General features: G+C 73.3%; 43 protein-coding genes (1 of these 43 running past the window's edge). 25 read left to right on the plus strand and 18 right to left on the minus strand.

Features of this window, described 5'->3' with window-relative positions; translation table 11 throughout:
• The 5 genes from Psi01_RS37180 to Psi01_RS37200 all read right to left on the minus strand — a co-directional run.
• The coding region (locus tag Psi01_RS37180; RefSeq protein ID WP_204068865.1) for a type I polyketide synthase at nucleotides 1–5,092 on the minus strand (5,092 nt) is incomplete at its 3' end.
• 7 nt (nucleotides 5,093–5,099) lie between these two features.
• Nucleotides 5,100–6,749, minus strand: coding sequence for an acyl-CoA dehydrogenase family protein (locus Psi01_RS37185; RefSeq protein ID WP_204068866.1), 1,650 nt, complete (start codon nucleotides 6,747–6,749; stop codon nucleotides 5,100–5,102).
• A 238-nt stretch (nucleotides 6,750–6,987) separates the two neighbouring features.
• Nucleotides 6,988–7,740, minus strand: coding sequence for an MBL fold metallo-hydrolase (locus Psi01_RS37190; protein WP_239128309.1), 753 nt, complete (start codon nucleotides 7,738–7,740; stop codon nucleotides 6,988–6,990).
• 72 nt (nucleotides 7,741–7,812) lie between these two features.
• Nucleotides 7,813–9,036: a L,D-transpeptidase gene (locus tag Psi01_RS37195; RefSeq protein WP_239128310.1), complete on the minus strand. Its 1,224-nt coding sequence runs from the start codon at nucleotides 9,034–9,036 to the stop codon at nucleotides 7,813–7,815.
• Between the two features lie 137 nt (nucleotides 9,037–9,173).
• On the minus strand, nucleotides 9,174–10,427 hold the full coding sequence (locus Psi01_RS37200; protein WP_204068868.1) for an MFS transporter: 1,254 nt from the start codon (nucleotides 10,425–10,427) through the stop codon (nucleotides 9,174–9,176).
• Between the two features lie 266 nt (nucleotides 10,428–10,693).
• On the opposite strand from Psi01_RS37200, the gene Psi01_RS37205 reads away from it, so the two are divergent.
• Nucleotides 10,694–13,159 (plus strand): caspase family protein, encoded by a 2,466-nt coding sequence (locus Psi01_RS37205; protein ID WP_204068869.1) that lies wholly within the window; start codon nucleotides 10,694–10,696, stop codon nucleotides 13,157–13,159.
• A 94-nt stretch (nucleotides 13,160–13,253) separates the two neighbouring features.
• Nucleotides 13,254–13,970 carry an ArsR/SmtB family transcription factor gene (locus tag Psi01_RS37210; protein ID WP_204068870.1) on the plus strand — a complete coding sequence of 239 codons (717 nt, stop codon included), beginning with the start codon at nucleotides 13,254–13,256 and terminating at the stop codon, nucleotides 13,968–13,970.
• Between the two features lie 25 nt (nucleotides 13,971–13,995).
• On the opposite strand, the gene Psi01_RS37215 is transcribed toward Psi01_RS37210, so the two are convergent.
• Together Psi01_RS37215 and recD2 are read right to left on the minus strand one after the other, a co-directional pair.
• Nucleotides 13,996–14,655, minus strand: coding sequence for a DUF2278 family protein (locus Psi01_RS37215; protein WP_204068871.1), 660 nt, complete (start codon nucleotides 14,653–14,655; stop codon nucleotides 13,996–13,998).
• A gap of 87 nt (nucleotides 14,656–14,742) precedes the next feature.
• Nucleotides 14,743–16,974, minus strand: a complete 2,232-nt coding sequence (recD2, locus tag Psi01_RS37220; RefSeq protein ID WP_204068872.1) for an SF1B family DNA helicase RecD2 — start codon at nucleotides 16,972–16,974, stop codon at nucleotides 14,743–14,745.
• Nucleotides 16,975–17,102: 128 nt separating this feature from the next.
• On the opposite strand from recD2, the gene Psi01_RS37225 reads away from it, so the two are divergent.
• Entirely contained in the window at nucleotides 17,103–18,209 is a 1,107-nt protein-coding gene (locus tag Psi01_RS37225) for a winged helix DNA-binding domain-containing protein (protein WP_204068873.1), read from the plus strand.
• A gap of 57 nt (nucleotides 18,210–18,266) precedes the next feature.
• Here the strand turns inward: Psi01_RS37225 and Psi01_RS37230 are convergent, their stop codons facing one another.
• Nucleotides 18,267–18,767 (minus strand): hypothetical protein, encoded by a 501-nt coding sequence (locus Psi01_RS37230; RefSeq protein WP_204068874.1) that lies wholly within the window; start codon nucleotides 18,765–18,767, stop codon nucleotides 18,267–18,269.
• Between the two features lie 236 nt (nucleotides 18,768–19,003).
• On the opposite strand from Psi01_RS37230, the gene Psi01_RS37235 reads away from it, so the two are divergent.
• The 9 genes from Psi01_RS37235 (at nucleotide 19,004) to Psi01_RS37275 (ending at nucleotide 33,948) form a co-directional block, all read left to right on the plus strand.
• Nucleotides 19,004–20,563: a hypothetical protein gene (locus Psi01_RS37235; protein ID WP_204068875.1), complete on the plus strand. Its 1,560-nt coding sequence runs from the start codon at nucleotides 19,004–19,006 to the stop codon at nucleotides 20,561–20,563.
• A gap of 240 nt (nucleotides 20,564–20,803) precedes the next feature.
• Entirely contained in the window at nucleotides 20,804–23,467 is a 2,664-nt protein-coding gene (locus tag Psi01_RS37240; protein ID WP_204068876.1) for a HelD family protein, read from the plus strand.
• A 154-nt stretch (nucleotides 23,468–23,621) separates the two neighbouring features.
• Nucleotides 23,622–24,569, plus strand: coding sequence for a LacI family DNA-binding transcriptional regulator (locus tag Psi01_RS37245; protein WP_204068877.1), 948 nt, complete (start codon nucleotides 23,622–23,624; stop codon nucleotides 24,567–24,569).
• Nucleotides 24,566–25,816 carry a sugar ABC transporter substrate-binding protein gene (locus Psi01_RS37250; RefSeq protein ID WP_204068878.1) on the plus strand — a complete coding sequence of 417 codons (1,251 nt, stop codon included), beginning with the start codon at nucleotides 24,566–24,568 and terminating at the stop codon, nucleotides 25,814–25,816. The genes Psi01_RS37245 and Psi01_RS37250 overlap by 4 nt, the downstream gene beginning before the upstream one ends.
• A 1-nt stretch (nucleotide 25,817) precedes the next feature.
• Nucleotides 25,818–26,759, plus strand: coding sequence for a carbohydrate ABC transporter permease (locus tag Psi01_RS37255; RefSeq protein WP_204068879.1), 942 nt, complete (start codon nucleotides 25,818–25,820; stop codon nucleotides 26,757–26,759).
• Nucleotides 26,756–27,622, plus strand: a complete 867-nt coding sequence (locus Psi01_RS37260) for a carbohydrate ABC transporter permease (protein ID WP_204068880.1) — start codon at nucleotides 26,756–26,758, stop codon at nucleotides 27,620–27,622. The genes Psi01_RS37255 and Psi01_RS37260 overlap by 4 nt, the downstream gene beginning before the upstream one ends.
• Nucleotides 27,619–29,112 carry a glucoamylase family protein gene (locus Psi01_RS37265; RefSeq protein ID WP_204068881.1) on the plus strand — a complete coding sequence of 498 codons (1,494 nt, stop codon included), beginning with the start codon at nucleotides 27,619–27,621 and terminating at the stop codon, nucleotides 29,110–29,112. Before Psi01_RS37260 ends, Psi01_RS37265 begins: the two co-directional genes overlap by 4 nt.
• Nucleotides 29,105–30,934: a GH39 family glycosyl hydrolase gene (locus Psi01_RS37270; protein WP_204068882.1), complete on the plus strand. Its 1,830-nt coding sequence runs from the start codon at nucleotides 29,105–29,107 to the stop codon at nucleotides 30,932–30,934. The genes Psi01_RS37265 and Psi01_RS37270 overlap by 8 nt, the downstream gene beginning before the upstream one ends.
• Nucleotides 30,935–30,957: 23 nt before the next feature.
• Entirely contained in the window at nucleotides 30,958–33,948 is a 2,991-nt protein-coding gene (locus Psi01_RS37275; protein ID WP_204068883.1) for an ATP-binding protein, read from the plus strand.
• Between the two features lie 144 nt (nucleotides 33,949–34,092).
• Here Psi01_RS37275 and Psi01_RS37280 read toward each other — a convergent pair whose 3' ends face one another.
• Nucleotides 34,093–34,644, minus strand: a complete 552-nt coding sequence (locus Psi01_RS37280; protein WP_204068884.1) for a hypothetical protein — start codon at nucleotides 34,642–34,644, stop codon at nucleotides 34,093–34,095.
• A 609-nt stretch (nucleotides 34,645–35,253) separates the two neighbouring features.
• Between Psi01_RS37280 and Psi01_RS37285 the strand changes: the two genes are divergently transcribed.
• Entirely contained in the window at nucleotides 35,254–36,609 is a 1,356-nt protein-coding gene (locus Psi01_RS37285) for a serine hydrolase domain-containing protein (RefSeq protein WP_204068885.1), read from the plus strand.
• A gap of 31 nt (nucleotides 36,610–36,640) precedes the next feature.
• Here Psi01_RS37285 and Psi01_RS37290 read toward each other — a convergent pair whose 3' ends face one another.
• Complete coding sequence (locus Psi01_RS37290; RefSeq protein ID WP_204068886.1) at nucleotides 36,641–37,603, minus strand: LysR family transcriptional regulator; 963 nt, start codon at nucleotides 37,601–37,603, stop codon at nucleotides 36,641–36,643.
• A 78-nt stretch (nucleotides 37,604–37,681) separates the two neighbouring features.
• Here Psi01_RS37290 and Psi01_RS37295 point away from each other — a divergent pair, with 78 nt between their 5' ends.
• The gene (locus tag Psi01_RS37295) at nucleotides 37,682–38,386 is read left to right on the plus strand and encodes a CTP synthase C-terminal region-related (seleno)protein (RefSeq protein ID WP_204068887.1); all 705 of its coding nucleotides are present in this window, start codon (nucleotides 37,682–37,684) and stop codon (nucleotides 38,384–38,386) included.
• Between the two features lie 75 nt (nucleotides 38,387–38,461).
• On the opposite strand, the gene Psi01_RS37300 is transcribed toward Psi01_RS37295, so the two are convergent.
• The gene (locus Psi01_RS37300) at nucleotides 38,462–38,890 is read right to left on the minus strand and encodes a ribosomal protein L7/L12 (RefSeq protein ID WP_204068888.1); all 429 of its coding nucleotides are present in this window, start codon (nucleotides 38,888–38,890) and stop codon (nucleotides 38,462–38,464) included.
• Between the two features lie 48 nt (nucleotides 38,891–38,938).
• Nucleotides 38,939–40,306, minus strand: a complete 1,368-nt coding sequence (locus Psi01_RS37305) for an MFS transporter (RefSeq protein ID WP_204068889.1) — start codon at nucleotides 40,304–40,306, stop codon at nucleotides 38,939–38,941.
• 249 nt (nucleotides 40,307–40,555) lie between these two features.
• Here Psi01_RS37305 and Psi01_RS37310 point away from each other — a divergent pair, with 249 nt between their 5' ends.
• The 5 genes from Psi01_RS37310 (at nucleotide 40,556) to Psi01_RS37330 (ending at nucleotide 46,319) form a co-directional block, all read left to right on the plus strand.
• Nucleotides 40,556–41,536 carry an ArsR/SmtB family transcription factor gene (locus Psi01_RS37310; RefSeq protein WP_204068890.1) on the plus strand — a complete coding sequence of 327 codons (981 nt, stop codon included), beginning with the start codon at nucleotides 40,556–40,558 and terminating at the stop codon, nucleotides 41,534–41,536.
• Between the two features lie 181 nt (nucleotides 41,537–41,717).
• Nucleotides 41,718–43,052 carry a serine/threonine-protein kinase gene (locus Psi01_RS37315; RefSeq protein ID WP_204068891.1) on the plus strand — a complete coding sequence of 445 codons (1,335 nt, stop codon included), beginning with the start codon at nucleotides 41,718–41,720 and terminating at the stop codon, nucleotides 43,050–43,052.
• Nucleotides 43,053–43,130: 78 nt separating this feature from the next.
• Complete coding sequence (locus Psi01_RS37320; protein WP_204068892.1) at nucleotides 43,131–44,219, plus strand: tyrosine-type recombinase/integrase; 1,089 nt, start codon at nucleotides 43,131–43,133, stop codon at nucleotides 44,217–44,219.
• A gap of 327 nt (nucleotides 44,220–44,546) precedes the next feature.
• Nucleotides 44,547–45,152 (plus strand): RICIN domain-containing protein, encoded by a 606-nt coding sequence (locus Psi01_RS37325; RefSeq protein ID WP_204068893.1) that lies wholly within the window; start codon nucleotides 44,547–44,549, stop codon nucleotides 45,150–45,152.
• Between the two features lie 165 nt (nucleotides 45,153–45,317).
• The gene (locus Psi01_RS37330; protein WP_204068894.1) at nucleotides 45,318–46,319 is read left to right on the plus strand and encodes a flagellin; all 1,002 of its coding nucleotides are present in this window, start codon (nucleotides 45,318–45,320) and stop codon (nucleotides 46,317–46,319) included.
• A gap of 125 nt (nucleotides 46,320–46,444) precedes the next feature.
• Here the strand turns inward: Psi01_RS37330 and Psi01_RS37335 are convergent, their stop codons facing one another.
• On the minus strand, nucleotides 46,445–46,699 hold the full coding sequence (locus Psi01_RS37335) for a helix-turn-helix domain-containing protein (protein WP_204068895.1): 255 nt from the start codon (nucleotides 46,697–46,699) through the stop codon (nucleotides 46,445–46,447).
• A gap of 65 nt (nucleotides 46,700–46,764) precedes the next feature.
• Here Psi01_RS37335 and map point away from each other — a divergent pair, with 65 nt between their 5' ends.
• Entirely contained in the window at nucleotides 46,765–47,532 is a 768-nt protein-coding gene (gene map, locus Psi01_RS37340) for a type I methionyl aminopeptidase (RefSeq protein WP_204068896.1), read from the plus strand.
• 191 nt (nucleotides 47,533–47,723) lie between these two features.
• Here the strand turns inward: map and Psi01_RS37345 are convergent, their stop codons facing one another.
• Nucleotides 47,724–48,578 carry a MerR family transcriptional regulator gene (locus Psi01_RS37345; RefSeq protein WP_239128311.1) on the minus strand — a complete coding sequence of 285 codons (855 nt, stop codon included), beginning with the start codon at nucleotides 48,576–48,578 and terminating at the stop codon, nucleotides 47,724–47,726.
• A gap of 105 nt (nucleotides 48,579–48,683) precedes the next feature.
• On the opposite strand from Psi01_RS37345, the gene Psi01_RS37350 reads away from it, so the two are divergent.
• From Psi01_RS37350 to Psi01_RS37365, 4 genes are all read left to right on the plus strand, one after another.
• The gene (locus Psi01_RS37350; protein WP_239128312.1) at nucleotides 48,684–51,368 is read left to right on the plus strand and encodes a polysaccharide lyase family 20 protein; all 2,685 of its coding nucleotides are present in this window, start codon (nucleotides 48,684–48,686) and stop codon (nucleotides 51,366–51,368) included.
• 95 nt (nucleotides 51,369–51,463) lie between these two features.
• The gene (locus Psi01_RS37355; protein ID WP_204068898.1) at nucleotides 51,464–52,225 is read left to right on the plus strand and encodes a MerR family transcriptional regulator; all 762 of its coding nucleotides are present in this window, start codon (nucleotides 51,464–51,466) and stop codon (nucleotides 52,223–52,225) included.
• A gap of 129 nt (nucleotides 52,226–52,354) precedes the next feature.
• Nucleotides 52,355–52,840, plus strand: a complete 486-nt coding sequence (locus tag Psi01_RS37360; RefSeq protein ID WP_204068899.1) for a DnaJ family domain-containing protein — start codon at nucleotides 52,355–52,357, stop codon at nucleotides 52,838–52,840.
• Between the two features lie 161 nt (nucleotides 52,841–53,001).
• Nucleotides 53,002–53,319, plus strand: a complete 318-nt coding sequence (locus Psi01_RS37365) for a DUF3817 domain-containing protein (protein ID WP_204068900.1) — start codon at nucleotides 53,002–53,004, stop codon at nucleotides 53,317–53,319.
• Between the two features lie 63 nt (nucleotides 53,320–53,382).
• Here Psi01_RS37365 and Psi01_RS37370 read toward each other — a convergent pair whose 3' ends face one another.
• Nucleotides 53,383–53,703 carry a phospholipase D-like domain-containing protein gene (locus tag Psi01_RS37370; RefSeq protein ID WP_204068901.1) on the minus strand — a complete coding sequence of 107 codons (321 nt, stop codon included), beginning with the start codon at nucleotides 53,701–53,703 and terminating at the stop codon, nucleotides 53,383–53,385.
• Nucleotides 53,704–53,897: 194 nt separating this feature from the next.
• Nucleotides 53,898–54,383 carry a carboxymuconolactone decarboxylase family protein gene (locus Psi01_RS37375; protein ID WP_204068902.1) on the minus strand — a complete coding sequence of 162 codons (486 nt, stop codon included), beginning with the start codon at nucleotides 54,381–54,383 and terminating at the stop codon, nucleotides 53,898–53,900.
• A 187-nt stretch (nucleotides 54,384–54,570) separates the two neighbouring features.
• On the opposite strand from Psi01_RS37375, the gene Psi01_RS37380 reads away from it, so the two are divergent.
• Nucleotides 54,571–55,503 carry an RNA polymerase sigma-70 factor gene (locus Psi01_RS37380; protein WP_275424644.1) on the plus strand — a complete coding sequence of 311 codons (933 nt, stop codon included), beginning with the start codon at nucleotides 54,571–54,573 and terminating at the stop codon, nucleotides 55,501–55,503.
• Nucleotides 55,504–55,549: 46 nt separating this feature from the next.
• On the opposite strand, the gene Psi01_RS37385 is transcribed toward Psi01_RS37380, so the two are convergent.
• Both Psi01_RS37385 and Psi01_RS37390 read right to left on the minus strand, forming a co-directional pair.
• Complete coding sequence (locus Psi01_RS37385) at nucleotides 55,550–56,764, minus strand: DUF418 domain-containing protein (protein ID WP_204068903.1); 1,215 nt, start codon at nucleotides 56,762–56,764, stop codon at nucleotides 55,550–55,552.
• Between the two features lie 211 nt (nucleotides 56,765–56,975).
• A protein-coding gene (locus Psi01_RS37390) for a DUF4037 domain-containing protein (protein ID WP_307819298.1) crosses the window boundary here: on the minus strand, nucleotides 56,976–57,671 show its 3' portion. It continues 309 nt past the right edge of the window; 696 of the gene's 1,005 nt are visible here — the last part of the coding sequence; its start codon lies off the right edge, out of view — the gene reads right to left on this strand; the stop codon is at nucleotides 56,976–56,978.

A 57,671-nucleotide genomic window follows, 5' to 3' on the forward strand; every position in this document is an offset into this window, starting at 1 on the left:
TCGCGGCCACCGGGTCCTCGCCTGGAGCAGGCGGGACGGCCTGCTCGGCGGGGGCGGTCGCGGGCACGGCGGCGGCCGGTGCGGGCACGACGTCGGCCGGTACGGCGGGCGTCACGGGCGCGGCGGCTGGTACGGCGGGCGTCACGGGCGCGGCGGCCGGTGCGGGAGACGGCTGGACGGGCACCGCTACGGCGGGCGCCTCCCCGGTGGGGGCGGGAGCGCCGTAGACAGGCGTCGCGGGCGCACCGTAGGTCGACACCACGGGCGGAGCGTAGGCGGGGGCGGCCGTCCCGGCCGGGGCGCCGGCGTCGGCGACGCGCAGCCGGCGCCGGACCACTTCCAGGCGCGCCCCGGGCCCGCCCGTCACCGTGGCCAGCCAGCCATCCCAGGCGGCGCGGTCGGCGATGCGGTAGCCGTACCCCAGCTCCCTGGGCGAGCGGTGCCGCCCGTCCGGCATCGGCGTCCAGCGCAGCAGCGTCATGGCGATCTGCGAGCCGAACCCGGCGGCCAGCCGCAGCGCGTAGCGCACCGGGTAGGCCCCGCCGGTGGACAGGTTGAGCGCGCCCAGCTCCGGATCGGGCTCCTTGAAGTTCGGCACGGGCGGCACGATGCCCGTCTCCATGGACTTGATCGCGACGACGTCCTCGATTCCGGCGCCCATCGCGTGCCCGGTGAAGCCCTTGGTGTTGGTGATGATGACGGAGTCGGCCGAGGCGCCGAAGGTCTGCCTCAGCGCGTGGATCTCGGCCGCCGCGCTCCCCCCGCGTGCCGGGGTGTAGGTCTCGTGGGAGACGAACACCGTCTCGGAGGCCAGCTCGTGGCGGTCGGCTCCCCGGCTCTCCGCCTGCCGTACCACCTGCTCCATGACCTGGGCGATGTGCCCGACGTCCAGGCGGGTGCCGTGGAAGGCGCTGTTGGCGGTGACGGCGCCCAGCATCTCGCAGATCGGCTGCAGCCCGCGCTCGCGGGCGGCCTCGGCCGACTCGACCACGATGGCCGCCGCCCCCGCGCCGACGATCATCCCGTGGCGCCGCCGGTCGAACGGGGTGGCGGCCTCCTCCACGACGTCGTCGGTGGCCGCGGCGCCCGAGGCCAGGAAGCCGGAGGCGACCCAGGGCAGCAACGTGTCGGAGGTGACGTCGTCGGCGGAGACGATCACCACGCGGCGGCAGCGTCCGGTGCGGATCCAGTCCTCGGCCACGCACATCGCCTGCGCGGTGCTCGCGCAGGCGGCGTTGACCTGGGTGTTGGGCCCCCGGGCGCCGATGATCTCGGCGAACTGCGAGTGGCCCATGGACAGGCAGCGGAACAGGAAGCGCCGGTCGAAGAGGTACGGCTCGGCGGAGAGCAGGTGGCGCAGCTCGCCGATGCGCCGCTCGACCTCGGCGGTCGCGGCCTCGTCTGCGCGCATCCTGGCCCGGACCGCCCCCAGCGCCAGCAGCTGCTCCCTGCGGCCCCGGTCGGTGAAGTAGCGCTCCAGCTCGTCGGCGAAGGCGTCGTAGCCGGGGAAGGCGGAGGCGAACACGACGCCGGTGTCGTCGCGCAGCGCCTCGGGCAGGCCCCACCGGTCGGGCAGCCTGGTGCCCACGGTCGTGGTCTTGTACCGCATGACCAGCGGGATCCCCGCGTCGCGCAGCGCGTCGAACCCCGCGCCGATCGCCAGCCGGGTGACCGCGTCGAGCGCGGCGTCCCGGTCGGCGTCCACGCCGAACTCGGCCACGACGTCCAGCGGCGCGTGCCGGGCGGCGAGCTTGATCACGTCCGCCTCGTTGTCGATCGTCTCGAACGTCGGGTCGCCCGCCTCGCGCTTGACCAGCCGGGTGATGCGCCGGTCCACCATGGCGCGGCGGAATCGGTGCGGGATGGTGTCGATGAACTGCTGACCGGCGAGGATGCGGGCCAGGTTCTCGTCGTCGAAGACGCGCTCGACGCCGGGCAGCCCGAGCGCGGCGCCGGTCACCACGACCGGTTCCGCGGACGGCGGGGCGCCGGCCGCTCCGCCGTACAGCGCCAGGCCCTGCTCCAGGGTCCGCGCGAACAGCCGGCCGAGCTCGGTGTAGTTCTCGGTGGTCATGGGGGACCTCGCAGCGCTGACAGGGCGGGCGGGGGTGACGGGACCGGTGGGGACGTGGGCGGCGCGGGCGGGTTCCGGCCGCGGGGCGGCCTCCCGGGTCGCGCTTCCGCCGGGCGCGGTGACCCGGATCGCACTCTCGCCCGGTACGGCGGGCGCGGTCCCGAAGCCGAGCCCGGCGGCGTAGAGCCCGCACAGCGCCTGGTTGAAGGAGGCCACGTCGCCGTTCTTGGGGTGGTTGGTGTACAGCGCGAGCACGTCGTCGTGCACGGAGCCGAGCACGTCCTCGGCGAAGCCGTGCAGCGCCTTCTTCGGTCCCACCTCGACGAAGACGCGCGCGCCCGCCTCGTACAGGGTGCGCAGGCCGGTGACGAAGCGCACCGGCGAGGCCACCTGGCGGCCGAGGATGTCCAGCATCGTGTCGACGTCGGCGTCGGCCGGGTAGAACTCGCCGGTCACGTTGGCCACGATCGGCCTGGCGGGCGGCCTGATGTCCAGGCGGCGCAGCGCGTCCTTGAGGGGCTCGCCGGCCGGGGCGACGATCGAGGTGTGGAAGGCGTGGCTGACGGGGATGCGCGTGGCCGTCATGCCCGCGTTCCTGAAGGTCTCCACGACGGCCTCGACGGCGGCGGTGGCCCCGCCGACCACGGCCTGCCGGGTGCTGTTGATGTTGGCGACGACCACCTCGCCGCCGGTCCCGGCGACGATGTGCTCGATCTCGGGCAGCGGGCCGAAGACCGCCGCCATGGCTCCGTTGTCGGCCAGCGAGAGTGAGGCCATCTCGTGGCCGCGCGCGCTGACCGCCTCCAGTGCGGCCTCGAAGGTCAGCGCCCCGGCGGCGACCAGCGCGCCGTACTCGCCGAGGCTGTGGCCCATGACCATGTCGGGCCGCACGCCGTACGCCTCCAGCAGCCTGGTCAGCGCCAGGTCGGCGGTGAGCACGGCGGGCTGGGTGATCTCGGTCTGCAGGAGCTGCCGCTCCAGCGATTCGAGGTCGGCGGCGTCGGAGAAGACATAGGAGGTCAGCGGACGGCCGAGCAGCGGCGTCATGACGCGGTCGGCCTCTTCGAAGGCGGCGGCCACGATCGGTTCCCGCTCGCGCAGGTCGCGCAGCATGTTGACGTACTGGGAGCCCTGGCCGGTGTAGAGGAAGGCGACCTTCGGCGCGGGGCCGCGGCCGAGGAAGACGCCCCGGGAGCGCAGCATCCGCCACATCGCCGGCTCGTCCCGGCGCAGCGCGGTGATCGCCTTGTCCGCCTTGTCCGCCAGGTCCGCGGCGTCGGCGTAGTCGATGGCGACGCGGATCGGGGCGGTGGCCAGCGCGGAATCGGGCGGCCGGGGTCCGGGGGCGGCCTGCAGCCGTCCGAGGCGGTCGACGACCTCGGCCTCGTCCGATCCGGCGACCACGGCGGCGCCCCTGAGCGGGGCGCGGGGCTCCGTCGTGACCGGAACGGGCCGGTGTGCCGTGGGCGTGGCACCCGCCGTGCCCGCCGCGGCCGGATCCCGGCCGGTCGCCGTTCGCGTCGCGGTCGCATCCGTCGCGGTCGCATCCGTCGCGGCGGCGGCGAAGCTGCGGGGGGCGTCCGCGGCGCGGTGCCGGCCGGGCAGATACTCCTCCAGCACCAGGTGGAAGTTGGTGCCGCCGAACCCGAAGGCGCTCACGCCGGCGCGGCGGACGCCGCCGGCCGGGCGCGGCCACTCGCTCAGCCCGGTGCTGACCCGGAAGGGGATGGCGGGCCACTCGACGTTCGGGTTGGGCCGCTCGAAGTGCAGGCTGGGTACGAGCACGCCCTCGTGCAGGCTCATCACGGTCTTGAACACCCCCGCCGCGCCCGCGGCGGCCTTGAGGTGGCCGATGTTGGACTTCACCGAGCCGAGGGCGATCGAGCCCGGCCGGGCGCCCGCCTTGGTGAACACCTCGCTGAGGGCGCCCAGCTCGGTGGCGTCGCCCACCCGGGTGGAGGTGCCGTGGGCCTCGACGAGCGTGGCGGAGGCCGGGTCGGCCCCGGCGCCCTCCCAGGCGCGCTCGATGGCCAGCCGCTGGCCGATCGGGTTGGGCGCGGTGATCCCCTTGCCCCTGCCGTCGCTCGACCCGGCCAGGTCGAGGATGACGGCGTAGACGCGGTCACCGTCGCGCTCGGCGTCGGCCAGCCGCTTGAGCACGAACAGCGCGGCGCCCTCGCCCATCACGAAGCCGTCGGCCCCTTCGTCGAAGGGGCGGGTGCCGGTGGCCGACAGAGCGCCGATCTTGCAGAACTTCACGAACGCGGCCACGCCCATGTTCCTGTCGACGCCGCCGGTGACCACGGCGTCGAAGTCGCGGGCCTGCAGGCCGCGCACCGCCGAGGCCATGGCCGCCAGCCCCGAGGCGCAGGCGGCGTCGGTGGTGAAGTTGGGGCCGCGGAAGTCGAACAGGCCGGCCACCCGCCCGGCGATGATGTTGGCCAGCTCGCCGGGCATGGTGTCCTCGGTGACCGGCGGGTATCCGGCCAGGTAGGAGGTGGTGCTCTCGCGGAGCACGGCCTGGCGCACCTGCTCGGGCAGCGCGGCGAACGACGGGGCCTCGCGCAGCCGCCGGAGATACTCGGGCAGCTCGATCCGCGTGTTGGTGCGATAGTGCTTCTCCCCGCCGAGGGCGTTGCCGATGATCACGGCCACCCGTTCCGGGTCGACCTGCCAGCCGGGCCAGCCCGCGTCCAGCAGCGCCGCCCGGGAGGCGCTGATCGCCCACTTCTGCCCGTCGTCGAGCTGCGCGGCGACGGTCGGCGGTACGGCCAGGCGCCATTCCAGCGGGTCCCAGGGGAACTCGCGCACCCAGCCGCCGATCCGCGAGTAGGTCTTGTCCGGGACCTTGGGGTCGGGGTCGTAGTACAGGGCGGGGTCCCACCGTTCGGCGGGCACGTCGGAGATGGAGTATCTGCCACCCCGCACGTTCGCCCAGAAGGCCGCCGCGTCCGGCGCGTCCGGCATGATCGCCCCGACGCCCACGACGGCGACGGGTTCGAGCGTGATGGTGTTCATGACAGTCCTAGAGGTCCGCGCGGCCGTACAGGACGTCCGCGATGAGGTCCATGTCGGCCAGCAGCCCCGGCTGGGCCGCGTGGACCGCGTCCAGGCGCGGTCCTTCCAGGCCGGTCCGCAGGGCGGTCCCGTCCGGGGACAGCGCGCCCAGGACCAGGCGCGTCCCCTCTTCGGCGATCTTCATCGCGGCCTCGCGGGCGAAGACCCGGCTGATGGCGGACAGGACGGCGGGGCTGAAGCGGCGATCGGTCTTCTCGGGCGGCGCGCCGCCGAGGGCGGTCGCGGCCCGGCGGGCGAGGCTGCCGGCCGCCTCGCCGTAGGCGATGAGCTCGCCCAGGCGCAGCAGCACGTGCTGGTTGCGGGTCAGGCGCTCGGTGCGGCAGGTCTCCATGAGGGCGCCGAGGCATTCGAGCGCGAGCGCGGCGGTGCCCGCGCCGGTCTCGGCGGGCAGGGCCGCCACGGAGCGGGCCAGGCCGGAGTGGTGGGCGCCGCGCGTCTTGAGGTGCTGCTGCCAGCGGTCCCTGGCGACGGTCATCTCCAGGATCTCCGAGGTGCCCTCGTAGATCGTGGTGATGCGCACGTCACGTTTGATCTTCTCCACCAGGTAGGGCCTGGTGTAGCCGTAGCCGCCGTGGGCCTGGATCGCGGCCTCGGCGGCGGCGTTGCCCGCCTCGCTGGCCAGGTACTTGGCGATGGCTCCCTCGGTGTTGAGCGCGCCCTGCGCGCCCTCGCCCGCGTCGATGCGGGTGGCGGTCTCCTCGATGAAGGCCCGCGCGGCCTCCAGCCGTACGGCGTGCGGCACGATCAGCTTGTGGGTGTAGCCCTGCTTGGCCGCCAGCGGGGTGCCGGCCTGTACCCGGTCGGCGGAGAAGCCGATCGCCCGGTCGAGGGCCTCCCAGCCGGCGCCGAGCCCGAAGGCGGCCACCATGAGCCGGGTGTAGCCGAACACGTGCTGGGCCTGGGTCAGTCCCCTGCCCTCGGTCAGGCCGACCAGGTTCTCGGCGGGGACGAACACCTCGTCGAGATAGAGCGCCGCGGTGTTCGACAGCCGGATGCCGTGCTTGTCCTCCGGCACGGCCGAGGAGAAGCCCTCGGTCCCGCGCTCGACCACGAACCACGAGGGACCGCCGGGGGTCAGCGCCAGCACGCAGCACACGTCGGCGATGGAACCGTTGCTGATCCACTGCTTGCGGCCGTTGATCCGGTACCCGCCCTCGACGGGCCTGGCCGTGGTGCGCAGCGCGCCCAGGTCGCTGCCCGCCTCGGGCTCGGTGGCGCCGTAGGCGAACAGCAGGCCCTCCTTGGCGATGCGGCCCAGCCAGCGCTCCTTCTGCTCGGGCGTGCCGCCGAACAGGATGGGGTCACCGCCGAGGAAGGTGGCGAACACCGAGGTGGCCAGGCCCAGGTCGAGGCGGGCCAGGCGCTCGCAGATGCGGTAGGAGTCGAACGCGCCGCCTCCCAGCCCGCCGTACTCCTCCGGGATGAAGGCGAGCTGCACGCCGAGGTCGTCGCCGCACATCGCCCGCACGGTGTCCTCCGGACAGGTGTCGGCGTGGTCCAGTTCGAGCTGTCGTTCCTCCGGCAGCGCCGCGTGGACGAAGTCGCCCAGCGCCTCCAGCATGAGATCGAGTGTTCCGAGGTCGAGGCCATTCGCCATGGCTCGCCTCCCTTGACTCTGCCGATCGGGGATCGGGACGGCGATTGTGTGGGGGTCTCCCCGCACCGTAAGCCGGGCCCCGGCGAGCGGACAGTCGGCGGAGGGCCCTGTCCGACGGGACTTTCGTCCCTGGACCCGTGCCGGCAGAGTGAGGCGGGCGGAACCGCGCCGGGCAGAGTGAGGCGGATGGGAACCGCGTGGGGGAAGGGCACTGCGCGCCGTACGGCACGGCGGGCCCCTATGCCTGGTGGCGGGCCAGCTCCAGGGCGTCGTGGGCGCTGAAGACCTCGACCTGGGAGGGCAGCTCCCGCAGCCGGGCCAGGTTGGCGACGCGCCGGGCGTAGTCGACGGCCACGGCGCGCTGGGCGGCGCGCAGCACCAGGGGGCAGCGCGGCGGGGTGCCGATCTCGCCGTGGAAGTAGTAGGCGTCCCCGGCGTGCAGCAGCCAGCCCGCGCCGGTGTCCACCGCCACGCCGGAGTGGCCGCGGCTGTGGCCGGCCAGCGGGACCAGGGCCAGGCCGTCGACCCCCTCCAGCGGCCGGGCGCGCAGGCCGAACAGTTCCTCGCCGGCGTCGTCGTAGGTCATCCAGTCGGGATGGTGGGCCCACTGGGCGGACAGGTAGCGGCGGCGTTCGCCGGCGGTGGCCGGGTGGACGGCGGCGGCCAGCTCGGAGGCGTGCAGGTGCACCCGGGCGCGGGGGAAGTCGCGCAGGCCGCCGGCGTGGTCGGGGTCGAGGTGCGTCAGCACGATGTGGCGCACGTCCCCGGGATCCAGGCCGAGCTTCCGGATCTGGTTCAGGGCGGCCTCGGCCGGGTCCAGGGTGGGACGGACCATCCGGGTGAAGCCCCGCGTCAGCCGGTCCTCGCCCACGGCGAAGCCGGTGTCGACCAGCACCAGGTCACCGCCGGTCTCGATGAGCAGGCAGTGGGCCACCATGCGGGGCGAGGCCGGCGGGAGCATCGTCCCGCAGTTGAGGTGGTGTACCTTCACCCCGCACATACTGACCGGCGGAGGGCCGCCCGGCCAGCCGGTGTGGTCCAGATCACTCCGGCGCGATCCGGATCACCCGGAGGTGCCGGCGGCCAGGGCGCTGCCCTTCTTCCACTCCTTGAACGGCAGCTGCCAGTAGCTCCAGCCGTTGTTCCACTCCACCTCGCGGTCGGTGCCCTTGATGATGATCACGTCACCGCGCTGGACGATGCCGTAGAACCACTTGGCCTGGTCGGGGCGGGCGTTGATGCAGCCGTGGCTGACGTTGCGCCGGCCCTGGGCCCAGACGTTGTCCTTGGCGTGGACGTACTCGCCGCTGTTGGAGAAGCGCACGGCGTGGTTGATCATGACGTCGTAGTACTCGGGGTGACCCTTGGGGAAGCCCGGGGAGATCATCCGCTCGGGGTTGGACTTGCCCATGGCCAGGTGCACGCCGCTGGTGGTGGTGTACGCCCGGGTGGTGGCCATGCCCGCGCTGATGAGCATCTTCTTGATCACCTTGCCGTCCCGCTTGACGATCATGGTGTGCTTGCGGGTATCGATGTAGGAGATCTGGGAGGCGCCGATGCGGATGGTCTTGGTGAAGTCCTTGACCCCGTACATGTCCTTGGCGCCCTGCACCCCTTCGAGGTGGGCGGTGAAGGTGACCTTCTGGTTGGGCTTCCAGTACTTCTGCGTGCGGTAGATCACGGTCTTGTCGTCGATCCACCGCCAGGCGCCCACGGCGGGCTTCTCCGCGGTGACCTCCAACGCCTCCTCGACGTTGGCCTTGCCGGCCTTGGAGGGGATCGGGTTGTTGAAGGTGACGATGATCGGGGCCCCCACCCCGACCTTCTCCCCCTTGACCGCCGGGGTCACGTCGGCCACGGCCAGCTCGACCTCGGGCTTGAGCGTGGTGAAGGTGCTGCTGGCGGTGGTGCCGCCCGCGGCGGTGGCCGAGACGGTGTAGTCGCTGGCGGGCTTGAGCGGCGCCTTGGAGACCCACTTGGTACGGCCGGCGTCGAAGTCGCCCTCGACCTTCTCGCCGTCGCTCTCAACCGTGACCTGCTCCAGGGGGCCGCCGTCGGCGGTCACGACGACCTTCTTGTCCGGCCGGACGGTGGAGCTGCCCTCCGCGGGGCTGATCTTTATGACCGGGGCGGCCGGGGCGGACTGCGCCTGCTTGCCGGGCTCCCCGTTGGCGGCGGAGGGTGTGCCTGCCGGGTCGTCGGAGCATGAGGCGGTCAGCAGGGCGGTGACCGCCACAGCCAATCCGGCCACCGGCATCCTCAGGCGTCGGCTTTCAACGTTCAGCACAAAGCTCTCCCCCATAGTGCAAACTCGTCCAAAAACACTAATAGGAGATGCTCATAGGACGCGCCCGGTTCAGCGCTGGAAGGTTACATTTTGGTTACTTTCCATGGTCAACGTCCTGTCCACTCTGAGTAAACCTGCTAGAGGACGTCCTTTCGGGCGGTCCGAATCGGATGATCAGGCCGGTCAGAGCGGGAACGACGGCCCGCCAGGGCGTAGGCCGCGCCGATTCCCAAGATCGCGAGCGGGAAGACCGTTCCAACGAGAAGGCCGGCGCGCAGGCCCGAGGCTCCGTCCGGCCCGGCGGTGACGGCCGCGTCGGCCACGGCGCCGGCCAGCCACGGCCCGGCCGCCGCCCCGGCGTCGCCGAACACCGCCAGCACCCCGAACATCGCGGCGCCGCCCATGGGGAAGCGGGCGGAGGTGAGGCTGAAGGTCCCCGGCCACATCAGGCTGACCGCCAGCCCGCACAGCGCGCAGCCGGCCAGGGCGAGCACCGGGTCGCCCGCCAGCGCGGCCAGCAGATAGCAGGCGGTCGCCAGCCCGGCGCAGGCGGTCAGCGCGGGCAGCAGGGGGATGTGCCGGCCCCACAGGCCGTAGACGATCCGGCCGATCCCCATCAGCACGGCGAACAGGCACGGACCGGCCAGGTCGCCCCAGACCTTGGACACCCCCAGCCCCTGCTCGGCGAACAGCGACGACCACTGGGACATGGTCAGCTCCGAGGCGCCGGCGCACAGCATCAGCAGCAGCGCACCGGCGAAGGCCGGAGAGCGCAGCAGCGCCCGCAGCGGGGTGCGGTGCTCGTCGGGGACCGTCGGGGGCAGCGGCACCCGCGCGAAGACCACGAGGTTGGCCAGCGGCACCAGCGCCCACATCAGCGGCAGCACCTGCCAGGCGGACTCGCCCACGGCCGCCAGCACCAGCGTCGTGCCCAGCACCACGGCGACCTGGCCCCAGCAGTAGAAGGAGTGCAGCAGGCTCATCGTGGCGGCCCGGTGCTCCTGCGGGCTGGGCAGGGCGTCCACGACCGGGCTGACCAGGACCTCCAGCAGGCCCCCGCCGATCCCGTAGACCACCACCGCCACCGCCAGGCCGGCGTACGGCGAGGGCGTCAGGGACGGCGCCGCCGCCAGCAGCACGAGCCCGGCGACGCTGAACAGGTGGGCCAGGACCAGGGGCACGCGGTAGCCCGTGCGGTCCACCACCTTGACCGCCACCAGATCGGTGATCAGCTGGGTGGCGAAGTTCAGCAGGATCAGGCGGCCGAGCATCTCGTACGGCACGTCGTAACGCGTCTGGAAGACGATGAACAGCAACGGCGCCAGGTTGTTCACGATCGCCTGGGTGACGTACCCGAGATAGCAGGCCCGGCGGGTGTGGTCGAAGGTCATGGACTCTCTTCAGGACGGGGGTACGGCAGGCCCGGCCGGCTCACACCACGCGCAGGTCGGGGCCGAGAGTACGGCAGAGCACCCTCCCCGCCCGCGGGCGCCCCCTCCTCTGCCGCCCCGGCCCCGTCGCGCGTGACCGCCGCGGGACCGGCCGGCGACCGTCAGTAGCGACCCCGTGATCGTCGGCGATATCCCTACGGGCGGCCGGGCCGCCGTCCGCGGACGACGGCCCGGCGGTGTCCCTTCGCACCGGGAGGTGACGGCTGGTGAACGAGGCAGTCCGGCTGCGGGTACGCGTCGTCGACGCCACTGCGGACCCCCGGGAAGTGGAGGAGGCCACCGCCAGGCTCAGGGACGAGTTGCTCGGCCTGGACGTCGTGGTGAGCGCCGCCGAGACGGACGACGTACCCGACGGAGCAAGGGCCGTCCTGTCGTTCACCCTCGGCGGCCTGGTGATCGCGCTGGCCGGTACCGAGTTGCTGGCCTCGATCGTGAACGCCGTGGCCGCGTGGCTCAACCGCCATCAGCACCGTTCGGTGAAACTGGACATCGACGGCGACGTGCTGGAACTGACCGGCATTCCGTCCAGTGAGCAACGCGAGCTCACCGACGTATGGCTGCGCCGCCGCAGCCGGCCTGACACGCCCGCCACGCCCGAACGGCGCCTGGCGCTGATCGTGGCCAACGACGAGTTCCGCGATCCGGGGCTCCGGCGGCTGCGGGCGCCCGCGCTGGACGCCGAGGCCCTGGCCCGGGTGCTGGGCGATGAGAACATCGGCGAGTTCGACGTGCGCACGATGCTCAACGAGCCCGCCGCCGTCGTCAACGAGGCCGTCGAGGACTTCTTCGCCGACCGCCACCCCGGCGATGTGCTGCTGCTGCACTTCTCCGGCCACGGGGTCAAGGACGACAACGGCGAACTGTACTTCGCCACGCCCGACACCAAGCTCAACAGGCTCGGCGCCACCGCCGTGTCCGCGGAGTTCGTCAACCGGCGGATGAGCCGTAGCCGCTGCCGGCGCATCGTGCTGCTGCTCGACTGCTGCTACGCGGGCGCCTTCGCACGCGGCGCACTGCCCAGAGCGGGGGCGGACATCCATGTCGAGGAGCAGTTCGGCGGACGCGGGAGGGTCGTCATCACGGCCTCCAACGCCTTGGAGTACGCCTTCGACGGACCCGACCTCGCCGACGCCCAGGAGCCGCCCTCGCCTTCGGTGTTCACCAAAGCGCTGGTGGAAGGGCTGGAGACCGGCGAAGCCGATCGGGACCAGGACGGCTACGTGGGCGTCCACGAGTTGTACGACTTCGTCTACGACAGGGTGCGGGCCGTCACGCCCAAGCAGACGCCGGGCAAGTGGACCTTCGACCTCGAGGGCGACCTGATCATCGCGCGGCGCGGCCGTCCCGTCGAACGGCCCGCGCCGCTGCCGACCGAACTGCAGGAGGCCGTGGACCACCCCATCGCCAGGATCAGAGCGAGCGCGGTCGACGAGCTTGAGCGGTTGCGGCGCAGCCGGCACGCCGGGCTCGCGCTGGCCGCCCGGCTGGCTCTGGAGGAGCTGGCCCATGACGACAGCCGGTACGTCTCGGCGGCGGCGGCACGCGTCCTCGGCCTTTCCGCCGAGCCGCTCACGCCCTCCTCCGCGTCCTCCCCCGCGCCGTCCCCGGCGGTGACCTCCCCTCCGGCCCCGCCCTCCGAGGTCGACGACGCTCCCGCGGCACCCGTCGCGCCGCGGGAGACGGTGCCCGATGACGACACCGGCGTCGCCCGGCCGGTTCCCGCGCTCCCGGCCGGGGACGAGGAGACCGGGAGCCCCGTACCGGCCGGCGGCGTCCCCGGCGTGCCGGGCCGGCCGCCATGGCTGATCATGGCGTTGCGGGGATCGGCTCTGACGGCGGGACTGCTGCTGATGCTCCGCTCGCCGTACGGCGATGCGTTCGCCGCTTTCCTCGGCAGGAATCTGGTGGCCGACTACCTGATCTGGCTGTGGTTCCTGATCGCCGCGGCGCTGGGAGCCGGACTGCTGCCGGAAGGCCGCCCGCGCACTGTGAGTCTCGGCGCGGCCGCCGCTCTGGCCGCGTTGCACCTGGGGGTGTCCGCCCATCCCGAACTGGTGACCTTCCAGGGCACGCCGACGTTCACTCTGGTGGCCGGGCTGCTGATCCTGCTGGCCGTGTTCACCGAGACGGCCCTGGCCGAACCGGGGCGGATGCGGTGGAAAGGCGTGTCGGCCGCCGGCGGGGCGATCGTGCTCGCCATGATCGTCATCAACCAGTGGTTCCCCCGCGACATCGGCGACGATCCCGGAGAGGAAACCGCCTGGCTGGTGGTGTTCGCGTCCGTCGTGCTCCTGCTGTGCTTCCTCGTGACACGCGCGGTCCAGGCCTGGAGATCGGGTGCGGCACGGCCTCCGCTGATACTGAGCACGGCGGCCACGCTCCTGGTCGTCGCGGACGTAGGCGGCGTCTACCTCCAGGAGAGCGGCTCGAGCTACCCCCAGATGCCCGTCTATGTGCCCGCCCTGATGGTGCTGCTGCTCGTGACCGCCCAGGCGATCGAGGACCGGCCGGAACTGCTGGCGGCGGTCCAGATCACCGTCATCGCGGGGCTGGTGCACAATCTGGCGATGGTCGAGACGGGGCCGGTGTTCGCGGTGGTGCAGTTCGTCGCAGCGGGGTGCGCCGGAGCGGCCCTGTACCTGAGGAGCGGACGCGTGGGGGCCGGGAGGTAGCCGGGGACATCCGGTCCGGCACCGCCCGGAGCCGGCCGTACGGCCCCGGGATCGTGCGGCGCCCGCCGAAACATTCGCCCCCGATGATGGGGGCATGACGGTCACCTCACGCGTTCCCCTCGCCGACCTCGCCGCCCTGCTGGCCGACGGCACCCGGGCGCGGTTCTGCCTGGCGCTGCTGGACGGGCGCGCCTGGACGGCCGGGGAGCTGGCCCGCCACGCCGGGGTCGCGGCCTCCACCGCCAGCGAGCACCTGTCACTGCTGGTACGGGGCGGCATCCTCGCCGAGGAGCGCCAGGGACGGCACCGCTACGTGCGCCTGGCCGGGCCGCGGGTGGCCCAGCTCATCGAGGACCTGGCCGCCCACGCCGACCTGGCCGTGCCCGCCCCGCCCCCGCCGACGCTGCGGGCCGCCTCCTCGGCCAAGGCGATGGCCGCCGCCCGCACCTGCTACGACCACCTGGCCGGGCGCCTGGGCGTGGCCGTCACCGACGCGCTGACCGCCCGCGGCCTGCTGCGCCAGGACACCGGCTTCGCGCTCAGCGACGACGGGCTGGCCTGGTTCACGGCCGACCTCGGCGTACGGCTGGCGCCCCGCGGCAGGCGGCCGATGGCCAAGGCCTGCCTGGACTGGACCGAACGCCGCCACCACCTGGCCGGCGTCGCCGGGGCCGTGCTGTGCGCGACCCTGCTGGAGCGCGGCTGGGTCACCCGGATCGGCACCGGCCGCGCGCTGCGCGTCACCCCTGTCGGCGCCCACGCCCTGGAGGACCTGCTCGGCATCGGGGGCGAGGCCGCGGCGGGAAGCTGACCCGGGGGCCGTCCCGGGCTGCCGGTCACACGGGATGGCCGCCGGCGTCGGTGCGGTCGGCCTGGGTGGAGAACTTGGAGATGAAGACGTCGAAGCGGCCGTCGGGCCGCTCGCACAGCGTGCCGCCGTCCTGCCAGATGCCGTTCTCCTCCCACCACTGGCTGCCGGCCGGATCGCCCTGGTTCTGGTGGATGTTGTGCATCCCGAGGCCGCTGGTGAACGGCTCGCCGAAGACGAGGATCCGCCGCCCCGCCACGAGCATGGGCTCCAGGGCCTGCGCGGCCTGCAGGTTCGAGCCCGCGGTCCAGGAGCGGCCCGTCCCGGCCAGGCCGAGCAGCCACCGCAGCCAGGCGGGCGGCCGCCGCACGAACACGCACCCCGCGGCGCCGGCCAGGGCCGGGTGACGCTGGTAGTCCAGGGCGCCCGAGCCGGGCAGGCGGGTCAGGTCGTGATAGCCGGGCGCCAGCGCGGCCGCCGGGGCCAGCGCGGAGGCGTCCAGGGTGAACGCCTTCCACTGGACGCCCGTCTGGGACTGCTTGCTGTCGACGTCGATCGCGCAGCGGTACGACCCGGCGGGCGCGCCCACCTCGAGGTTGACGTGGAACCAGCGCCCCTGGGTGTCGGGCTGGTCGCGGTGGTGGCGGTTCAGCGTTCCCACGAGCACGCCGTACCGGTCAAGAGGCATGGACGGGAGTCAACCAGCTCGCCCCGGGCCGGACAACGTCCCCCGCCGGGCCCGCCGCGATCCGGGCGGCGGACAGGCGAGCGCAGGTCAGGCCCTGCCCGCACCCTGGCGCAGGCGGTGGGTCAGGCTGGTGTGGCGGCGGCCGGCGCCGCGGGTGCGCACCGCCTGGGCCAGCGCGCGGCGCGAGCCGATGATGACGACGAGCTTCTTGGCCCGGGTGATGGCGGTGTAGAGCAGGTTGCGCTGCAGCATCATCCAGGCGCTGGTGGCCAGCGGGATCACCACCGCGGGGTATTCGCTGCCCTGGGATCGGTGGATCGACACCGCGTAGGCGTGGGCCAGCTCGTCGAGCTCGTCGAAGGAGTATTCGACGTCCTCGTCCTCGTCGGTGCGCACGATCAGCTTGTGGTCGTCGGGCTTGACGTCGACGACCATGCCGACGGTGCCGTTGAACACCCCGGCGGCGCCCTTGTCGTAGTTGTTGCGCAGCTGGGTCACCTTGTCGCCGACCCGGAACACCCGCCCGCCGTAGCGGCGCTCGGGCATGCCCTCGCGGGAGGGCGTCAGCGCCTCCTGCAGGACGGTGTTGAGGTTGCCCGCCCCGGCCGCGCCGCGGTGCATCGGCGCCAGCACCTGCACGTCGCGGCGGGAGTTGAGCCCGAACTTGCGGGGGATGCGGTTGGCGACCACGTCGACGGTCAGCGCCGCGATCTCCTCGGGCTCCTCGCAGGGGAACAGGAAGAAGTCCTTCATGCCCGCCAGCACCGGCGGCAGGCCGGTGTTGACCCGGTGCGCGTTGGTGACCACGCCCGACTCCTGGGCCTGGCGGAAGATGTGCGTCAGCCGGACCCGGGGGACCTCCTCCTCGGCGGCCAGCAGGTCGCGCAGGACCTCGCCCGCGCCCACCGACGGCAGCTGGTCGACGTCGCCCACGAACAACAGGTGGGTGCCCGGCGCCACGGCCTTGACCAGCTTGTTGGCCAGCAGCAGGTCCAGCATCGAGGCCTCGTCGACCACGACCAGGTCGGCGTCCAGCGGGTTGTCGCGGTCGAAGGTGGCGTCGCCCCCGGGGCGCAGCTGCAGCAGCCGGTGCACGGTGGTGGCCTCGTGGCCGGTCAGCTCCGCCAGCCGCTTGGCCGCCCGGCCGGTGGGCGCCGCCAGGATGACCTTGGCCTTCTTGGCGCGGGCCAGCGTGACGACGGAGCGCACGGTGAAACTCTTGCCGCAGCCGGGCCCGCCGGTCAGCACCGCGACCTTCTCGGTCAGCGCCAGCCGTACGGCCTGCGCCTGCTCGGCGGCCAGGTCGGCGCCGGTCTTGCCGCGCAGCCACTCCAGCGCCACGTCCCAGTCGACGCCCTGGAAGACGCCGAGGCGGTCGTGGGCGGAGGTCAGCAGGGCGCGCAGCGACCCGGCCAGCGACAGCTCCGCGCGGTGGAAGGGCACCAGGTAGATCGCGGGGATCGTGTTGTCCCCGGCCGGCAGCTCCTCGCGGACCACGCCCTCCTCGGCGACCAGCTCCTCCAGGCAGGAGGCCACCAGCTCGGCGGGCACCTGAAGGATCTTGACCGCGTCGGCGACCAGGTTGGGCGCCGGCAGATAGCAGTGGCCGTCGTCGGCGCCCTGCGACAGCGTGTAGCGCAGGCCCGCCTTGACCCGCTCGGGGCTGTCGTGCGGGATGCCGACGGCCTGGGCGATGGTGTCGGCGGTCTTGAAGCCGATGCCCCACACGTCGTCGGCCAGCCGGTAGGGCTCGTTCTTGACGATCGTGATGGAGGCGTCGCCGTACTGCTTGAAGATGCGCACCGCGATCGAGGTGGACACCCCGACGCCCTGGAGGAAGATCATCACCTCTTTGATGATCTTCTGCTCCTCCCAGGCGACCCCGATCATCTTGGTCCGCTTCGGGCCCAGGCCGGGAACCTCGACCAGCCGCTCCGGGGCGGTCTCGATGATCTCCAGGGTGTCGGTGCCGAAATGGTCGACGATGCGCTCGGCCATCTTCGGCCCGATGCCCTTGATCAGCCCCGAGCCGAGATAGCGCTGGATGCCCTGCACGGTCGCCGGCAGCACGGTGGTGTAGGACCACACCTCGAACTGCCTGCCGTAGCGCGGGTGCGATCCCCACCGGCCGGTCAGCCGCAGCGACTCGCCGACCTGCGCTCCCAGCAGCGGCCCCACCACGGTCAGCAGCTCGGTGCCCGACCTCTCGGTGGCCACCCTGGCGATGGTGTAACCGGTCTCCTCGTTGGCGTAGGTGATGCGCTCGAGCACCGCCTCGAGCACGGTGCCGGGGGGACGCTGCGCCTCCGGAGTGGTCATGGCGGGTATTGTGCCGCACGCGCCCGACATCCTCGAAAAATCCGGACGGGGTCCGCCTATGCGGAACGGTCCTTTCCGCGTTGGGTGACACCGTTGGAGTCATGAGCACTCCGCGCACCCTTGCCGCCATGAGCACTCCGCGCACTGTGACCACGACGGCGCTCAACCGCATCACGCTGGAGCGGCAGCTGCTGCTGCGGCGCAGCGACATGTCCGCCCTGGCGGCCGTCGAGCACCTGATCGGCCTGCAGGCCCAGTCCGGCAACGCCCCCTATCTCGGGCTGGCGGCCCGCCTGTCGGACTTCGCCCACGACGACCTGACGGCCCTGCTGTACGGCAGGCGGGCCCTGCGCTCCTCGGTGCTGCGCGGCACCCTGCACCTGGTCTCCGCCGCCGACTACCGGTGGCTGCGCCCCCTGGTGCAGCCCGTCCTGACGCGCGGGCGCCAGGCCGCCTTCGGAAAGGTCACCGCCGGGGTGGACCTGTCCGAGCTCGCCGCCGCGGCCCGGGACCTGCTGGCCGGCCGCACGCTCACCCGCCCGCAGCTGGGCCGGATGCTCGCCGAGCGCTGGCCCGGCGTCCCGCCCGAGGCCCTGGGCTGGTCGGCCCAGTGCGTGCTGCCGCTGGTGCACGTCCCGCCGCAGGGCACCTGGAACAGGGGCGGCGCCACCCCCTTCGCCCTGGCCGAGGAGTGGCTGGCAGAGGAGTGGCGGGACGGGCCGCCGGAGCAGGCCTCCGGACAGACGCCGCCGGTGGAGCGGATGATCCGCCGGTACCTGGCGGCCTTCGGCCCGGCCGGGGTCATGGACATGCAGGCCTGGTCGGGCCTGACCCGCCTGCGCGAGGTCGTGGCCGGCATGGACCTGCGGACCCTGCGCGGGGAGGACGGCCTCGAGCTGTTCGACCTGCCCGACGCCCCGCCCCCGCCCGACCCGGAGACGCCGGCTCCGGCGCGCTTCCTGCCGGAGTTCGACAACCTCATGGTCGCCTACGCCGACCGCACCCGGATCATGACCGACGAGTACCGCCGGCGCGTGTGCGTCGGCGCGATGGTCGCGCCGACCGTCCTGGTCGACGGCACCGTCCGGGGGACCTGGAAGCTCACCGGCGAACGCCTGAGCGTCCAGCCGTTCGAACCGCTCACCGCGCGGGCCAGGAGCGAGCTGAGCGAGGAGGCCGATCGCCTGCTCGCCTTCGCCGGCGCCCGGGACCTGGAGTTCCTGCCCGTCGCGTGAGGCGGGCGAAGGGTCCGGGGCCGCGGGCGTCCGGCCGGACTCACCGTCCGGCCGGACTCACCAGGCCAGGTCCTCGTCGCGGACCGTCTCGGTCCGGCAGTGGGAGACCGGTCCCCGGCGGCCGTCGGCGACGCAGATCCGCAGGTCCACGCTCCTGATCTCGCCCTTGGACTCGAACAGGTAGCCCACGCGGCTCCGGCCGTGGGAGGCGCAGAACCGGCGTTCGGGCGACCGGCCGGCGCCGCCCTCGAGGTAGTGGAACGTCGCCCGGATGGAGGCGCAGTGACCCGGGTGGCGGTCGAGGTCGTAGAGGCTGCCGTAGGCCTGGAAGTGCTTCTCGCTGAAGCTGGTGATCCACAGCTTGGCCTTGGCGTGGCCGGAGTGCTTGCGGGAGGACCGGATGGTCCCCAGGTCGTAGTCGCGCGCCGCCTGCGCGGCCGCTCCCGCCCTCGCCTCGGCGGCGGGCGCGGCGGTGGACAGGGCGGCGGGCACTCCCGCCGTGAGCACTCCCGCCGTGAGCACTCCGGCCAGCAGCAGTCCCCGGGCAACCGTACGCATCGTCTTCCCCTCTCGGCTGGTTCGTCACCAGTCATAGGGGCGGCCACTTGGAAGCGGCTTGCGGCTCACTGATCTTCCCCGCCCGCTGCCCCGCAGCCGGATCCGGCCGGAAAAGACAGCCGCAATCCCCAACATTGCGGATCTTCTCAGCGTCCAACCATCGGGATAGGAACGGGGGGACGCGCCGATGCCGCAGCCGGCGGCGCGTGCCATCGACACACGAACGGGGAGATCAGATGACAAGACAGGTGATCATCGAACCGGTCGACCGGCCGAGGCTGTCGGCGGAGCAGGTCAGGCAGGTGGCCGCGGCGCATCCGGCCGTGCTGGCCCACCTGGAGACCGCCGACGCCGACCGGCTCGTCCTGGGCGAGGCCCTGGCCCTGACGCACGATCCGGACGAGGGGGCCCCGTTCCGGGCGAGCGTCTTCGATCCGGTCTCCAACCGGGGGGTGGAGCTGCGCGGCACTCTCGACCGGCCGGAGAAGGCCGAGGTCGTGCCCAGTGCCTACCGGCCCAACCCGGACGCGCGGGAACTGCGCGCGGCCGCGGAGATCCTCCGGGCCGACGAGCGCTTCCCCGCCGGGGACGACGTCGTGGTCTACCAGCCGATGCCGCCGCTGGCCGATCTGGAGAACACCGACGGCACCACCGTGCGCCGTCCCACGCTGGGCGTCTACGCCCCCTCGGGGGACGTCAAGCACCGCATCGTCGCCGTCGACCCGGTCGCCCGGACGGTCGACTGGTCCCCGGCCGGGGTCAGCGTGGCCATGCACCCCGACCACCCCGACGACTGCGAGTCGCGCCTGCCCGCGCCGGTGGAGAGCCTGCGCGACCGGGGCGGCCCCGACGCGGTACGGCTGCGCGTGCTCGATGGCGGCACCGAGCTGTGGAACCTGATCGTGGTACGGCCCCGGGCCTCGGCCCCGCAGAACCCCGGCGACGGCTCGGGGGTGGAGCTGCGCGAGGTCCGCTATCGGGGCAGGCTGGTCTTCCGCCAGGCCCACGTGCCGATCCTCAACGTCCAGTACGAGGAGGACGGCGTCACCTTCCGCGACTGGCAGAACGAGGAGACCCGCTTCACGGCCAACGGCGCCGACCCGGTCGGCTGGGGCTGGCGGATCTGCGACCGCTCACCCAAGACCATCCTGGAGCGGCCCGACAACGACGCCGGCAACTTCCAGGGCGTGGCCTTCCACGACGACGACGGGGAGGTGCGGATCGTCAGCGAGATCGCAGCCGGCTGGTACCGCTACGTCTCGGAGTGGCGCCTGGCCGACGACGGCACGATCCGGCCGCGCTTCGGCTTCGCCGGGGTGCGCAACCCGCGCACCTGCATGCGTCACCGCCACCACGTCTACTGGCGCTTCGACTTCGACATCGAGGGCTCCGACAACGACGTGATCGAGCAGCTCGACGAGACCGGTCCCGGGACCACGACGGCGACCCAGATCGTGCGGGAGGTGGCCCGCAGGCGCCGCCGCCCGGCGCGGTTCTGGCAGGTCACCGACAAGGCCAGCGGGCGCGGCTACCGGATCGTCCCCGGCGAGCACGACAACACCGCCGATCCCTACGGCATCGCCGACCTGTGGTTCCTGCGCCGGCGCGGGACCGAGCTGTACGACGGCAACCCCGACGAGGACAACCGCGCGATGCTCGACCGGTTCGTCAACGGCGAGAGCGTCAGCGGCACCAACGTCGTCGTCTGGTACGCCGGCCACTTCCGCCACGACCAGAACGCCCCCCACCCGCACCAGGGCCACATCGTCGGCCCCGACCTCGTCCCGGTCACCTGACCGGCCACGTGACCGGATGACGGCCGCGCCGCCGGGAGGGGTCCCTCCCGGCGGCGCACGCCGCAGGAGGCAGGGCGTGCGAGGCGTCGCGACGGAAGACGTCGCGGCGAGGAAAGGGGGTCCGGTCGTCGCCGGAGGCGGGCACGGCGATGACAGGGGAAGTGGGCGAGCGCTACACTCGTTTACTTGAGATCCAATCAAGCAAACAGATTTCCCACTATGGAGGATTCTACCAAAGCCATGGCACTCCGTCAACCCGGAACCGCTCCCCGCCCCGGCGGCGCGGCGACCGCGCTCACTGATGCCCTGCGCACCGAACAGGACCGTCTGACCGCGCTCTACGAGCGTCTGGACGTCGCCCGCGAACAGGCGCACGCCGCGCTCACCTCCGCTTTCGCCGCGGGCCAGGCCGGCGGCACCCGCCAGGCCCGGGTCGAGCGCGAGGTCTCCGCCGGGGAGCACTCCCGCCGCCTGGCCCGGCTGACCGGCGTCGAGCGCGGCCTGTGCTTCGGCAGGATCGACGAGACCGACGGCGAGACCCGCTACATCGGCCGGATCGGGCTGCGGGACGCCGAAGGCGAGATCATGCTCACCGACTGGCGCGCTCCGGCCGCCCGCCCCTTCTACACCGCCACCCCCGGCGATCCCGGGCCGCTGGTGCGCCGCCGCCACCTGCACACCCGCGACCGGACCGTGGTCGGCATCGACGACGAGGTGTTCGACCTGGACCGGCTGGGTGACAGCGCCCGGCGCACCCTCGTCGGCGAGGCCGCGCTGCTGGCGACGTTGCGGCGGGGCCGTACCGGCCGGATGGAGCAGGTGGTGGCCACCATCCAGACCGAGCAGGACCGGGTGATCCGCTCCGGCCTGGCGGGGGCGCTGGTCGTGCACGGCGGCCCCGGCACCGGCAAGACCGTCGCCGCGCTGCACCGGGCCGCCTACCTGCTCTACACCCACCGCGACGTGCTGGAACGGCGCGGCGTGCTCATCGTCGGGCCCAACACGCTGTTCTCCCGCTACATCGGCCAGGTGCTGCCCTCGCTGGGCGAGACCGACGTGGTGGTGGCCACCCTCGGCGAGCTGCACCCGGGGGTGCGCGCCACCGCCGCCGACTCCCCCGCCGCCGCGGTCGTCAAGGGCGACGCTCGCATGGTCGAGGTCGTGGCCGCCGCGGTACGCGACCGCCAGCGCCTGCCCGACGGCGACCTGGAGATGACGATCCCGGTGCGGACCTCGCTGCGCGACGGGGTGGAGGTCGTGGTGGAGGAGATGACGATCAGCGCCCCGCACGCCGCCTGCGCCGCCGCCCGCGACCGGGCCAGGAACTCGGGCCTGCCGCACAACACGGCGCGGCGGCTGTTCGTGCTGGACGTGCTCACCGCGCTGGCCGTCGACGAGGCCGCCCGGCTGGAGGCGCAGGGCACGCTCAGCGCCGAGGAGGCGGCCGAACTGGACGCGCTCATCGCCGAGGCCGAGAGCGGGGCCGCCCGGCTGGACGCGCTCGCCGACGCCGGGCAGGCGGCCGAGCCGGACCCGTTCGACGTGGAGGAGCTCGCCGGGCTGGATCCGTTCACCGCCGAGGAGAACGCCTGGATGGACGGGCGCGACGCCGACGCCGGGCCGGACGCCGACGCCGGGGCCGAGGCGCTCATCGCCGACGAGGCGGACCTGCGCTACGCCCGCCAGGTGCTGTGGACGCACCCGGCGGTGCGCGAGGCGGTGGAGGGGCTGTGGCCGTACCTCACCCCGGAGCGGCTGATCGGCGAGTTCCTGGCCGATCCGGACGCGATCGCCTCGGCCGCGCCGCACCTGTCGCCCGCCGAGCGCGAGGCCCTGCTGCGGCCGCACGGCGCGCCGTGGACGCCCGGCGACGTCCCGCTGCTGGACGAGGCCGCCGAACTGCTCGGCGTCGACGAGGCCGAGCAGCGGGCCGCCCGCGAGGCCGAGGCGGAGCGGCGCAGGCAGGAGGAGGCCTACGCCCAGGGCGTGCTGGAGCTCACCGGCCTGGTCGACAGCGGGCTGGTGGAGACCAGGCTGCTGGAGGCCGACATGCTGGCCGAGCGCAATGAGGACTCCGGCCCGGACAGGACCACCGCCCAGCGGGCCGCGGCCGACCGCACCTGGGCCTACGGGCACGTCATCGTCGACGAGGCGCAGGAGCTGTCGGCGATGGCGTGGCGGACGGTGATGCGGCGGGTCCCGGCCCGCTCGCTGACGGTCGTCGGCGACCTGTCGCAGACGGGTTCGGCGGCCGGGGCCCGCTCGTGGGGCGAGATGCTCGACCCCTACCTGGAGGGCCGCTGGCGCGAGGAGCGGCTGACGGTCAACTACCGCACCACGGCCCGGATCATGGCGGTCGCCGCCGACGTGCTGGCCGCGGTCGACCCCGGCGCCCGGGCGCCCGAGCCGGTCCGCGAGGACGGAGAGACGCCGCGCGCGGTGCGGCTGGACGCCGCGGGCGGGCTCGCGGGCCTGGTCGCCCTAGTGGAGGCGGAGCTGGCGGCGGTCAGGGCTGGCCTGGCCGAGCCGGAAACCGAGGACGCGACCGGGGACGCGACCGGCCACGGTCCCGCCGACTCCCTCGCCGGCTCCGACGTCACGGCCGGAGCGGACGCGGGGCGGCTGGCGGTGATCGTCCCCGACGCCCGCCACGCCGAGGTGGCCTCGCTGTTCCCGCACGACGCCCAGGACGTGCTCGACCGCCCGGTCGCCGTGCTGACGCCCGCCACCGCCAAGGGCCTGGAGTTCGACGCGGTCGTGGTGGTCGAGCCCGCCGAGATCCTCGCCCGGGGGTCCATGGGCGGACGTGATCTCTACGTCGCGGTCACCCGCGCCACCCGGCGGCTGACCGTGGCGCACCAGGGCCCGCTGCCGGAGATGCTCTCCCGCCTGGAACACCGCTAGGGCCCGGCCGGGCGGCGGACCCGCCCGGACCTGGCCGAACAGATTCGAAGATCGTTCGGTCTTGTTGTAAGCGCTTACATGTGTAAGCGTGCCGAGCATGGAATCGCCGTCGTCCCACGGGGAAGCGGGCAGCGCCGGAGGCCGTCGCGCAAACGTGACGATCTACGAGGTCGCCGAACGGGCCAGTGTGTCGATCGCGACCGTCTCACGGGTGCTGCGGGGCAACGTCCCCGTCTCCCCCGGCACGGCCGCGCGGGTACGCGCGGCCGTCGCCGAGCTCCGGTACCGGCCCAGTCATCTGGGCCGGGGGCTGGCCGAGCGCCAGCACGCCGCCAACGGCATCGTCTTCCCCGACCTGTCCGGCCCCTACTACGCCGAGGTCGTCCTGGGCTATGAGTCGGTGGCCGCCGAGCTCGGCCGCTCGGTGCTGATCCTGTCCAGCCACGGCCGCCCCACCGCCAGGGACATGGTCATGGAACTGGCCGCGCGGGTGGACGGGCTGGTGTTCTGCACCCGGACCGTGGACGACGAGACGGTCCGCGAGGTCGCCGCGACCGGCACGCCGGTCGTGCTGATCGCCCGCCCACCGGTCGCCGACGTCGACACGATCACCACGGAGAACCGGGACTCGGCGGCGCTGCTGGCCGAGCACCTGCTCGGCCACGGATACCGGCGCGTCGTCTTCCTCGGGGACGCCGACCGCTCCTCGGACTTCGCCGAGCGCTTCGAGGGCGTCCGGCAGATCATTCCCGCCATCGTCCCGGTCGCCTGCGGCTTCGACGAGAACAGCGGTTTCCGGGCCGCGGAAGCCGTACGACGGCAGCGACCGGACGCGGTGATCTGCTGCAACGACGAGGTCGCGCTCGGCCTGACCAGCGCCACGGCAGGGAGCGTGCCCGTCACCGGATGGGACGACGTGATGGCCGCCCGGTACGCCGGCCTGACCACTGTCCGCCAGCCCATGCGGGAGCTGGGAGCCCGCGCGGCGCGGCTGCTCGACGAGCGCATCACCGGTGCCAGGGGTGAGCCGCACCACGACGTCCTTCCCACCCGGCTCATCGTCCGTTCGAGCTGCGGGCCTCACCCCAAGGAGGAGACATGAAACGCCTGACCACCGTCGCGGTGGCGCTCGCCGCGCTGACCGCGCTGAGCGGATGCGGCCGCGAGGCCGGCGGCCCCGCCCCGGACCGGCCCGCCGAGACCGGCGCGGGTCCCGCGCGGGGAACGGTCAGCGTGTGGGCGATGGGAACCGAGGGCGAGAAGCTGTCGGTCCTGGCCGAGGGCTTCGAGGCGGCCAATCCCGGAGTGGAGGTCGAGGTCACCGCGATCCCCTGGGACGGAGCCCATGACAAGATCGCATCAGCGATCGCGGGCCGCGCCACCCCGGACATGAGCATGATCGGCACAACCTGGATGGGCGAGTTCGCCAGGACGGGGGCGCTCGACCCGACCCCGCCCGGTTTCGACGAGGACGCCTACTTCCCCGGGGCCTGGGCCACCACCGTCGTGGACGGCACCTCCTACGGCGTGCCGTGGTACGTCGAGACCCGGCTCATCTACTACCGAACCGACCTGGCCGAGAAGGCCGGGGTGAAACCGCCCGCCGACTGGGCCGGGCTCAAGTCCTTCGCCAAGGGGATGCGCGACAGGGGCGGCGCCAGGTACGGCATCGCCCTGCCGCCCGGCGGGACCGGCTCCTGGCAGACGTTCCTGCCGTTCGCCTGGCAGCAGGGCGCCTCGCTCACCGGCGCCGACGGCGGCTTCACCCTCGACACCCCGCAGACGGCCAAGGCCCTGGAGTACTACCTGTCGTACTTCGAGGAGGGCCTGTCCCCCGCCGCTCTGCAACCCGGCGAGCTGGAGCAGGGCTTCATCGACGGCGAGATCGCCTCGTTCGTCTCCGGCCCGTGGCACATCGGCGTGCTGAAGGAGCAGGCCGAGGACGTCCTGGACGGCAGGCTCGGCGTGACCGGGATGCCGGAGGAGGAAACCGGCGCCTCGTTCATCGGCGGCGCCGACCTGGCGGTCTTCAAGGACGCCGGCAACCGCGACGGCGCCTGGAAGTTCGCCGAGTACCTGTCCCGGCCGGAGGTCCAGGCCACCTGGTACCGCACCGTGAACGACCTGCCCGCGGTCAAGGACGGCTGGAGCGGCATCACCGACCCGATGCTGAAGGTCTTCGGCGAGCAGCTCGGCGAGACCCGGACGCCGCCCGCCGTATCGACCTGGGAGCAGGTGGCCTCGGTCATCGACGACGAACTGGAGAAGGCCGCCAAGGGCCGTACGACGGGCGAGGCGGCGCTCAAGTCGATGCAGCGGAAGGCGACGGCCATCGGGACCGGGACCTGACATGGCCGTACGCACCGTACGCGACCGCGCGCCGGCCCTGGCCGCACCGCGCAGGACCGGCCTCAGCGACCGGACGCGGCGGGGCCTGGCCGCCTGGGGCTTCGCCCTGCCGTTCCTGGCGCTTTTCCTGACCTTCACGGCGGGGCCGGTGCTGGCCTCCCTCCTGATGAGCTTCACCGATCTGCGCAGCTCCGACCTGCGCGATCCGCTCGCCGTGGACTTCGTCGGGCTGGACAACTACGCCCGGCTGCTGCAGGACGAGGTGTTCCTGCAGGCCGCGGCCAACACCCTCTACTTCGTCTCGGCGGGCGTGCCACTGACGATCTTGTGCGCGCTGGGCGTGGCCGTGCTGCTCGACAAGGGCGTGACACGGCTGCGCGCCTTCTTCCGCCTCGGCTTCTACCTGCCGGTGGTGACCAGCATCGTCGCGGTCGCCGTGGTGTGGCGTTTCCTGCTTCAGCCGGAGACCGGACCGGTCAACCAGTTGCTGCGGCTGGCCGGGATCGACGGCCCGCACTGGCTCACCGACCCGGTGTGGGCCATGCCCGCCCTGATCGTGATGGCGGCCTGGCGCAACATGGGCTACCTGATGGTCGTCTTCCTGGCCGGGCTCCAGGCGATCCCGCGCGAACTGTACGAGGCCGCCCAGGTCGACGGCGCGGGAGCGTGGGCGCGTTTCCGCCGGATCACCCTGCCGATGCTGCGGCCCACGCTGCTGTTCGGCGCTGTGATCACCGGAATCGGCTATCTCCAGTTCTTCGAGGAGCCGCTGGTGATGACCCGGGGCGGGCCGCTCAACACGACGATGTCGGTCTCCTACGCCATCTACGACCAGTTCGGCTTCGGCAACTACGACTACGCCTCGGCCATGAGCTACGCGCTGTTCGTCGCGATCATCGTGCTGACCTTCGTGCAGTTCCGGCTGCTGAGGCCCCGGACATGACGGCGGCCGTCTCACGGGCCCGCGGCGGGCACCGGGCCCGGCGGTCCGGCGGCAACCGGGTGTGGGCGGTCTACACGGCGCTCGCGATCGCGCTGGCCGTGGCGGGCAGCCCGTTCGCCTGGATGCTGTCCGGTTCGTTCAAGACCGATGCCGAGATCCGCCGGATCCCGCCGACGTGGCTGCCGGACCAGGCGACGCTGGACAACTACCGGGAGCTGTTCGAGCGGCTGGACTTCCCGCGCTACTTCGCCAACTCGCTGATCGTCACCGGCGCGGTCACCGCAGGCAACCTGGTGTTCTGCTCGATGCTCGGCTACGCGCTGGCGAAGATCGACTTCCCGGGCCGGCAGGCGCTGTTCGCGCTGGTCATGGCCGCCCTCATGGTTCCCGGAGCGGTCACCTTCGTCCCCCTGTTCGTGCTGATCAGCAATCTGGGGCTGGTGGACACTCACCTGGGCATGATCCTGCCCTTCCTCGCCGGGCCGTTCGGTGTGTTCCTGATGCGGCAGTACATCTCCGGGCTGCCCGACGAGGTGATCGACGCGGCCCGTGTCGACGGCGCCGGAGAGCTGCGGATCTTCGCGCGGATCGTCGTGCCGCTGGCCCGGCCCGCGCTCGCGGCCCTGGGCATCCTCACCTTCCTGAGCACCTGGAACAGCTTCCTGTGGCCACTGGTCGTGGCGCAGAGCGAGGAGAGGTACACCCTCCCGGTCGCCCTCGCCCTGTACTCGATCGGACAGAACCAGACCAGGTTCGGTCTGCTGCTGGCCGGGGCCGTGGTCGTGGTCGTGCCGGTCCTGGTGGTGTTCGTCGCCCTCCAACGCTTCTTCGTCCAGGGAATCGCAATGACGGGACTGAAATGAAACGCATCATCGCCATCGTCGCCGTGTGCCTTCTCTGCACGGCCTTCACCGTCCCGGTGCGGGACGACCCCCTGATGAGGTACGCCAGGGACACCTGGCGGTCCCTGACCGCCTCGGTCCACCCCGGCACGCACCTGATCGCCGACAACATCGACGCCACGCTGACCAGGCCGAGCCGCTACACCTCCCCCACCAACATCGGCGCCTACCTGTGGAGCACGGTCGTCGCCCGGGACCTGGGGATCATCAAGGCGCGGGAGGCCCACCGACGCATCGACGAGACGCTGACCGCGCTGGCCGGGCTGGAGCGGCACGAGGCCTCGGGCATGTTCTACAACTGGTACGACCCGGCCGACGGCGCCCTCCTGCGCACCTGGCCCGACGACGGCAGCACCGTCCACCCGTTCCTGTCCAGTGTGGACAACGGCTGGCTGGCCGCGGCGCTGATGGTGGTGCGCAACGCGGTGCCCACGCTGCGGGGGCGGGCCGACGCGCTGCTGAAGCCCATGGACTTCGGGTTCTATTACAACGCCGCCTCGCGCGGCCCCGAGGTCGGGGCCGGCGCGCTGCGCGGGGGATTCTGGGACGTCGAACCGCCCGGCTGCTCGGTGCAGGGCAACTACCGGGGACGCGGCCCGGACGTCTTCTACACCTGCCACCACTACGACACGCTCAACAGCGAGCCGCGCATCGCCAGCTACATCGGCATCTCCCTCGGCCAGATCCCCGCCGAGCACTACTTCGCCCTGTGGCGCACGCTGCCCGGCACCTGCGAATGGGGCTGGGCCGAGCAGAAGCCCGTGGGGTCGTGGACCGAGCACCTGGGCATCCCGGTGTTCGAGGGCGCCTACCGGTACCGGGGCCTGCAACTCGTCCCCACCTGGGGCGGGGACATGTTCGAGGAGCTGATGCCGGACCTGTTCGTGCCCGAGGCGGCGTGGGGCCCGCGAAGCTGGGGCGTCAACCACCCCCGCCACGTCCGGGCGCAGATCATCCACGGCCTGCAGGAGGCGAGGTACGGCTACTGGGGCTTCTCCCCGGCCAGCGACCCGGCCGGTGGTTACCGCGAGTACGGCGTGGACGCGATCGGCCAGCAGTCCGACGGCTACACCTCCGACCAGGAGCGCACCACGGTCGACCCCGGCTTCGGCGAGTGCCGGCCGGCCCAGCCCGAGCCCGCCTCCTACGGTGACGGCGTCGTGACCCCGCACGCGGTGTTCCTGGCACTGCCGTACGCCAGGCGTGAGGCGACCGACAACCTCGCCCGCATCGCCCGGGACTTCGACGCCTACGGGCCGGGCGGCTTCTACGACGCCGTCGCCGTGCGATCCGGGACGGTCGCCCGGCGCCATCTCGCACTGGACCAAGGAATGATCATGGCCGCGCTCGGCAACCTGCTGGGCCGCGACAGCGTGCGCCGTCACTTCACCCGCGGCCAGGTCGAACAGGCCGTCAAGCCGCTGCTGCGCATCGAGGAGTTCAATGTCTAGTTCGACGTCCGACGCCAGAAGCGACTGGGAGGAGCGCATCGGCCTCCGGTCCGGGGAGGCGCGGCGGGGGCGGGTACCCCGGCTGCCCGCCCCCGCGGGACTGACGGCCCGGCCGGGACGGAGCCAGGTGACCTTGACCTGGGAGCCCGTCGAGGGGGCCGCCGGCTACCTGGTCCATCGCGCCGCGGAACCGGGCGGGCCGTACGAGCCCGTCGACCACCTCGGCCGGGACGTGCTGGCCGTGCCGCACCCGCCCTACGCCGACACCACCGGCGTGCCGGACCGGCAGGCCTGGTACGCGGTGGCGGCGGTCGCCGCGGTGGAGGCGATCGGCGAGCTGTCGGCGCCCGTGCCGGCGACTCCCCTGGCCGGGACGGGCGGCGAGGTGCGGATCACGGTGGGCAGCCGTGACGTCGTGCGGGAGCTCCCCCGCCCCTGGCGGCCGATGATCGGCTCGGAACATCTCAGCCACATGCTCTGCCCGGACCTGTCCGGTGGCCGCCCCATCGGCCGGGAGCTCACCGAGGCTCTGCGGATCGCCCGCGACGAGCTCGGCGTGCAGACGGTCCGCGCCCACGGGATCCTCTGCGACGACCTGGGCGTCTACCGAGAAGGCAGGCCGTACGACTTCAGCGGCGTCGACCGCGTCTACGACCGGCTGCTGGAGATCGGCCTGCGGCCGGTGGTGGAGCTGTCGTTCATGCCACGCGACCTGGCCTCCGACCCCGCCCTGACCGTCTTCGCCTACGGCGCGATCATCTCACCGCCCAGGGACTGGGACCGCTGGGGCGATCTGGTCCAGTCCTTCACCGCGCACCTGGTCGACCGGTACGGCGCCGCCGAGGTGCGCGACAGGTGGTCGTTCGAGGTGTGGAACGAGGCCAACCTGGAGGTGTTCTGGGGCGGCACCCCGGAGCAGTACGTCCGGCTGTACGACGTGTCCGCGCGAGCGGTCAAGGAGGTCGATCCGGCCCTGCGCGTCGGCGGCCCCTCCTCCGCCGCGGCGGGCTGGGTGGACGAGTTGCTGGCCGGCGCGCGCGAACCCGTCGATTTCGTCTCCACCCACACCTACGGCAGCCCGCCGCTCGACCTGCGCCCGGTCCTGGAGCGGCACGGCAGAGCGGGCACGCCCATCTGGTGGACCGAGTGGGGGGTGACCCCCGTGCACTTCAACGAGGTCAGCGACGCCGTGTTCGCGGCGGTCTTCCTGGCCAGGGGCATGAAGTCGGCGGGCGGGCGGATCGACGCCCTGTCGTACTGGGTGGCCTCGGACCACTTCGAGGAACTGGGCCGCCCCGCCGAACTGCTGCACGGCGGCTTCGGGCTGCTGACCGTGGGCAACCTGCGCAAACCACGCTTCCATGTGCTGGCACTGCTGGAGCGGCTCGGCCGGCACGAGGTGGCCGTGGACTACGACGGTGACGGAGCGGGCTCCCTGGTGGAGGCGTGGGCCGCCGGGGACGACGACGGCAGGATCACCGTCGCGGTCTGGAACGGCACGCTGGACCAGTCCAAGGCCGCGGGCGAACCCCTGCTGGACAGGCAGGTGACCGTACGGCTGACCGGTCTGGAGACCGGACGCTACGAGCTGCGGCACCTGCGCGTGGACCGGGAGCACTCCAACATCGCCTCGGTGTGGGGCCGGATCCGCGACGGCGGGGCGTGGCCGACGCCGGATCAGTGGGAGACGCTGCGCCGGGCCGACCGCCTCGATGAGCTGCACGCCCCCCGCGTGGTCGAACCCGTCGCCGGGACGGTGGAGACCGTCTTCCACCTGCCCATGCCCGGCATGTCCTTCCTGGAGCTCCTCCCCCGCCGCTGACCCGCTGGAGAAGGTGCCCTCCTGTGACCGCAGTCCTCGAGGAACGCGCGCCGGGGAAGTCCCTCTTCGCCGGCCGTGCCCGGGAGACGGCCCGCCTGCAGACGGCCCTCACCGCCTGCAGGCGGGGGACCCCGGTCCTGCTGGAGATCGTCGGCGACCCGGGGATCGGCAAGACCCGCCTGCTGAGCGAGCTGACCGCCCTGGCCGGCGGCACGATGACCGTGCTGTCGGGCAGGGTGTCGGAGTTCGAGCGCGAGCGCTCCTTCGGGGTGTTCGCCGAGCCGGTCCGCGAGATCCTCCGAGCTCGCCCGTCGCTCCTGCACGGGCTGGACGGCCGCATGCGCGCGCTGCTGGAGGAGGTCGCATCCGGCCTCGCCCCGCGCGAGCGGAACGGCCCGTACGCGCCGCCGGACGCCGAGCGGTGCGCGTTCTTCGGGACGGTGCGGCGGATGATCGAGCACGCGGCGGGGCGCGGGGGCGTCCTGCTGTGTCTCGACGACCTGCACTGGGCGGACGGCGGGACGGTGGCGCTGCTGCACCATCTGATACGCCACCCGCCCGCCGTCCCCCTGGTCGTGGCCTGCTCCTACCGGCCGCGGCAGGCTCCCGCGCAACTGGCGGCGTGCCTGCGGGACACCGCCGGTGCCGTCCAGTCCGACCGCATCGAGCTCGGGCCGCTGGACCGCGCCGCGGTCGACCAGTTCCTCGGCCGGCTCCTCGGCCCGGACGCCGCGACCGGCAGGCGGGCGTGGCTGCACCGGATCAGCGGCGGCAACCCGCGGTACCTGCACGCCCTGTCCCACCTCCGACACCCTCCACCGGAGGGCTCCGACACCGCCGGGACGTTCCTGGACGGCATGCCGGACTCCGTGCGCGCGACGCTTCTGGGTGAGCTGGCCTGGCTGGACCCCGGCCACCGCGAGGTGCTGCAGGTGGCGTCGGCACTCGGCGATCCGATCGACCCGGTTCTGCTCGCCGAGGTCATCGGCGGGGACGCCGCCACCGCGATGACTTTCCTGGACGCCCTGGCCGGCAGGGATCTGGTTCGCCCGGCGAACCGGGACGGGATCCGGCCCTCCTTCCGCTTCCGCCACCCGCTCCTGCGCCATCTGGTCTACGAGGAGACCCCGGCGAGCCGGCGGCTCCTGATACACCGCCGGGCCGAGCAGGCCCTGCGGCGTCGCGGCGCGGGCCCGGCCGAGCGCGCCCCGCACGTCGTCCGCTCCGCGCAGCGGGGCGACGCGGCGGCGCTACGGCTGCTGACCGAGGCCGCCGGACAGATCATGTCCACCGCACCGGCGGCCGCTGCCGCCTGGCTGCGCGCGGCCCTGCCGCTGGGCGGCGACGATCCCGGCGCACGGCTCGACGTGCTGGAGGGGCTCTCCCGCGCCCTCATCGCGACAGGCCGCCTTCAGGAGTGCAGACGGCTGCTGCCGGAGACGCTGGAGCTGCTCGGCTCGGACCGGCCGGACCGCCGACTGGAGATCATCACCCTCCACGCCACGGCCGAGCGGCTCCTGGGCGACTACCGTACGGCCTGCGCGATGCTCGCACCCGAGCTCCCCGCTCTGAAGGGCGTGCGCACCGCGGCGGGCAGCCGGTTGCGGCTGGAGCTGGCCGTGGTGAAGATGCTGCAGCACCGCCACGACGAATGCCTGCGGCTCGTCGAGGAGGCTCTCGCCTGCGCACCGGCCGGGGACGAGGCCCCCACCCGCACACCGGCCGGATCGGCACAGGCCCTCCCCCGCACACCGGCCGGATCGGTGCGGGACCTGCTTCCCGTCGCGGCGGCCTGTCTGGCGCTGAGCGCCGCCCACCGGGGTGACCACCGCTCGGCCGCCGGGCACGTACGGCGTGCCGCCGCGGCCTTCGACGCCGCCGGGGACCCGGAGCTGACACCGCGCCTGGACGCCCTCGCCCAGTTGGCCTGGGCGGAGGCCCTGACAGAGCGCCACCAGGACGCGCTGCGCCACTTCACCCGCGGGCTCGGCCTCGCCCGGCTGAGCGGGCAGGAGGCCGTCACGCCGTACCTGCTGCTGGGTCTGGCCTACGTCCGCATCACCACGGGGCGGGTGGAGGAGGCGCTGCACGCGGCCGCCGAGGCCGAGGAGGTCGCCTCCTCGCTCGGCAGGTCCGGCATGCTCGGCCTCGCCCTGGCCCTGCGGGGGTGGGCCGTCGCGATGCGCGACGGCCCCGAGGCGGCGGCCCCGCTCGCCGAACGGGGGTTGCACCACGTCAGCGTGCGCGGCCGACTGTGGGAGATCACCACCGGTGTCCTCGCCGGCATCCGGCTCGCGCAGCGACGGCCGGACGACTGCCTGGCCCTGCTGCGGTCCCTCGACGCGCACGCCCGCCGTCCGGGCCCACCGTCCCCTCTCGGGCCGATGCGGCACTGCCTGGCCGCCCTGGCCGCCGCGACGGCGGGCCGGACCGAGGAGGCTTCGCGGTGGGCCGGCCGGGCCGAGCAGGAAGCATGCGCGCAGGGGCTGGACGGCGCGACCGCCTTCGCCGCCCTGGCCCGCGCTCAGGCGGCCCCGCCGCAGGAGCGCGGGCGGGCCGGGCGGCTGCGCGAGGCCGCCGGCAAACTGTCGGCCGGCGGGCTCACGCTCGTGGAGTGCTCGACGCGGCTGCTGCTGGCCCGCGAGCTCATCGCGCTGCGCCGCCTCGACGAGGCCGGGGTGGAGGCGGAGCGGGCCAAGACGCTCGCCGACGCCTGCGGCGCCCGGTTCCTGTACGCCGAGGCGGTCAACGTCCAGCGCCGTATCGGCGCCTCACAGCCGCGTCCGCCGGCGGCGGACTCCGTACTCACCCTCAGGGAGAGCGAGATCGCCCGGCTGGTCGGCCTCGGCATGTCAAACCAGGCCATCGCCACGGCGCTCCACCTGTCGGTCAAAACCGTGGAGGCCCACCTCACCAAGATCTACCGGAAGCTGCGCGCGCGCTCCCGCTCGGCGCTTGCGGCCATGGTCACCGCCCGGCACGGCGAACGCGAGAGGGCCGCCCGGTTTCCGTGACCGCGGCGACGGAGCCTCGCGAACCCCCGCCCGCGGGCGTCGCGGACAGGGGCCGGACGACGCAGCCGGGCGGGGCCGACGGCGAGGGGCCGCGCGCCGGTCCACCGGCGCGCGGCCCTTTCGCCGAGTGCGGTTCGTCCGCCGTCAGGCGCGCGTGAGATACCAGGCGCCCACGCCGTCACACCCGTGCGAGTCGAAACTGGTGGTGCGGTAGCCGGGCGGGATGGGTGATCCCCCGCAGATCCACAGGCCGTTCTTGGCCAGTCGCTGGTACCAGGAGCCGACGCCGCTGCAGCCGTTGCGGTCATGACGGGTGGTGACGTATCCCGACACGACCGGCGAGCCGCCGCAGGTCCAGATGCCGTCCTTGACGAGCCGGTGGTACCAGGAGCCGATCCCGCGGCAGCCGTTGCGGTCGTGGTTGGTGATGACGTATCCGGACACGATCGGGGAGCCCGAGCAGGTCCAGATGCCGTCCTTGACGGGCCGGTTGTACCAGGAGCCGAGCCCGCCGCAGCCGTAGGGATCGTAGTCGGTGATGACGTTTCCGGACGGCACGGGCGCCCCGGAGCATCCCCAGCCGTCCATCGCGGTCGCCGACTCCGCCGCGGCGGCGGTCGCCCCCGTCAGGACGACGGCCGCCGCCAGCGCGACCGTCCCTGCCACGGCGGCGACCCTGGCACGCAGGACCGCCATCGCCGTACGACCCCACGACCGGTGAGGCCGGCCGTTCGGAATTGAGCCTCGTAACCTGTCCATGCGTAGAAGAGGGCCCTTTCCACGAAAGGAGGCACGGCTGCGGGCCATGCCTCTCGTCTTCCCGGTCACACGGTCGCGGACCGGGTCTCGTACGGGGTTTCGCCGAGCTGAGCCTGTACGACGGCCGTCGCGCCCCACGACAGGCACCCGCGCCTCCGAGTCAGTGCGGCGCTCCTGCGCGGGCTGGGGTTTCGGTCACGCCGGTCGCCGGCGGCCGTCTGAACCCCTCCACTGTCGCAATGCCCGCCCGCCCCTAGCATCGGGGGTATCCCTAGAAGATCGTTGAGGACTGTCGTCGGGTGCGATCACCGGCGGCGTGCAGCACCACGCCCGGGCCAGGTGGTCGACGTCGGGTCCGGAGTCCCACCGGGTCAGCCGCAGCGCCGCGACGGGGCGGCGCAGCGGTGACCCGGGCCGGCCTCGGCGGGACGCCCTGCGGGGCGACGGCGGCAACTCATGAGGATCAGTGTGGCGGCGGGGCGGAGACCGGCGGGAGGGCCAACTAGCCTGGGGCGGATCACGTCGTTCTCGAGGAGGAGATCGTCAATGTCGCCGGTTCTGGAGAGTACGGCCCGCGCCCTGCTGCGCAGGGTCGCCGCCGAGCAGGCCGAGTCGCGCCTGCCGTCGCTGGCCGCGGCCGTGGTGCGCGAGGGGCGGGTCGCCTGGTTCGGGGCGCGCGGCATGGTCGAAGACGCCGCGCCCACCCGCGCCACCCAGTACCGGATCGGCTCGATCACCAAGAGCATGGTCGCCGTCGTGGTCATGCGGCTGCGCGACGAGGGGCGGCTGGACCTGCTCGACCCGATCGGCAAGCACATCCCCGGCACGCCCGTGGACGAGGTGACGATCGCCCAGCTGCTGTCGCACACCGGCGGGCTGACCGCCGAGCCGCCCGGCCAGTGGTGGGAGCGCACGCCCGGCATGCCGTTCGAGGAGCTGCTGGCGCTGCTGGGCCCGGAGACCTCCCGGCACCGGCCGGGCCGCCGCTTCCACTACTCCAACCTGGGCTTCGGCCTGCTGGGCGAGCTGGTGGCCCGCCTGCGCGGGACGGACTGGGCGCAGGCCGTACGGCAGGAGGTCCTGGCCCCGCTGGGCATGCGCGACACCACCGCGCGCCCGCGCGCCCCGCACGCCACCGGCTACGCCGTGCACCCGTGGGCCGACGTGCTGCTGCCCGAGCCCGAGCACGACGCGGTCGCCCTGGCCCCGGCCGGGCAGATCTGGTCCACCCCGGACGACCTGGCCCGGTGGGCGGCGTTCGTGGCCGGTGACACCGGCGACGTGCTGGCCGAGGCCACCCTGGCGGAGATGCGCGAGCCCGCGACCGTCGAGGACGGCGACGCCTGGACCGGCGGGTACGGCCTGGGCCTGCAGCTGGCCAGGGCCGGCGGCCGCCGCCTGGCCGGGCACACCGGGTCCATGCCGGGCTTCCTGGCCACGGTCTGGGCCGACCCCGCCGACCGGGTGGGCGTGCTGTTCATGGCCAACTCCACCGCGGGGGTGCGCCGGACGCTGCTGACCGACCTGCTGGCCATCCTGGACGAGCACGAGCCGCGCCTGCCGGCCGAGTGGACGCCCTCGGCCGTCGATCCGGAGCTGCTGGAGCTGACCGGGCCCTGGTACTGGGGGCCGGCCGCCTACGCGCTGCGGCTGCTGGGCGGCCGGGACCTGTCGCTGACCCCGATCGGCGGCGCCGGGCGCGCCTCCCGCTTCTCGGCCCGGCCCGACGGCACCTGGCTGGGGCTGGACGGCTACTACGCCGGGGAGACGATGCGCCTGGTCCGCCGCCCCGACGGCTCGCCCGGCCACCTGGACCTCAACACGTTCGTATTCACCCGCACCCCCTACGACCCGCAGGCGGAGGTGCCCGGCGGCGTGGACCCGGACGGCTGGCGGGCCTGAGGCCACACGCACCCGGCCCGGCCCGGGGAAGTCACGCGGCCGGATCCGGGGAGCCGGTCAGCTCGCCCACCAGGGCGGCCGGTGCGCCGCTCAGCGGACCGTGCAGCACCTCCACCCGGTGCACCACGCGCGGCGCGGCCAGCGGGACGCCGACGACGCCGGGTCCGGTGAGCGGGCCCGGCACTCCGGCGGTGCCGTTCCGTACGGGCGTCCCCAGCTGTTCCGGCTGCTCCGCGTGGCCCGCCAGCGCGGAGACGGGCAGCAGGGTCAGGCCGTGCCCGGCGGCGACCAGGGACGTCACCGTACGCAGGTCATGACCGTCGTAACGGAACACGCTCCGGAAGCCCTCCTGCCCGGCGGGCAGGCCGGCCACCTCGCGCAGCCGCTCCATCGCGGCCACGGCAGGAGCCCGCAGCCACAGCGCCCCGGCCAGGTCGGCCAGGTCCAGGCCCCGCCTGCGCGCCAGCGGGTGACCGGAGGGCAGGACGACCACCAGGGACTCCTCGGCCACGCCGACGGCGGTCAGCGGGCCGACGTCGGGCAGGCGGAGCGGGTCGCTGGGCGCGGCGATCCCGTCGAGCAGTCCCACCTCGGCCACGCCGGAGGCGACCTGCTCGGCGACGTCCCGGCGGCCCACGCTGCGCAGCGTCACCTCCAGGCGCGGCCCGCGCAGGCGGCGGGCGAGCGCGGGCGGGCAGGCCAGCGGGGAGGCGGCCACGACCAGCCCGCGCGGCGGTCCGGCCGCGGCGCGCAGCACGTCGGCGCGGGCGGCGCGGTGGCGCAGCAGCAGCGGTTCGGCGTGCTCCAGCAGGCGCTGCCCGGCCGGGGTGGGCGCCACCGGGCGGCGGTGCAGCAGCGGCGTGCCCAGATCCGCCTCCAACGCCGCGACCTGCTGTGACACCGCCGACTGGGTGTAGCCGAGTTCTCCGGCCGCCGCGGAGAACGAGTTCAGGCGGGCGACGGTGACGAACGTGCGCAGCAGATGCGGATCCACGGTGCATCAGTATCGCTTATCGACTCAGCAATAATCATCGTTGGCGCTTACCTGGGCCCGGCCGCAAGGATGAGGGACATGACCACCGCGACAGTCGCCCTGGTCGGCGACCGATCTCCCAGTGTCCAGGCCCACACCCGCATCCCCGGCCTCCTGGCGGCGCTGCACGAGCGCGACGGGCTGACGCTGGACGCCTACTGGATCCCCACCACCGACGCCGACGACCTGACCGGGTTCGACGCGATCTGGATGCTGCCCGGCAGCCCGTACCGCAGCGAGGCCGGGGCGGTGAACGCCGCCCGCACCGCCCGCGAGCACGGCATCCCGTTCCTGGGTACCTGCGGCGGGTTCCAGCACACCATGCTGGAGTACGCCCGCAACGTCCTGGGCCTGGCCGTGGCGCACGCCGAGAACGACCCGGACGCCGAGGACTTCCTGCTGGTGCCGCTGGAGTGCTCGCTGGCCGGTCACGAGGACGAGGTACGGCTGACGCCCGGCTCGCTGGCCGAGCGGATCGTCGGGGCGGAGCGGACCACGGAACGTTACTCCTGCAACTTCGGGCTCAACGCCGCCTACCTGCCGCGCCTGGAGGCGGGCGGGCTGCGCTTCACCGGCCGGGACGGGGCGGGGGCCGTACGGATCCTGGAACTGCCGGACCACCCGTTCTTCCTGGCCACGCTCTTCCAGCCCGAGCTCGCCGGGGACGGCACCCGCCCGCACCCGATCATCGCCGCGTTCGCCGCGGCCGCCGTCGCCCACGCCGCACGGGTTCCGGTGTCCTGAGCCGCGCGACCGGACGGCCGCAGAGCCTGCGGAACGCTCGGGCGGGCGGTCGCGCCGAGCCCCGTCCGGCGGGGCTCAGCCGATCGCTTCGACGAAACGCCGGGCCTCGTCCTCGGTCATCCCCGTCTCGCCGCGGACCAGCAGGACGGCCTGCTCACTCCGCCCGCCCTCCTTGAGGTCGCGGACCCGTTCGGCCAGATCGCCGTGGAGCGGGGACGCGCCTTTGGGGAGCGGAGAAACCCTGCCCGCGGCGAGGTCGTCGACGTACCGCTTGGCCTCGGCGAGGCCGAGGCCGGTCTGCTCGCGGACGAGCTTGATCGCGTGGATCTTCTTGTCCTGCGCGATCAGTACGTGCGCCTGCGCGTTCAGGTCGGCCGGGCTCAGGCGGGGCTGCGGCGGGCTCGCGGACCGCCGCGCGGACCGGACCATCCCGGTCACCGCCAGGACCACGACCGCGATGATCACTACGATGATGAGGAGTTCCGTCCACCCGAGACCTATCATGGTTTGATCATATTGTCCCGAGGCCTCCGGATCGCAACCCACGCGGATTCAGCCCGATGTCCTCCCGGGCTTCTCTTCCTCACCCTCGGGGAGGTCGCGCGACGTCCGCAGCGGCGAGAGCATGATCGGCAGGAAGCTGGCGGCGAGCACCGCCGCACCCGCCCACAGCGCGGCCCGCACACCGGCCAGCTCACCGATCAGCCCGGCCGCCGCGGCCCCGGCGGCCAGCGCCCCGGTGAGCAGGAAGCGCATCGTCGCGGTGACCCGGCCCAGCAGATGGCCCGGGGTGATCCGCTGCCGGAAGCTCACCTTGATCACGTTGGAGACGCCGACCTTCCAGGTGACCGCCATCCACCCGGCCCCGGCCAGCCACAGTCCCGCTCCGGCGTCCAGCAGCGGGATCAGCGGGGTGAACGGCACGATCGCCACACTGGTCAGCCAGACCGCGCGGCCCTCCCCGATCCGCCGCCCGAGCCGGTTGGCGCTGGCCGAGCCGAGCATGAAACCGACCCCGCCCATGGTCAGGAACACTCCCAGCCACAGCGGTGACAGGCCCAGCTCCCGTACGAACAGCAGGGGGAGCATCGTCTGGATGATCTGGATCGCCAGGTTCGTCAGCGCCCCCTCGGCGGCGATGGCACGCAGGATCGGGTGACCGGCGACCATTCGCACGCCCTCCCCGATGTCGCGCCGCATGCTCGTCTTCCCGGTGCGCTCGGGACGGGGCTCGACACGGGTGATCCCGCGCAGGAACAGGGCCGACCCCAGATAGCTCAGCGCGTCCAGCACGATCGCCACCGGGGCCGACAGCAACTGGATGAGATAGCCGCCGATCGCGCGGCCCGCGAGGTTCTCGGCCGCGTCCATGGTCACCAGCGCGGTGTTGGCGGCCGTCAGCCGGTCGGGACCGACCAGGTGCGGCAGGTAGCCCTGGTCGGCGAGCTCGAAGAACAACGTGGCGACGCCGCAGATCAGCACCACCGCGCACAGGTGGGCGAAGGTGAGCACGTCCAGCCACCAGGCCAGCGGCACCGAGCCCAGCAGCGCGGCCCGCGCCAGGTCCGTCACGACCATGACCGGCCGCCGCCGCATCCGGTCGACCCACGCCCCCGCAGGCAGGCCGATCAGCAGGTAGGCCACGGTGCCGAGCATGGCCAGCAGGCCCAGCTCGCCGGGAGTGGCCGCCAGTGCGGTGACGGCGGCCAGCGGGACGGCCAGGTCGCCGATCGAGGTGCCCAGCCGGCTCGCGGTCGCCGCGGCGAACAGTTTCCGGAAGTCGCTGTCGGCGAAGACCGACCGCTGCGGCGTCGCCGCTGCCGGAGGTCCCGCTGCCGGAGGTCCCGGTGTCGAGGGTGCCGGGTCTGCTGCCGGGGATGCCGGCGTCGAGGGTGCGGGTGTCTCGGGTGTCGCTGTCATGGGCACGACCATGACGGCGCCCTTACGCTCTCTCCATTGATTCGGGCAGCGCCGAATCCATCGCGCCGAATCCATCGCGCCGCACCCACCGGCCCGCCGTACGGTGGGACCCGGCGGAGGGCCGGCCGCAACCGGCCGCGGCCGGGCCGGCGGTGCGGAGGCCGGACGGTGCGGAGGCCGGACGGTGCGGAGGCCGGACGGTGCGGAGGCCGGACGGTGCGGAGGCCGGACGGTGCGGAAGGAGAGGACGTGCTGGAGCTGGGGTTCGGGCTCGCGGATCTGGCGTGCACCCGCTTCGCGTTCTCGCCCCTGTGGGAGGTGGTCGCCAGCGTCCGGGTGCTCAAGAGCCCGGAGGAGCATCCCCTGCACCGGGCGTGGGTCGCGGCGGTACGGCCGCGCCTGGACGCCTCGGGCCTGGACTGGGGCATGCTGGCCGACCTGGTGCCGGTGCCGACCCGGGTGATCCCCGCCTTCGTCTGCCCACCCCCGGTCTCCACCTCCCCCGACCTGGAGGTCGAGCTGGCCACGTTGCGCTCGACCCCGCCCGGGCACGTGGACGTCGGCGACAGCCCGCGCCTGGCCGTCCTGCGCGAGGATCCCGAGGCCGGGCTCGAACGGCTGGCCGGGGTGATCAGGGACTACTGGGCGATCACGCTGGCGCCGTACTGGCCCAGGATCCGCACCCTGCTGGAGGGCGACATCCTGTACCGCGCCCGGCAGCTCGCCGAGGGCGGCGCCGCCCGGCTCCTCAACGACCTCGACCCGGCCGTCAGCTGGCGCGACGACACCCTGTCCATCGCACACCGGCACGTGTCGGGGGTCAGGGAGCTGGGCGGGCGGGGTCTGCTCCTGGTGCCCTCGGTGTTCGTCTGGCCGCGCCTGTTCTCGGTGACCACCCCGCCCTGGCAGCCCACGCTGCGCTATTCGCCGCGCGGCGTGGCGACCCTGTGGGAGCGCCGCGGCTCCGGCGCGCCGCAGGCGCTGGCCGCCGTGCTCGGCCGCTCGCGCGCCCTGATCCTGGCCGAGCTGGACGTGCCCGCCTCGACCACTCAGCTGAGCGGCGGCACCGGGATGTCGATGGGCGGGGTCTCCGGGCACCTGACCGCCCTGCGCGACGCCGGTCTGGTCAACGCCCACCGCAGCGGCCGCCACGTGCTGTACTCACGCAGCGAGGCGGGAGAGGCGCTGCTCTGGGCGGCGCGTCCCTCTCCCGGCGGCCCGGCGGGCTGAGAGCCCTCGCCACCTGGCACGGAGCGGGATCGGCGGCCGGGTGGTCCGACTCCGCGTGACGGCGTCGTAACGACCGCGCGTCTCGCGAGGCGCCCTCCGGAGTGCCACGATCGGTATCCTCCATGGCCATCGGATGCCGTAACCGGCTCCGCTCCGATGGCCGTACGGGAAGAGGTGAGCGGTGTCCGATCTCGGTCGGCTGGAAGCGCGGGATCCGCAGCACGTCGGCGTCTACCGGCTGGCCGGCGTCCTGGGGGAGGGCGGCCAGGGCACGGTCTACCTGGGCCACGACCCCTCGGGGCGGCGGGTGGCCGTCAAAGTCCTGCACGCCCGGATGGCCGCCGAGGACGTCGTCCGGCAGAGGTTCGAGCGGGAGGCGGACCTGGCCCGCCGGGTGGCGGCGTTCTGCACCGCCCAGGTGCTGGCGGCGGGCGTCAGCGACGGGCGGCTCTATCTCGTCAGCGAGTACGTCCCGGGCCCGTCGCTCCACCAGCTGGTCGCCGCCGAGGGGCCCCGTACCGGAGGAGGCCTGCACCGCCTGGCCGTGGCCACCGCCACCGCGCTGTCGGCCATCCACCGCACCGGGATCGTGCACCGCGACTTCAAACCGGCCAATGTGATCATGGGACCGGAGGGTCCGGTGGTCATCGACTTCGGCATCGCGCGTGCGCTGGAAGCCGGTACGACCCGTTCGGCGCTGGTGGGCAGTCCCGGCTACATGGCGCCCGAGCAGTTGTCCGGCCACTCGGCCTCTCCGGCCTCCGACGTCTTCGCCTGGGCCGCCACCATGGTCTACGCCGCGACCGGCCGCCCGGCGTTCGCCGGGCAGCACCCGGCTGCGGTGATGGGCGCCGTCCTGCACAACGCCCCGGACCTGTCCGGGGTCCCGGAAGGGCTGCGGCCGTTGCTGGCGTCATGCCTGGCCAAGGACCCCGCCGCCCGCCCCGGCGCGGCTCAGGTGCTCACCGCCCTGACCGGCGGCACCGGTACCGCCCCGGCCGCCGGAAACGGGTCGCATCCGGCGGCGTGGACGGCACCCTGGCAAGAGCCGAGATCCGGGCAGGGACCGACGCCCGGACAAGGGCTGGATCCCGGAACGGCACCGGCCCCGGCGCAGTGGCCGCCGTCCGGGCAGGGGCCGGGGGCCGCGCAATGGCCGACGTCCGCGCCGCCGGGCGTCGGGGCGCCGGGCGCCTCCACCGTCCCCCGGCCGGTCCCGGTCGGCGGGCGGACCGGCGCGGCCGGTTCCGGCCGGCCGTACGGGACGGTGCGCAGTCTCGGCGTCGCGGCTCTCGTGTTCGGCGGGGCGCAGGTCGCGGTGATCTACGGCGGTGCCTTCGGTGATCTCAGCGAGACGGCTCTGCTGAAGCTCGCGCCGCTGTGGATCTTCTGTCTCGCCTTCGGCGGAGGCGGGCTGCTGCTGCCTCGGCCCACCTTGCTCAAGGCCGGCATCGTCGCCGTCGCGGCCGTCCTCCTCGGGGTCGTCTTCTACTGGACGCTGTGGCCCCTGCTGTAGGACGGCGGAAGAGGGCATGATCGTTGTCGGTGCCGCGCGGTACGGTCGTGCGGACCGAGAAAGGATGTCCCTGCGATCATGCGGCCCGCGGATCTGAATCGCCTCACCGTCCAGGAGTCTGCCGACCGTTACGTGGAGCTGGTGCGCGCCAGGACCTCCACCGGGGCGCTCTCACCCGCCACCGCCGAGCTCTACTCGCGTGACGTGGCCACGTTCGTGGAGCTGGCCGGGGCCGAGCGGGTGCTGGACGACCTGACCGGCGAAGACGTCGACGCGATCCTGCTGGCCTTCGCGCGCAAGCCCGACGGGCGGCGCAGGCCCGATTCCGAGGGGCCGCGGCCGGTTCCCTCCCAGCCGGTGCAGTCGCCCTCCTCCCAGGCGCGCTTCCGCCGTTCGATCTCCGCGCTGTTCAAGCACGCGACGCTGGCCGGCTGGGTGCAGGTGAACCCGATGACGGCCGCGACCGTCACGGCCCGGGAGCGCGGGGGGCTGCGCCCGGAGCGGCGGGCCCTGACTCGCGAGCAGGCCCAGGGACTGATCGGCGCGGCACGCAGTCTGGGCGAGGCCGGCGCCGAGCCGCCCACCGCGCCCGGAGATCGGGGGCGCAGGCGGCGCGACCAGCGCACCGAGCTGCGCGACGGGCTGATCGTGCTGCTGCTGTCGACGCTGGGCCCCCGGGTCTCCGAGCTGGTCAAGGCCAACGTCGAGGACTTCTACACCAACGACGGGGTGCGCTACTGGCGCATCTTCGGCAAGGGCGGCAGGACGCGCGACGTGCCGCTGCCCGGCGACGTGGCGCGGGTGCTGGAGGCCTACCTGCTCCACGGGCGGCCCGAGTCCCCGGACAAGGCGCTGCTGCTGTCGTGGCGGGGCAGGCGGCTGGCCCGCGGTGACGTGCAGGCGGTGATCGACCGGGTGCAGCGGCGGGTCGACCCCGACCGGCGGCGGTCGGTGACGCCCCACGGGCTGCGGCACACCACGGCCACGCACCTGCTGGCCGACGCGGTCGACATGGACGCGGTACGCCGGGTGCTGGGACACAGCGACCTGGCGACGCTGGGCCGCTACCGCGACGAGCTGCCCGGAGAGCTGGAGGTGGCGATGCGCACCCACCCGCTGCTGCGCGGCGACCGCGGCGCGGGACCGAGCGAGGGCGCGGTGGGATGATCCCGCCCGGTCCGGGAGTCCGGCGGTGATCCAGGCGAGCCGGCCTGGAGGTCGGCCCTTCCGGAAGCGGTGATCCGCGCGAGCCGGCCTGGAGGCCCGTCTTCCCGAAGCGGTGAGCCTGGTGGAACGGCCTGGAGGTCGGCCCTTCCGGAGGCGGTGAGCCTGGTGGAACGGCCTGAGGCCTGCCTTCCCGGGGGTGGTGGACCGGGTGAAACAACATGGAGGCCAGCCTCCACGTAGACGAGGGCTGGCCTGAATGCGGCTCGCCCGCCTGCTTGCCACGATGGCTTTCCACCCGATGTCCATCGGCGTAATGCAGGAGCAGCCATGCGCACCCTTCGGAAAACCACACAGCTCACCGTCGCCGCAGCCGGACTGTTCGCCGGCGTGTTCCTCACTCCCGGGGCGGTCGCGGCGTCGGCCTCGGCGCCCGAGCCCTTCTACTGGTACCGGATCATCGTCGCGCACAGCAGCCAGTGCCTGGACGTGGCCCACGTCCGTCTCGAATCCGGGGCCAAGGTGGTCCAGGGACACTGCGGAGGCGTGGGGTCCACCACCAACCAGCATTGGCGGGTCGAGTACGTCAACGGCTCCGGCGGTCCCGTCCGCATCGTCGCCAGGCACAGCAGAAAGTGCCTGGACGTGGCCGGCGCCAGTCGTGCCCACGCGGCCGGCGTCATCCAGGCCACCTGCGGGGGCCCGGCGGCCACCAGCCAGCTGTGGCGCGTCAGATACGTCAAGACCGTGGGGTCCCACCACTGGTACTGGATCGTCAACCAGAACAGCGGAAAGTGCCTGGACGTGGCCCACGGCCTCATCAACCACGGGACCAGGGTCGTCCAGGGCACCTGCGGAGGCCCGGGGGCCGGCGCCAACCAGCTGTGGCGGCGCCAGACGGCCGCCGTCACCTGGCCTCAGTCGGAACGCGGCTGAGGCGTGCCGTGACGGCCAGACGGAGACCTGAGGACATCCGCCGAGAAGAAACCAGAAAAAACCCGTGAAGAAACCTCAATACACCCCTCCGCCCTCCGAAAAGAGAGACAGAGGGGCAGGGCGGACCACGGACGGTACCGCACGGCCCGTCCCGGGAGGAACATCATGGGTCTGCGCATCGATCAGATCACCGGCGTGGCGAACACCCACCGACGCCCGCCCGCCGAGGCCGACCGTCCGCCGGTGTCGCCGGAGCTCACGCCCGGTGATCCCCGCCCCGGCCGGTCGGTGACCGGGATCATGGAGCCCTCCCCCGGCGACCCCCGCCTCCGCCGGTCGGTGGCCGAGATCGCGGAATCATCCTCCGGCAGCCTTCACCTCGGCCGGTCGGTGGCCGAGACCGCGAAGTCCTCCCCCGACGATCCCCGTCCCAGTCGATCGGTGACCGGGGTCGCGGGGTCCTCCTCCGGCGATGATCGACGTACCCGGGTCGACGAGCTCAGGGCCGTCGTGCGCAGCGCCCAGGACGGCATCTCGGCCATCCAGACGGCGGAGGCGGCGCTCACCCAGGCCCACTCCGTCCTGCACCACATGCGCGGCCTGGCCTCCCGGGCCGCGGGCGGCGGGCAGGACGCCCGGGTCCAGCAGGCGGACGACCAGAGGTTCACGCAGCTCAAAAGGGAGCTAGACCGGATCTCCGCCGTCGTCTCCGGTACCGGTGAGTCGCTGGACGACCTCTCCTCCCCCGCCCTTCGGACCGGTGACGGCATCGATGCCGCCGGTCGGCGGATCAGCGGCGGGGACGACCTCGGCGCGTTCTCCCTGGGGGTGGGAGCGGCGTCGCTGGTGGACGGCGCCGATCCCGGGAACCAGGCACTGAACGCCGCCGCCGCACAGGCCGCGGTCACCTCCATCGACACCGCCCTGCAGGCGGTCTCGGACACCCGGGCGAGGCTCGGCGCCGTCCAGGACCGCTTTCAGCACGCCATCAGCGGCCTGAACGTGGTGATCGAGCAGCTGTCCGCCCCGGAGGCCCACATCCGCGACGCCGCCATGGCCCGTCAGATGGCCGCCGCCATCCGCGACCGGATCGTCCCCCAGGCCGGCACCGCGCTGCCCGCGCAGGCCAACCAGACACCGCGGTCGGCGCTGAAGCTCGTGAGCTGACCGCCCCTGCCGCTCGGCCGATGGCTCGTCGCTCCCGTGCCGCACCCGATCCCGCCCCGTGAGCGTCCCGCCCCGTGAGGCGGCCGACCCGGCACCGTCGCCCGGCGTGGCCGGGCGCGGGGGTCTCAGGCGGCGCGATCGGCGGCGCTGATCTCGGCCAGGACGTCCAGCGAGACTCCCAGCACCTGCGCGAGCGCGGCGATGGTGAAGAAGGCCGGGGTGGGGACCCGTCCCGTCTCGATCTTGCGGAGGGTCTCGGCGGACAGGCCCGCGGCGGCGGCCACCTCGGCCATGCTTCGGGTCCCGCGCGCCTGGCGCAGGATCGCCCCCAGGCGGTGCCCGCGTTCGCGGTCGACTTCGGTCAGCGGTGGTCTCACCATGCGCAGAATCCTAGCAACCGTGATAACAATACCGGTATAACTATTGCGAGAAAGGAGTCCGCGACATGGTGGAGATCAAAACCGCAGCCGAGATCGAGGCCATGGCCGAGGCCGGGAAGGTCGTGGCCACGGCGCTGACCGCGGTGCGCGCGCAGGCCGCCGTCGGGGTGAGTCTGCTGGAGCTCGACGAGGTCGCCAGGACCGTGATCGCCGAGGCCGGTGCCCGCTCGGCGTTCCTGCACTACAAGCCCGGATTCGCGCCCACCCCCTTCCCCGCGGTGATCTGCGCCTCGGTCAACGAGGTGATCGTCCACGGCATCCCCGGTGACCACCGGTTGCGCGACGGGGACCTGCTCAGCGTCGACTTCGGCGTCTATCTGGACGGATGGGCGGCCGACGCCGCGGTCAGCTTCGTCGTCGGCGCTCCCCGGCCCGAGGACCTGGCGCTCATCGAGACCACGCAGGCCGCGCTGGAGGCCGGGATCGCCGCCTGCGTGCCGGGCGGGCGACTGGGCGACGTCGGCCACGCGATCGTCGCCGCCGGGCGGGGCGCCGGGTACGGCATCCCCGAGGACTTCGGCGGCCACGGAATCGGCCGGGCCATGCACGAGGACCCGCATGTGCCCAACTACGGCCGCCCCGGCCGCGGCATGGTCCTGCGGCCCGGCCTGGTGCTGGCCATCGAGCCGATGTTCACCGCCGGGGGCGGCGACGAATACGTGATCGCCGCCGACGGCTGGACCATGTCCACCGCCGACGGCAGCCGCGCCGCCCACGTGGAGCACACGGTGGCGATCACCGAGGACGGCCCGCGCGTGCTCACCTGTCTGTGAGCTGTGTGAGCTGTGTGAGCTGTGTGAGCTGTGTGAGCTGTGTGAGCTGTGTGAGCTGTGTGAGCTGTGTGAGCACCGGCGCGGCGACTCCCCGGCCCAGGCCGGCCGCTCCCACGCACCGCATCGATGACCGTCCGATCCCTCCTGGACGGCCCCGCGCGTCGCCGGCGCGGACCCCGCCGCGCACCAGGTCATGGGGGTTCCTCCAGGCGGATCATCAGATCGGTGACCAGCCGCTCGGGCGGCGTGGTCGCCGGGTCGGACAGATAGACCTCGCGGACGGGACCGCGCACCGGATGCCCGCGCTCGGCGCACCAGGCGAGGAGCGCGTGGTAGGAGAGGGTGATCTGGTCGTACGGCCCGACATGGGTGACGCGGGCGAAGTCTCCCCCGGGCAGCAGGTCCGCCACGATCCCGGGCGGCGGGTCCGGTGCCGCGGCCGGTGAGCCGGGGACGGCACCGGGCACCTCCAGGGCGACCGCGACGGGAAGGGGCTCGTCGGGCTCGACGGGGAACAGGCCGATCAGGCGGGCGGGACCGGGGTCGCCGGGGGCATCGGGCAGGGCCGCCGCCAGACGTGCCACGCAGGCGGACACGGCCCGGCCGACGTCTCCCGTCGAGGCCGCCACGTCCCGCGCCATGACCACCCGGCGGGCGGGTTCGGTGACGACGTCGACCGGCGCGGCGGGGATCCCGTCGGCCAGCACCCGCTCCAGCGTCGCGAGGGTACGGCGCCGCCGCGCCAGCTCGGCCTCCAGGTCGTCGCGGACCCGGCCCAGCGCCCGGGCGGCGGCCGTACCGGACAGCACCTCGCCGATCACGGCCAGCGGCACGTCCAGGGAGCGCAGCAGCCCGATCGAGAGGGCGTCGCGCACCTGACCGGCCCGGTAGTAGCGGTATCCGGTGTCCGGGTCGACCCACGCCGGTTCCAGCAGTCCCAGGTCGGCGTAGTTGCGCAACTGCTTGACGCTGAGCCGGCACAGCCGCGCGAAGCGGCCGATCGACATCAGGTCCCCGCCGGGCCCCCGTTCCAGATCCTCGTTCACGCCACCAGCATGGGCCCTCCCCCGGCGGGAGAGTCCACCCGCGGCAGTTCTCAGCTCCTCGCGTACCGCACCGATATGTGGTCGACGACTCATGGAGGAGGCGGCGTGACCGCATTGAGGAAAGGCCTAAGGACAGGCCGACGATGGCGTTCCCTGCTGGCCGCGTCGGCGGCCGCGGCGCTGCTGGGACCCACCGCCGCGGCCAACGCCGCCGGCACGTTCGACGTGACGACCTACGGAGCCCGCGCGGGAGACGCGCTCGACGACACCGCGGCGTTCGCCGCGGCCCTGAACGCGGCGGTGAACGCGGGCGGCGGCACGGTGCGGGTGTCCTCCGGCACCTATCTGGTACGGCCGGACCGGCTCAGCGTCGGCCCCGGGGTGACCCTCTACAGCTCCGGCGGGGTGCTCAAGCCGTTCGATCACGGGTTCTCCCTGCTCACGGTGCGCGGCGGCGCCACCGTCAGCGGCCTGACCATCGACGGACAGGACATGGTCGTGCGGGGCATCACGGTGGGCGTGGGAGCCACCGGCGTCAATCTGACCAGTGTGACGGTCCGCTCCATCGCCCAGCCCCGCGAGCCCTCGGCCACCGGCTACGCGCTGAACGCGCCGCAGTCACCGGTGGGCATCCACATCTCCGGCGACGCCGACGGCGTGCTGCTGGACAAGGTCACCGTCGACGGGGTCCGGGCCACGGCCACCGCCAGCCCGAACGTGCAGTTCACCGGCGCCTTCGAGGGCGCCAACCCGACGGGCGGATGGCGGCGGCACAACGCCAACGACTACTACCTGCAGGAGAGCCCGCGGCCGTCGCCGTGGGCCTGGCAGGCGGTGACCTCGCCGGTCCGCTCGGGCACCCAGGCGCTCCGCAGCGAGCTGCGCATCACGGACCGGCCGGTGTACGGCGGTTCCCGCTCGGAGGTGCTGCTGAACCCCGAGAGCCCCCGCGAGGAGCACTGGTACGGCTTCAGCATCCTGCTGCCGAAGGGCGGCGACGAGGACTACGGCCCGGACCGGTCGGCGGAGGTCGTCGCCCAGTGGCACAGCAGCCCCGACACGTGGGAGCAGCATGAGAGCATCTCCCCGCCGCTGGCGCTGTACACGGTCAACGGCACCTGGGAGATCCGGCGCCTGTGGGACCACCGCGAGTGGTCCAGCAACTCCAGCATGGCGGCCGCGGGCCAGCGCGAGACGACCTCTCTCGGCTCCTACGAAGCCGACAAGGGGCAGTGGACGGACTGGGCCTTCCACGTCCGGTGGGGATGGCTGGCGGAGCACCGGCCGCTGCTGGAGATCTACAAGAACCGGCAGCTGGTGTACCGGACGACCGGGCCGAACACCACCAACGACGTCGTCGGCAACTATTTCAAGATGGGCCTGTACAAGTGGGACTGGTCCGACGGCCGGGTCTCCGACACCACCCGCAGGGTGATCTACCACGACGAGTACCGCGTGGACGACGCCTCCGGCAGCCTGGACACCGTCTCCCCGCCCATCCCGCCGCTGCCGCCCGGCGCCTGGCCGTACCCGGTGGCCCGCGGGGTGCTCATCTCCTCGGGGCCCGGCCAGACGGTCCCGCGCAACGTCACGATCCGCTCCTCGACGTTCCGCAACGTCGGCCCGAAGGACGACGGCGACTGCGTCGTCATCCAGGGCAACGGCGCCGGCGCCGAGCCGGACGCGAACCTGACGATCTTCAGCAACACGTTCTCCGGTTGCGCCAAGCGGGCGGTGAAGATCCAGGTGAACGGGGTCACGGTGAGCGGCAACCAGATCGACAACCCATTCCTGGGCACCAACCCCTACGTTCTGCGTCCCGCCGCCGTCGACACCACGGACATGTACGCCGCCATCTCGGTGTACGGGTCCCGGGTGAAGGTCACCGGCAACCGGCTGAGCGGCCTCGGCAGCTCCTACGCGGCCGTCGACGTCAACACGAACGCCGGTGACCCGCCGCTGGAGGACGTGGCGCTGACCGGCAACACGATCGCCAACGGCGCCTCCTCCAGGCTCGGCCCGGCCAGCCTCATCCGGGTGCACTCCGCGGTCCGGAGACTGCGGGTGGAGAACAACGGGATGCAGTACGGCTACTGGGGGCTGCGCTGCGACGTACCGCCTTCGGAGCCCTTCTACACCGGGAACACGGTGTGGAACACGACCACCGCCCATCTGGGCTGCCTGGCGGCGCCGCAGGTCGCTTCGGCGGCGGCGCTCAACCCCGCCGGAGGCGACCAGCTGACCCTCACGGGGACGGGCTTCGGGACGACCTTGGAGGCGTTCCGAGCGGCCCAGATCAGCGTGACCGCCGGCGCCGGTTTCACCCCGGTGACGTGGGTGAACGACACGACCCTGCGGGTGACGGCACCGGCCGGCGCACCCGGCGCGCGTCCGCCGGTCACGCTGTCGCGCGGCGGGGTGCCCGCTCCGGTGGTGCAGGCACCCGGACGGTACGCGGCGACCGTGACCTCGCTGTCTCCCGCCACCGTGCCGCTCTCCGGCGGTGTCAGCTCGAACGTCGGAGGCGTCGGGTTCCGCGACTCCACCGGGTGGGTGCTCGAGGGGGCCACGACCGTGCAACTGCCCCGGTTCGCCACGACGGCGGAGCTGTCGCGCGCGCCGGCCGGCGTCGTGGTGCTCGGCGACACCTCTGCGGTCGTCAAACTGCCCCCGGCACCGGACACCACCGGTGACGGCCTGGCCGACCGCGGCCAGTACACGCCGGCCTTCACCCCCGCCGGCGGCACGCCGTACCTGGCCCCCGCGAATGTGAGGTTCACCTACTCCTGACATTCCCGGGGCGCCCGCGGCGGCTCCGCCGGTCGACTTGACCCTCACGTAACGGCAGGCTCCACCCTGGAGCGCGTAAGGGAGAGGGGGAGGCCATGGGCTATTCCGTCGGGCAGGTGGCCCGTCTCGCCGGGGTGACGGTGCGCACGCTGCACCACTACGACGAGATCGGGCTGCTGTCGCCCGGGCAGCGCACGGCGTCGGGCTACCGGCGCTACACCGACGCCGACCTGGAACGGCTGCAGCACGTGCTGTTCTACCGGGAGCTCGGCTTCCCCCTGGAAGAGATCGCGGTCATCCTCGACGAACCGAGCAGCGACACGCTGACGCACCTGCGGCGCCAGCACGAGCTGCTCAGCCGGCGCATCGGCCGGTTGCGGGAGATGACCGCGGCGATCGAACGCGCCATGGAGGCGAATGCGATGGGAATCCCACTGACACCCGAGGAGCGCTTCGAGCTCTTCGGCGACTTCCGGCCGGAGGAGCACCAGGCCGAGGCGGAGGAACGCTGGGGCGGCACCGAGGCCTTCGAGCAGTCACGGCGCCGCATGGCGACGATGACCAAGGACGACTGGAAGCGCTTCACCGCCGAGGCCGCCCGGACGACCGAGGACTTCGCCAAGGCTTTCACCGACGGCCTGCCCGCCGACGGCGAGGTCGCCATGGACCTGGCCGAGGAGCACCGGGCGCACATCACCCGCTGGTGCTACGACTGCTCCTACGAGATCCACCGCGGCCTGGGTGACATGTACGTGGCCGACCCGCGCTTCGCGGCCAACTACGAGCCGCTCGCGCCGGGTCTGACGCAGTACATCCGCGACGCCATCCACGCCAACGCCGACCGCGCCGGCGCCTGAGGCCCGGCCGGTCGCGACGGTGCCGGGCACCCCGCCGGCGGGGTGCCCGTCCTGTCCGGCCGCGGCCCCCGCCCCTCGGCTGGTTATCCTCGAAAGGACGGTCGATCACGGGGCATGGGGGGCCAATCCATGACAGAGCGCAAGCCGGTCGGGGTGAGTTTCGAGACCTGGATCGACCGGCAGATCCGCGAAGCCGCCGAGCGCGGGGAGTTCGACGACCTCCCGGGGGCGGGCAAGCCCCTGCCCGGCGAGGGCAAGCCGGACGACGAGATGTGGTGGATCAAGCGGAAGATGCAGGCGGAGAACCTGTCGTTCCCGCTGCCGGGCACGCTCGCGTTGCGCAAGGACGCCGAGGACTCCCGGGCCGCGGCGCTCCGGGCGCGCACGGAGGCCGAGGCGCGCAGGATCATCGAGGAGCTCAACGACAGGATCCGCGAGGGCCACGGCAAGCCCCTGTCCGGTCCGCCGGTCTTCCAGCCGCTGCTGGAGGTGGAGGAGGTCCTGGCCGAATGGCGGGCCGCCCATCCCGTCGAGGAGGCGCCGGCCGGACCGCAGGCGCCCGCCGAACCGCCCCGCCGGCGGCGTTCCCCGCTGAGGTGGATCAGGCGCGGCTGAGGAACCGCGGCGGTCGCGGTCACCGTTCCGGTCGCTGAGTGGCCGCGGCCACGGTCACCCTACCGGCACGACCTCCCGCCCTCCCGTTCGGGACCGCGGCGGCCACCGCCTACCCTGGGAAGCCGTTTCCCCGAGGTCCGTGAAGGAAGGGTGGTCCCCTCGTGCCCACCGCACTGCGTCTGTTCCGTTATGTCGCGATCGCCGAGGCGTGCTCGTGGGCCGGACTGCTCGTCGGCATGTACTTCAAGTACATCGCCGCCACCGGCGAGCTCGGCGTGAAGATCTTCGGCCCGATCCACGGCGCGCTGTTCGTGCTGTACGTCGCCGGGGTGCTCGCCGCCGCCCGCACCGCCGGGTGGAGCCGGGGCACAATCGTGCTCGGCCTGGCGTGCTCGGTGCCCCCGTTCACCTCGTTGTGGTTCGAGCGGCGCATGCTGTCCCGCTTCCGCGAGCCCGCCGCCGCCCAGCGGATCCCCTGACGGCGTCCGGCGGCCCGCCGCACTGCACGACGGACCGCCGGAGCTGGACGGGCGGCGCGCAGGTCAGGCGTCGGGGCCCTTCGGGCAGGCGGCGCGCAGGGCCCAGAACCACTCGACGTAGTCGTCGTGCACGGCCCGGCCCTTGATGCGGACCAGTGAGTCGTCGGAGTTCTCCTGGTGGGTGAAGTTGGCGCTGCCGGTGTAGACCCGGGGGACGATGTCGGCGCGCTGCGCCTGGCCGGCACCGCCCGTACGCGGCCCGCGGGGATCGTTGAACACCGCGCCCATCACCGGCTTGGCCGAGGCCGGGGCGGGGGCCGCGCCGCCTCCCCGGTCCGCAGGGCCTGCGCCTGCCCGGCGAACAGCGTGCTCATCAGCACGCACGCCAAGGGGATCATCAGGAGTCTGCTTCGCATGACGGTGAAGTCCGACAAGATCGCGATCACCTGTCGTCCACCCTCCGTCGTCAACCCTGGGATTGATCCGTTTCCACCATCCGCGGTAGCGGGCCGGGCCGTCTGCCACCCGGGTCCGCCCGGACGCGGGTGGCAGACGGCCCGGGCGTCTGGGCCCGCCGGTCAGCTCAGGATCGCGGCGTGCATGCCGGGCTCGTAGGAGCCTCCCCGCTGGTGCACGATCACGGCGAGCCGGTTGGCCGCGTTGATCAGGGCGACCAGGGAGACCAGCGCGGCGATCTGGTCGTCGTCGTAGTGCTTGCGCACCTGGGCCCACGTCTCGTCGGACACGCCCCGGTGGGCGTCGGCGAGCCGGGTGCCCTCCTCGGCGAGCGCCAGCGCGGCCTGCTCGGCCTCGGTGAACACGGTGGACTCGCGCCAGGCGGCGACCAGGTGGAGCCGGACCGCGCTCTCACCGGCGGCCGCGGCCTCCTTGGTGTGCATGTCGATGCAGTGCCCGCAGCCGTTGATCTGGCTGGCGCGCAGCGACACCAGTTCCTGGGTGGACTTCGGCAGCGGCGACTGCATGATCACCAGAGCGGCGTTGGCGAACCGCTTGGCGAACCTCATTGCGATCTCGTTGTCGAACAGGTTGAACCGGGTGTCCATGACTTCCGTCCTCGTTTCCGGTGGTGCCCCGTGGTGGCGGGCTGAACGGACACGAGATGCCGGCGGCCCGCTCCCTGTGACAGGGCGGCCGTGTGACGTACCTCACCGCCCGCGGACGTCACAGAACCGAGGGGCCCGGCATCTTGTGCGTGTGGCACCGTTGGAGGCGAGCAGGCGGGAGCGGCCGGTGAAGAGCGAGCGCACACAGGACACGGGCGGGCGGCTCTCCGGCGAGGGGTGCGCGGACCCCGCCACCGAGGCGTTCGTCGCCCATCGCAACCTGCTGTTCACCGTCGCCTACGAGATGCTCGGCTCGGCCGCCGACGCCGAGGACGTCCTGCAGGAGACCTGGCTGCGGTGGGCGGGCGTCGATCTCGGCGCGGTGCGGGACCGGCGCGCGTACCTGGTCCGGATCACCACCCGCCAGGCGCTCGCCCGGCTGCGCGCGCTCGGCCGCCGCAAGGAGTCCTACGTCGGCTCCTGGTTGCCCGAGCCGCTGCTCACCACTCCCGACGTGACCGAGGACGTCGAGCTGGCCGACAGCGTCTCGATGGCGATGCTGCTGGTGCTGGAGACCCTTCAGCCGACCGAGCGGGCGGTGTTCGTGCTGCGCGAGGTGTTCGACCTCGGGTACGACGAGATCGCCGAAGCCGTGGGCAAGAGCCCCGCGGCGGTCCGCCAGATCGCGCACCGGGCGCGGGAGCACGTCGCGGCGCGCCGGCCGCGCGGGGCCGTCTCCCCGGCCGAGACCCGCGACGCGCTCGACGCGTTCCGGCGCGCGGCCGAGACGGGCGATCTGCAGGGCCTGCTCGACGTCCTCGCGCCGGACGTCATCCTGCTGGGCGACGGCGGCGGGGTCAGACAGGCCATCCTGCGGCCCGTCGTGGGGGCCCGCAAGGTGGCCCGCCTGCTGGCCGCCGGGCTGGGGAAGATCGCCGGCACGGGATCGCTGCGGCCGGAGCAGGTCAACGGCCACCCGGGGCTGGTCCTCCGGTTCGACGGCGTGATCGACACCGTCGTGGCGGTGCGCATCGACGACGGCCTCATCACCGGGCTCTACGCCGTACGCAATCCCGAGAAACTCTCGCACATGCAGCGGGAGACCGCCCTGCGCCGCTGAGCCGGAGCCCCTCCCGCCTCCGGTACGGCCCGCAGCGCAGCCGCCGTCATGGTCTGCGCGCGTTCGTGAGCCACCGCAGCAGCCACTCCGCCGGGCCGTAGCGGTGGCGGCGCAGCCACAGGCGGCTGTACCCGGCCTGAAGCAGGAAGATCGCGACGGCGATCGTCACCACGGTCATCGGGCTGAGCCGGCCCACCAGCCCCAGCCCGTAACCGGTGAACACCATCGAGCAGATCAGCGACTGGCCGAGATAGTTGGTCAGCGCCATCCGCCCCGGCGGCACGAGCGCGCCGGTCAGCCGCGGCGCGGCGGGCAGCAGGCGCAGCAGCGTCGCGGCGTAGGCGGCGGCCAGCAGCGGCGCGGTGAGCAGGTCCACCGCCTGGCCGGCCATGTGGTAGGCGCCGTGGCGGACGCCGTCGCCCGACCAGGTCGAGTGCGCGTACAGCAGCGCCCCGACCAGCCCCACGGGGAAGCCCACCAGCTGGATCCTCCTGAGCACGGCGGTGTGCCCGCAGACGCCGGCGAGCGCCCGGTGCCTGCCGGCGGCCAGTCCGACCAGGCAGGCGGCCAGGACGGCGGGCCCCTGGAAGAACACCCGGAGTATGACGATCTTCTCCAGCGCGTGCACGTGCTCGGTGATGATCGCCGTCGCCGAGCCGCCGAGGGCCCGGTCGGTCCGCGCCGCCTCGGCCGCGTCCCCCGCCACCATCCCGGAGGCGTCGGCGCCGAGCAGGGCCAGCGCGGCCAGCAGGAACAGGCCCAGCGCGAGCAGCGCGGTCAGCGCGGCGGCGCAGGTCATCGCCGCGCGGGCGGGCAGGCGCCGGGCGGCCAGCAGGACCAGGCCGACGACGGAGTAGGTGACCAGGATGTCACCGGGGAACAGCAGCACCGCGTGGGCGACGCCGAGCAGAAACAGCCCGGCCAGCCGCCGCAGGAACCGCGGGACGAACGCCTTCCCCGACCTGGCGGCCGAGTCGATCTGGAGGGTGAAGCTGTAGCCGAACAGGAAGGAGAAGAGCAGATAGAACTTGTTCTCGAAGAGAAGAGTGACGGTCCAGCGGACCTCCCAGTCCAGCGGCGCGGAGAACCAGGGCTCGGCGAGCCCGGCCATCCGGTGTCCCGAGGCCAGGTAGGCGATGTTGACCACCACGATGCCCAGCAGCGCGAACCCCCGCAGGGCGTCGATCGCGGCGATCCGGTCCCCCGCCTCGCCGGAGACCGGGACGGCCGCCCCCGGCTCCCGATGTTTCCCCCGAAGCATCGCGCCCCCTCGTCTGCATCCGGGAAAGAGCAGCGATCAGCATCTCCCATGCTCGGGGCGTCTCAGCGGATTTCCGGCGCGCGGCTCCTGATTTTGACGTACACATAAGCGGAGCCGATCACGATGAAGACCTCCGGCGAGCCGGGCAGCCCGCGCCCGGCCCCGCACTCCGGAGGCTCCGGGCCCGCCGGTGTCATGAGGCGACCGGATATCAGACGCCGAGTACGGCGCGCGTCATGGCACGGCATCTCCCCGGGTCGGTGAGCAGGTCGGCGGAGTCGGCGAACTGGTCGACCGATCCCAGCGGGGGCAGCGCCGCCACGGCCGGGTCGGTGATGGAGGCCGTCAGCGCGTCGGCGAAGCGCCGGGCGTCGAGGACCTGGAACGGCCGCGAGTGGAAGCCGCGCACGGAGGGGTCCAGCGGTTCGGTCAGGCCCAGCCGGTTGTGCAGGGCCGCCACCCGCTCGTAGGCCCGGCTCAGGTGCCGTTCCCGTTCGCGCCAGTCCCGCGCGGCCATCGCCCGCGACAGGGCGTCGCCGAGCTCGGCCGCCCCGGACAGGCGGGCGAAGCCGCTGCCCAGCCACTTGGTGTAGGGCGGATAGCGGCGGCGCATCAGCAGGGCCAGCCGCATCACGTCGCGGGCCAGCCGGGCGGTCACGACGGCCGAGCCCAGGTCGTCGCCGACCTCGCCGCACCGGCCGGGGAAGGCCTCCTCCTGGGCCAGGCGCCGCCACTGTCCGGCCAGCACGTAACGCCACAGGTCGGTGGGGTACCAGCGCAGCGCGGCCCGCGACTCCTCCAGGGATCCCAGCCCGTCGTGGAAGACCTCTCCCCGGGTGACCTCGGCCAGCCGCTGCCAGGGCGCCGACAGCCAGTCCAGGGTGGCCGGGCCGCGGCGGGGGTCGAA

Source organism: Paraplanobispora siamensis (genome assembly GCF_016863175.1).
Taxonomy (GTDB): domain Bacteria; phylum Actinomycetota; class Actinomycetes; order Streptosporangiales; family Streptosporangiaceae; genus Planobispora; species Planobispora siamensis.

What these genes read in the sequence shown, in the direction of transcription:
- Psi01_RS37185 (WP_204068866.1), bottom strand. Translation starts at nt 6,749, where the DNA reads ATGGCGAATGGCCTCGACCTCGGAACACTCGATCTCATGCTGGAGGCG.
- Psi01_RS37200 (WP_204068868.1), bottom strand. Translation starts at nt 10,427, where the DNA reads ATGACCTTCGACCACACCCGCCGGGCCTGCTATCTCGGGTACGTCACC.
- Psi01_RS37210 (WP_204068870.1), top strand. Translation starts at nt 13,254, where the DNA reads ATGACGGTCACCTCACGCGTTCCCCTCGCCGACCTCGCCGCCCTGCTG.
- Psi01_RS37215 (WP_204068871.1), bottom strand. Translation starts at nt 14,655, where the DNA reads ATGCCTCTTGACCGGTACGGCGTGCTCGTGGGAACGCTGAACCGCCAC.
- recD2 (WP_204068872.1), bottom strand. Translation starts at nt 16,974, where the DNA reads ATGACCACTCCGGAGGCGCAGCGTCCCCCCGGCACCGTGCTCGAGGCG.
- Psi01_RS37225 (WP_204068873.1), top strand. Translation starts at nt 17,103, where the DNA reads ATGAGCACTCCGCGCACTGTGACCACGACGGCGCTCAACCGCATCACG.
- Psi01_RS37230 (WP_204068874.1), bottom strand. Translation starts at nt 18,767, where the DNA reads ATGCGTACGGTTGCCCGGGGACTGCTGCTGGCCGGAGTGCTCACGGCG.
- Psi01_RS37235 (WP_204068875.1), top strand. Translation starts at nt 19,004, where the DNA reads ATGACAAGACAGGTGATCATCGAACCGGTCGACCGGCCGAGGCTGTCG.
- Psi01_RS37240 (WP_204068876.1), top strand. Translation starts at nt 20,804, where the DNA reads ATGGCACTCCGTCAACCCGGAACCGCTCCCCGCCCCGGCGGCGCGGCG.
- Psi01_RS37250 (WP_204068878.1), top strand. Translation starts at nt 24,566, where the DNA reads ATGAAACGCCTGACCACCGTCGCGGTGGCGCTCGCCGCGCTGACCGCG.
- Psi01_RS37255 (WP_204068879.1), top strand. Translation starts at nt 25,818, where the DNA reads ATGGCCGTACGCACCGTACGCGACCGCGCGCCGGCCCTGGCCGCACCG.
- Psi01_RS37260 (WP_204068880.1), top strand. Translation starts at nt 26,756, where the DNA reads ATGACGGCGGCCGTCTCACGGGCCCGCGGCGGGCACCGGGCCCGGCGG.
- Psi01_RS37265 (WP_204068881.1), top strand. Translation starts at nt 27,619, where the DNA reads ATGAAACGCATCATCGCCATCGTCGCCGTGTGCCTTCTCTGCACGGCC.
- Psi01_RS37270 (WP_204068882.1), top strand. Translation starts at nt 29,105, where the DNA reads ATGTCTAGTTCGACGTCCGACGCCAGAAGCGACTGGGAGGAGCGCATC.
- Psi01_RS37280 (WP_204068884.1), bottom strand. Translation starts at nt 34,644, where the DNA reads ATGGCGGTCCTGCGTGCCAGGGTCGCCGCCGTGGCAGGGACGGTCGCG.
- Psi01_RS37285 (WP_204068885.1), top strand. Translation starts at nt 35,254, where the DNA reads ATGTCGCCGGTTCTGGAGAGTACGGCCCGCGCCCTGCTGCGCAGGGTC.
- Psi01_RS37295 (WP_204068887.1), top strand. Translation starts at nt 37,682, where the DNA reads ATGACCACCGCGACAGTCGCCCTGGTCGGCGACCGATCTCCCAGTGTC.
- Psi01_RS37300 (WP_204068888.1), bottom strand. Translation starts at nt 38,890, where the DNA reads ATGATAGGTCTCGGGTGGACGGAACTCCTCATCATCGTAGTGATCATC.
- Psi01_RS37305 (WP_204068889.1), bottom strand. Translation starts at nt 40,306, where the DNA reads ATGACAGCGACACCCGAGACACCCGCACCCTCGACGCCGGCATCCCCG.
- Psi01_RS37320 (WP_204068892.1), top strand. Translation starts at nt 43,131, where the DNA reads ATGCGGCCCGCGGATCTGAATCGCCTCACCGTCCAGGAGTCTGCCGAC.
- Psi01_RS37325 (WP_204068893.1), top strand. Translation starts at nt 44,547, where the DNA reads ATGCGCACCCTTCGGAAAACCACACAGCTCACCGTCGCCGCAGCCGGA.
- Psi01_RS37330 (WP_204068894.1), top strand. Translation starts at nt 45,318, where the DNA reads ATGGGTCTGCGCATCGATCAGATCACCGGCGTGGCGAACACCCACCGA.
- Psi01_RS37335 (WP_204068895.1), bottom strand. Translation starts at nt 46,699, where the DNA reads ATGGTGAGACCACCGCTGACCGAAGTCGACCGCGAACGCGGGCACCGC.
- map (WP_204068896.1), top strand. Translation starts at nt 46,765, where the DNA reads ATGGTGGAGATCAAAACCGCAGCCGAGATCGAGGCCATGGCCGAGGCC.
- Psi01_RS37355 (WP_204068898.1), top strand. Translation starts at nt 51,464, where the DNA reads ATGGGCTATTCCGTCGGGCAGGTGGCCCGTCTCGCCGGGGTGACGGTG.
- Psi01_RS37360 (WP_204068899.1), top strand. Translation starts at nt 52,355, where the DNA reads ATGACAGAGCGCAAGCCGGTCGGGGTGAGTTTCGAGACCTGGATCGAC.
- Psi01_RS37375 (WP_204068902.1), bottom strand. Translation starts at nt 54,383, where the DNA reads ATGGACACCCGGTTCAACCTGTTCGACAACGAGATCGCAATGAGGTTC.
- Psi01_RS37385 (WP_204068903.1), bottom strand. Translation starts at nt 56,764, where the DNA reads ATGCTTCGGGGGAAACATCGGGAGCCGGGGGCGGCCGTCCCGGTCTCC.